Here is a 56998-nt window from a genome sequence, read left to right as displayed (position 1 = left end):
CTGTACGATCCGTGTCGTCAGCACAGGATTGGTGTCCAGCGCAGCCTTGGACGCTCCCAGTCCAATGGCATCCTGAAACCGTGCCTCTTCTGGATAATGGCTGAGTGACCCCGCCATCAGATCCAGAACCGTGCCCCCAACGGGAAGAGAGGTCTGGTAAAGTGCCGCAACCGCCGTGCGCGCGCCCATGTCCATCAGCGAATCCGGAAGACGCTGCGCATAGAAGATCGTATCCGGTTCATTATTGACGCGCGTAAACGCCGCTGCGTGAAAACCTTCAACCTGTTCCGTGCCGCTCATATCCATCTCCTCCTGACTGACCTGTCGAAATGAGGGTATGTTCCTCGTGCGTCAACCCGCAGGATGCTCTATGGGAGGCACCATCATGACCCTTTCTTTCACCAAGATGCACGGCCTGGGCAATGATTTCATCGTCATTGATGGCCGCGAAACCGACCCCGCCCTTGACGAAGCCACCATCCGGCACCTGTGCGACAGGCGCTTCGGCATAGGCTGCGATCAGCTGGTGCTGCTCTCTGCCCCAACTGCGGAAGGAGCAGATGTTCTGGTCCGTTTCTTCAATGCTGATGGGTCGGAATCCGGCGCCTGCGGGAATGCATCGCGGTGTGTGGCCAGCCTCGTTGGTAACAATCCCGTTCTCCAGACCCGGGCCGGACTTCTCCTCACGTCACAGGATGGCGATCGCATCACGGTGAATATGGGCGCTCCCCGAACTGGCTGGCAGGACGTGCCGCTGTCCAAGGATTGCGACACACTTCACCTGCCCCTGCATGATGCAGCCGCCTGTTCCATGGGAAATCCTCATGCAACCGTTTTCGGCGACGTATCGCGCGCAGAAGACCTTGGCCCCTCTCTCGAGAAGTCTCCGCTTTTCCCGCAGCGCGCCAATATCGGATTTGCAGATCTCATCACGCCCGGCCACATGCGCCTGCGCGTCTGGGAACGCGGTGCGGGTTTGACGCTGGCTTGCGGCTCAGGAGCCTGCGCTGCCGTGGTGAACGCCGTACGCCGGGGCCTGGCAGACCGGACCTGCCTCGTGACCATGGACGGTGGAGACCTGCAAATCACCTGGCAGGAAAACGGAGACGTCCTGATGACCGGGCCGGCCACAACCGTTTTCCATGGCAAGCTTCCGTGACTGCCCCTTCTATCCTGACATTCGGCTGCCGTCTCAACGCACATGAGAGCGACGGCATGGCGCATCACGCCCGTGGGCAGGATGACACCATCATCGTCAATACATGCGCCGTCACGACCACAGCAGAGCGACAGGCGAGGCAGGCCATCCGCCGTGCCCACCGCGAGCGCCCGGATGCAAAAATAGTCGTGACAGGCTGCGCGTCGGAAATTGACGCCAAACGCTGGATGGAGCTGCCCGGCGTGGTACGGGTTGTGCCCAACGCTGACAAGCTCAAGCCCACCACATGGGGAGACAGCAAGCCCGGCCTTCCACCGTCACGGCATGCCCGTGCTCTGCTTCAGGTCCAGCAGGGATGCGATCATCGGTGCACATTCTGCATTATCCCCTATGGCCGGGGAGACTCCCGCTCTACCCCAACAACAGAAGCTATTTCGAGAGCCCGCGCCCTGACTGAGGCCGGACATCGTGAAATCGTTCTCACGGGTGTTGATATTGCTTCGTGGCAAGGCACAGATGGCGAAGGTCTGGGCCGGATGTGCCGGACGCTCCTGCAGGACGTTCCCGCCATCGAACGCCTGCGCCTGTCGTCCATCGACCCTGTCATTCTTGATCCGGAAACGGGAGATAGGGATCTCTGGTGGCTTCTGGAAAACGAGCCCCGCCTGATGCCACATCTGCATCTATCTCTTCAGGCTGGTTCTGATCTCATTCTCAAGCGCATGAAACGCCGACACACCACCACGCAGGTCGCGTCCATGCTCCAGCATGCTCGCGCTCTCCGCCCGGATATTGGTGTTGGTGCAGATCTCATCGCGGGCTTTCCGACAGAAACAGACACGCTTTTCAACGAAACCCTCTCCTTCATCGAAGAGCAGGCTATCCCGTTTTTGCATGTCTTTCCCTACAGCGAACGCCCCGGCACACCCGCCGCCCGAATGCCCGCTGTGCCCAACGGAGAACGTCAGGCCAGAGCAGGCCAGCTCAGGGCTGTCGGTGAGGCGAACCGCGATACGTTTCTTGAAAGGTTCATTGGCCAGGCGGTGGACGTCCTGATCGAAACACCGGACCGCGGTCATTCTCCCGAATTTGCGCCTGTGCGCTTTGCAGACGATGCTTCCTCCCCAACCAGAGGAAGCATCGTCCCGCTTTCGATCTACGGTGTGTCAGAAGGGCATCTTCTAGGACGCAGCCCTCCCTAAAAACCTGCGGTCAGGGCGAAGCGGGCAGAAACCGGCTCCAGCGGATGACCTGTTGCACCGCTCTGCACAGCAGAGGTCGGTGTAAGACGATAGTCATACGCATATTGTGCCGCATAGGCATGCGTATTGAAGACGTTAAAGACGTTTGCTTCGAGTTTCAGATTTTTGGTGAAGCGATAGCCAATATTCAGATTGAGTTCCTGATATCCCTTGGAACGCAGGCTGTTATCCTCCACCAGCGGATATCCCCCAAGCCAGCGTACCTGCAAACCGCCATACCAGGGGCCTCGATCTGCAAGGATGCCGAATGACCAGACGAAATTTGGGGCATTCGTCACGTACCGACCATCAATTCCATAGCTGGCCAGATCTGACGCCTGATAACGTGCTTTCGCAAAGGACAGATCCGTATTCAGTTCAAGCCAGGTAACCGGATTATACTGTGCGGAAAACTCAATTCCCTCCCGACGACTGGCAGGGCCAGGAGAGGTGACACCAGCGTCGCCGTCGTAACTCAGCTCCGACGCAAAATCGATGATGAAGGCAGCCGCCTGCACATTCAGATGACGGAGAGGCGTAGTCCGTACACCGATTTCACCGCTGACAGCCGACGTCATAAGAGGAACTTTAACCGACCCTTTGGCAAATTCGTCTGACGCATAAGAACCAGACACTGAGCGGAAATCGTTGGAGTGGAAGCCTCTTCCGCCACTCAGATAGAGTTCGGTTTTCTTCCAGGGGCCAAATACCAGACTTCCCTTGGGCTGAAACAGCCACTGATGCTTTCTGGTCAGGCTACCGTCGACAAGATTTTCGTCTGTACCACCCTGATAGTCTTCACGTAAACCAACAACCATTCGAAGCCAGGGTAACCAGTGCGTCGTGTTCTGGACAAAAAGACCGACAGCTCCAAGATCGATGTTATCCCCGTTACACAGGTCAGGCACCGTGCTCTCCAGACTGGATGGGCACTCCGGCAGCGTGACACGCTGGTGGGTATGGCGACGATCCACATACAGAAAGTCGTAACGTCCCTGAACGCCAACCTGAGTGTCAGTCCGGATACGGCCCACATGGTCCTGTCGGAAATAGACACTGCTTCCGCCAAGCGTAGTTCGTGTCTCGTCCTGCTGCTGCTGATCTCCGTTTACTGGGTCATCCAGGTAATGCGTGAAGTTGTTCCAGAGCGTCAGCCGGTCATGAATGGCAAAAGCACTCGTAACCCATTTCCAGTCATCGCCAGCAAGATGATAGTGCGCTGACAAACTGTAGCGCTCCGAAAAGCCGCCATCGGTCGGGTCCAGAGAGCCATAGCGGCTGATAAGCCCTTCCTTGTAGGCCGCCACCGGTTGATCGTTTGTGGCCCTCCACTGACCACGATAAAACATCCCCGTCAGGTCAAAGCCTTTGGTGGCGGTTCCGTGGGTGTAATGCGTCAATGCACGGATGCTCCGGGCATTGTCCGGATATTTCCAAGGGCCGTCTGAATGAGAAATATTGAAGGCATTAACCCAACGATCGCCATTAGCAAATCGTGCCGTACCGCCAATGTAAGCCCGATAATCCCCTAGCGTTCCGGCACTCAGGCTAATTTGACGGGCGATGTGATCTGCCAGCTTCATGTGATCGGAACCGGCCACACCAAAATCCCCGATATCTGCGTGAAATGGCCCTTTGGTATAATCAATGCCTGAGAGTGTTTCGGGTATCAGGAAATTCAGATCCGTGTAGCCCTGACCATGCGCGTTACTGACGCCATTGACCGGCATGTCATCAACAAATGTTGCCAAGTCCGTGCCATGATCCAGATTAAAGCCCCGCAGCAGGAATTGATTGGCCTTTCCCTCCCCGGAATGAGACGTCACCACCAGTCCGGGAACAGCCTCCAGAATTTGCCCCACGCGATACGCAGGCCGCTGCTGGATTTCACGTGCGGTCAAAGATCCTTCACTCGCCGTGTCCGCTCGTCCCAGAAGATTACGGCGGGAGGCCATGACACTGATCCGCTCCACCGGATGGTTTTGCGCCGCAGAAGTGGTTTTCTTTTCCAGATGTCCGGATGCTTCGACTTTATCCGTATCAGACGCCCCTTCCGCAGCAACTGCCAGTGTAGGCCCCATGAGCAAGCTGCTCATCACAACGGACACAGAAATAGTCGATCGTCGCCAATTGCAACGACGCTTTTGAAAAGGAACAGCACTTCGCCTGAAGCGCTCTTCCGGTAACAGTACAGTCATATGAGCCCTGCTCGGTATGACAGGAACAGGGCAGACACGTTCGCAATCCGGCTGTCACAGAGGACTCCGGAACCCCACAAACAGCCGCCCCGGGCACCCCGCCGGTGGTTGAAATTGCATGGCAGGTCTCCTGGCTCACGGGTCTTCGCAGCCACCCTGTCTTCCCAGAGGCATAGGCACTCCAGTGACATCAGTTGGGTGACGGCTCGCCATTTACAGTTGCGGGGGCAGCGCCGGCCTTACACCGGACTTCCCTCTTAGCTTCACGCCACAAAACCGAGGGTGAAGAACCATACCGAAACACAAAAACTGAAACGCTTCCGTACTGTCAATGTCTGAAACACTCCTCCAAAGGCACGTTTGCCCTCAGGAAATCGACGCTACAGACTTGACGTTAGGCCTGACCTGTCCGAACTCCCGTGCATGGCTGGATTTTTCTCACGACTCAAACAGGGTCTTTCACGCTCGAGCTCACGGCTCGGAGCTGTGTTCACGCATCGCAAGCTGGACGATGCTGCTCTCGAAGAACTCGAAGACGAACTGATCGCGGCAGACCTGGGTCCTGTCGTGGCAGAGCGCGTTATCGAGAGCTTTCGCAGCTCCCGCTTTGGCAAGGACGTCACCAGTGACGAAATCCGCGATGCCCTCGCCGAAGAAATTGCGCGGGTTCTGGAGCCGGTTGCGATCCCGTTTGAGCCTGATCCGAAGAAGAAGCCCCATGTCGTCCTCGTGGTCGGCGTCAACGGTGTTGGCAAAACCACGACCATCGGCAAAATGGCCCGCCATTACAGCGAGGAAGGCAAATCCGTCATGCTCGTGGCGGGAGATACCTTCCGTGCTGCGGCGGTCGAACAGCTTCAGGTGTGGGGGCAACGCTCAGATGTGCCCGTTATCGCGGGAAAACACGGAGCTGATGCTGCTGGCCTCGCCTATGACGGTATCAAACGCGCGACCGAAGAGGGCAAAGACCTCCTCTTCATCGATACCGCCGGCCGCCTGCATAATAAGGGCGCGCTCATGGAAGAGCTGGCCAAGATCATCCGCGTCATGCAGAAATTCGACCCAACCGCCCCGCATTCCGTATTGCTGGTGCTGGATGCAACGACCGGTCAGAACGCCATTGAGCAGGTACGGGTGTTCCGTGAGCTGGTGAACGTCACAGGCCTGATCGTGACCAAACTGGACGGTTCTGCCCGCGGTGGAATTGTGGTCGCACTTGCAGAACAGTTCAAACTGCCCGTGCACATGGTCGGTGTCGGCGAACAGGCCGAGGACCTGCGCCCGTTCTCAGCTCAGGATTATGCGCGCGGTCTTGTGGGTGGCGCTACGGGAGATCTTGCCTCCCGGCTTGTCGAGAGCCCCTCAGAAGAAGAAACTCCGGAAAATTGAAGAAACAGGCCTCTTCAGGCCTGCCTCTCACTGTCTGAAGTCAGCCATTCCTCTCGCAGGGCGTCGATCTTCTTTTCGATGCTCCTGCGCTCCCTGCGAACGTAATCCGCATACCAAAGCCTGGCACCAATGGCAGACGCTTCCGCGACAAGCCACGCCACACCAACGGCCATCCAGTCCATGACAAGAAGCATTGGCTGCATAATTTGCTGGGTACAGGCATCCCAATCCCCATGCGACAACCATGCTTCCCTCAGGGGATGAACCATGACAGCCCCCAAATAAAACAGAACGATCATGATCCGCTGCCGATCAGCATCCGGATCGATTAATCGAAGCACGATCAGAGGCAGCAGCAGGACACCACCCACAAGCAGACTGCCCGGCACATAGGCCAGAAGCAGGCCAAGGAGGAGGCCGTGCCACCATTTGAAACTGGCCTCTGGCACGCGCAAACGCCCTGACTGGCGCGTCATTCACAAAACTCCAGCCAGATGCTGGCCATGGCGACAGCAATCCCGATCAAGAGTGAAAAGAACTCTCCAGCATTACGGGCCTGTTTTTCATGGACAGCTTTGCGGGCGGGCTCCTCCTCGAGAATTTTCTCAAGATGGGCAATCTCTGCTTCAGCCTGTCGAGCCAGTTTGCGATCATGCTTCAAACCCGCAGGGTCCGTGACGTTATCAAGAAATTTCGTAAGATTTCCTGCTTCCGCCAGCTGAAATAACCGGGCACGACGCTTTATTCTGGTCGTTCTGCTCCGCCACTGCTTGAGCTCGATTTCAAGCAGCGAAAGCGCCCGCTTTGCCACAGCACTGAGGGGTGTCTTGTCGAAACGTCGCTGGGCCGCAGCCATCAACGTCAGATCTGAAAGCCAGGACGGAAGACCCGCTTTCTGGGACTGCGCAAGTGGGATGATCCCCTGGCGCGCGCAATGACTTTCCATAAAAGTCCGCATCTGATCGTCCAGAAAGCCTGAACGCCCCAGGTCGTCGGCAGAAAGCTCCTGTTCCGAAACGTGCCTATTCAGCCATTGCAACAGACCCGCTGACAACGAGATCCGTTCTTTCAAACAACGAGACGACAGGCAGGGCTGATAGACATTCACGTCGTAAGGCACACGACGGATCTGCTCCATCCCCTTTGCACCTGTTCGGCGGGAATCAGTCGCGAGATCATTGATCTGCTTTGCCTGCAATGCGGGCAGCGAAGGAACATCAAACACTTCCGGACTCGTCATCAGGAAGCCGGCTATCCCACGGATATTGCGTTGCTCTTCAGGCGGGAACCGTCTGGCTTCGGCACACGCCAACATATGAGGAATGGCGGATGGCCAGAACCAGTGGCCAGCCCAGAACATTGGAGCTGCAGGGTCCAGAATGGCAATAGCCCGCGTCACGACCATCGTCGTCGGGTCTACGGCTTTGTTTCCGCTGGATGGCAAAAACGCAATCCCAGCCTGTTCGATCAAGCTCGACATAACTGACAGTTCCAGTTCGCGGTGTAACCACTGACTGACGATCTTTCGTTGAAGCAGAGACAGGAATTCATTGGGGTATTTCCCGGCATACCATGCCAGTGCCCGTGGCGTTCTGACCTCCGCCCCCCCAATGACCAGAGGCGAGCGCGCGGGAATATCAGACCGGATCGAAAACAGCTTGCTCGGCGCAATGGTTATAAGGTCATTGGGAGAAGGTCGGTTCTCGGGCCTGTCAGACAGCATGGCCTCCAGAAGGGAGACCAGGCCCGCGGGAACGTTATGTCCCTGCATGTAGGCCTCGGCAGAGCCCACTTCAAAACGTCGCTGTAGAATTTCTTTATCTGACAGGTCCCTCAGGGGCAGTTCCCCGATGCAAAGGGAGAGAACCAGTACACCCAATGAGAAGATGTCGCAGGCAATCGTCCCTGCCCCACGGGCCGTTGGATGACAAACTGCCGAAGACAACGGTTCAAACAGGACAGGCTGCGCTTCTGCATTGCAGGCAACCCCAAGCGGGCCAACCACCACCTGATGAAGCCCCTGTCCAACAAACAGATTATCCGGACGAATTCCACGACAGGTCAGCCCCATAGATGAGAGCTTCTCAAGAGCATCGGCAATAGGGCGTATAACCCCATCAATGATCTGGCTTTCAGACCAGACGCCAAGATTGTCTTTCAAGGACGGTCCGGGAGGGTGCGGACATAGCACCCAAAGCGAACCTTCATGATATTCATGGGCATGCAGCCCAATGACACTCTCATGTCGGAAAAACATAAGATCAGAAAAATGGGGGGACGGCATGGACGGTGCCAGAGCCAGCCAGGTTGAACCTGTGGCCGTAACGTCCTGAGCCACCCAGGCAGGACAGCCGCTGAGATCAGGTTGTTTCTGGCGCGTGTTCACCAGATAACGGTCTGCGATCAGCAGTTCGGGGCTGTCAGCTCCCTGAGTGTAATCCATGTCCGTTCCATCAAATTCCTGTCTGACATTATGTGCCAAACAGGAATTGAGGCTTCGTTAACGGACCGGCTGATTCCCGTTCAGGAAAAACTCAGTCTTCGAACGGGTCACGCATCAGGATCGTGTCATCACGCTCCGGGCTGGTGGACAGCAGCGTAACCGGAGCTTCAATCAGCTCTTCAATGCGACGAACATACTTGATGGCCTGTGCCGGCAGCTCACCCCACGAACGGGCGCCCGCTGTGGTTTCCTGCCAGCCCGGCATCGTCTCATAAATCGGCTTTACGCGAGCCTGTGCACCCGGAGCGGATGGGAAGGTATCGATCTTCTTGCCGTCCAACTCATAGCCAACGCAGATCGAAATTTCTTCCAGACCGTCCAGCACGTCCAGCTTCGTCAGAGCAATACCCGTGACGCCACCAACGCGGGCTGCACGGCGCAGCATGACAGCATCGAACCAGCCACAACGACGCGGACGGCCAGTGACCGTACCGAACTCATGACCACGCTCACCGATCGTCCGGCCAACATCATCGAACAGTTCGCTCGGGAACGGACCTTCGCCGACGCGGGTTGTGTAGGCCTTGGCAATACCGAGCACGAAGCCGATGGAAGCCGGGCTGACACCACTGCCAGATGCAGCAACGGCAGCAACCGTGTTGGAGCTTGTCACGAACGGATAGGTGCCGTGATCGACGTCCAGCATGACCGCCTGCGCGCCTTCAAACAGGATACGACGGCCAGCACGGCGCGCTTCGTCCAGACGGTCCCAGACCGGGCATGCGAAAGACATCAGACGCGGTGTGAATTCCGTCAGGAAGTCCTTGAGTTCTTCCTTCGTGAAGGTCGCAGCACCCAGACCCGCCAGCAGCGTGTTGTGATGCAGAAGCACTTCGTCCAGCTTCCAGTCCAGCGTCTCGGGCTCGGCCAGATCACAGACGCGAATGGCGCGACGGGCAACCTTGTCTTCGTAAGCCGGGCCGATACCGCGGCCAGTCGTGCCGATCTTGCGATCCCCACGAGCAGCTTCACGCGCACGATCCAGCGCACCATGTACCGGCAGGATCAGCGGGGCATTCTCAGCAATCCAAAGCGTTTCCGGCGTGACCTTCAGGCCCTGCGCCGTCACGCGGTCAATCTCGGACATCAGCGCCTTCGGATCGATGACGACGCCATTGCCGATCACGCCAATCTGGCCACGCACGAGACCCGATGGCAGCAGCGACAGCTTGTAGACCTGATCGCCGACAACCAGCGTATGACCGGCGTTGTGACCACCCTGGAAACGGACAACGATATCAGCGCGGCTGGCAAGCCAGTCCACGATCTTGCCTTTACCCTCGTCCCCCCACTGGGTTCCGATCACGGTGACGTTGGACATGAGCTGGCTTCCTCGACTTGGTATGCAGAGCAGAAATTAGAAAAAACTGGGGGTCAGAGCGCGTGCGCTGCGCCATTCCGCCAGACATGGGTGCAACGCAGATGGCGCGCTTCGGCATCAGGCTCTGCATCTACTTCAAGTGCAGAAACCGTCGCAAAACCTTGAGCATGGAGGGCTGCCATGGCCTCATCCTCCAGCCGAACGGGCACATAGCACCGCGGACGGGACGGCGGCACAGGAGCCGCACGCAACAGCGCCTGCGGACGCAACGTCAAACCACAGGCTGGCTCCTGACCCGCAATATACCGTCCACCACGACCCAGCTCTTCACGCGAGGTGGTGGAAAAGACCGTGATGCATAGTCCGGTATGATACTGCCATCCCCGGAAATCCACGGGATCTACCGTCAAACGCAAGGACGGTGCGCGCTCGCGAATAGCGGCAACGGAGGCAACCAGACGCTCGAAATGCGGACGGACGGACGCCGGAAAATCAAGAGAAGCGAGCAGATCAAGCGCGCGACTGGCAGGACCTGCGGCCTGAAGCATGACCGCCAGAGTGTCCGCTATTGAGCCGCCAAGTTCAGCAACAGAGGCTGCATCCTTGCGGTTCAGCGCCTGAATCAGATCTTCCCGGTCCGCTTCAGGAATAGCAGTCTCGATCAGGCCCAGAGCCAGAGCTGGCATCGAGAGGTCGAAGGACACACCCTTGATGCCCAGTTCCTCAAGTGCTCTGGCGCCCAGCGCCACCACTTCAGCATCAGCCTGTGCAGAATCCGGGCCAATCAGTTCGATACCAGCCTGGGAAACCTGACGGTCAGCTTCACGTCCTGGCGTGCCGATGACGATACAGCTTCCGGAATAGGAGAGACGCAGCGGGCGCGGTGCATCCTGAAGGCGGACACTGGCGATACGGGCAATCTGCGTCGTCATGTCTGGCCGAAGAGCCATCATACGATGAGAGCTTGGGTCCATCAGACGGAACGTCTGAGTGGAGAGCGCACCGCCTGAACCGTTCAGAAGGGAGGTTTCAAACTCCAGCATAGGCGGACGTACACGCTCATAGCCATGCCGGGAAAAGGCTTCCATGACGCAGGCAATGCCTCGCGCCTCAGCTTCGGCTTCACCCGGCAGAAGGTCGGAGAAGCCAGACGGCAGAAGGGCAGCGCTCGGGGTCTCGGAATACAGGCTCATGCAGCAAACTCCTCGCGCGTGCACTCATACGCCCAGTCCAGCCACGGAAGGAGAGCCTGAATATCCGCTGCATCAACGGTGGCTCCTCCCCAGATCCGCAAACCAGCAGGGGCGTCTCGATAAGACGCGAGGTCATAGCCTGCACCTTCCTGTGCGACCAGCCCGGTCAGGTGCTTGACGGCCTTGGCCCGAGCTTCAGGCGACAGTGCCTCGAACCAGGGTGCTACGATTTTGAGGCAAATTGACGTGCAGGACCGCGTTGCAGGATCGGACGCAAGAAAGGACACCCAATCCGTCTTTTCCACCCATTCCGCTACGACGGCCAGACTGGCTTGCGAGCGCGCCTTGAGAGCAGGGAGACCACCCGCAGACTCTGCCCACCGCAAACCATCCAGCGCATCTTCGACGCACAGCATGGAGGGCGTGTTGATGGTATCCCCTTCGAACACAGCCTCCAGCAGACCTTTCTTTCCCGTCAGACGGAAAATTTTGGGCAGCGGACGTGGGGCAGCCTCTGTCAGACGAGCGGCAGCACGGGGGCTGATGGCCACCATGCCGTGAGCAGCTTCACCGCCGAGGGCCTTCTGCCAGGACCACGTGACAACATCCAGACGATCCCACGGAAGGTCCATGGCGAAAGCAGCGGATGTTGCATCACAGATGATCAAACCGTCATGCTCGACGGGAATAGCCTCTGCATTCGGAATGCGAACGCCTGACGTTGTACCGTTCCAGGTCAGGACGACATCGCGGGACCAGTCCACAGCCGCCAGATCCGGAAGCTCTCCATAAGGAGCGTCCAGCACGCGGAGATCTTCGATTTTCAGAACGTCCCGCAGATCCTGCGCCCATGTTCCGGAAAAACTTTCAAAAGACAGCACATCCATGCCGCGCTCACCGGCGATGGCCCAGAGAATCATCTCAACCGCACCGGTGTCCGAAGCCGGAACAACAGCCAGACGCCAGTCTGCGGGAATGCCTAGGATATTTTTTGAGCGGGTGATGACTTCCTTCAGGCGCGCACGGCCTTCAGGGGCACGATGTGACCGTCCCAGCAGGGCCTGATCCAGAGCCGAGAGGGACCAGCCAGGGCGTTTTGCGCACGGACCAGAGGAAAAGAACGGGCGGGAAGGTCTGACAGTCGGCTTGGACATGCTCGTTCCGGGCTAAACGGTCCTCGGGTGCAGCCAGACTGGTGCGCCCGGTTTGTGGTGCGAGAGGGGGGATTCGAACCCCCATGCCTTTCGGCGGTCGATTTTGAGCCGACTGCGTCTACCGTTCCGCCACTCTCGCGCGAACGGCCCAGACCCTAGTGCATTCCTGAGCAAAGGACCAGACCGTGAAAAAAAAATCCCAAACCGTGGAAAATCAGAGACCCAGCATCAAAAACAGATTCTGGATCGCAGCGCCAGAGGCTCCTTTGCCCAGATTGTCGAGACGCGCGGTCAGAACTACTTTTTCTCCCTGCGCATTGCCGTGCACACGGAGCTCCATGTTGTCCGTATTGGCCAGCGCATCTGCCAGGAGTTTGGGTTCAGACGGCAGAACCCGCACATGGTCACACCCGCGATAAGCTTTTTCAAGCGTTGCCTCCAGATCACGCGGCGTCGGATGGCCGGGCAGATCCGCAAGGTGAAGCGGGATGGACACAATCATGCCCTGCGGGAAGTGCCCGACGGACGGCACGAACACAGGCTGGCGCGTCAGGCCGGAATAGTGCTGGATTTCTGGAAGATGTTTGTGTTCCAGCGTCAGCCCGTAAAGAAAGAATGCCGGGCCGCCATCCCGTTCATGCGCCTTGATCGCGGAGCGCCCTGCCCCACTGTAACCCGAAACAGCATTGATGGAGATGGAGTGGTCTGCCGGGACAAGTCCAGCGCGAACCAGCGGCCGCAAAAGTGCAATTGCACCCGTCGGATAACAGCCAGGATTCGCAACATGGGTCGCACCACGGATCAGGGCGCCCTGATCTTCATCCAGTTCCGGCAGACCATAAACCCAGCCATCGGCAATCCGGTGTGCCGTACTGGCATCCAGAATACGGACGTTCAGACCCTCTGCCAGAGCAACAGTTTCACGCGCGGCGTCATCTGGCAGACAGAGAATGGCAATATCTGCCTGTGCCAGCAGGGCGCGCCGTGCCTCAGCGTCTTTGCGCAGAGCCGGATCAATCGATAGCAGTTCCAAGCCGTAATTTTCGGGCAGGGCCTCGATACGCTGGCGTATGCCCAGCCCCGTGGTTCCTGCTTCTCCGTCGATAAAGATCCTGGCCATGTATTTAAAATCCGGTCTGCAAAAAATGTCCGGCCTGTCCAAGCAGCCGGGCTGGCCTTCTTATCGCGTTACCCTTGGTGCTGTCATCCCGTGAGAGCGGTTCGTGCGCTCTGTGCTTTCTGTCTGTGCAACGAAAGAGTATGCTTTTGGGTCAGGCCAGACGCCAGATCATTACCCAGGAGCTGTTATGACCCAGACCCACCCCGTCCGTCAGATTGACCGCCTTCTGGACATCATGAAGCGCCTGCGCGACCCGCAGAGCGGTTGCCCGTGGGACGTGGCACAGACACCCGAAACCATTGCGCCCTTCGCTATAGAAGAAGCGTATGAGGTGATGGATGCCATCGCCCGGGATGACAGTGATTCCTTGCCGGATGAACTTGGGGATCTGCTGCTACAAGTCGTATTCCAAGCGCAAATGGCTGAAGAAAAGGGGCAATTTGACTTCGAAACCGTTGCTGGAAAGATCGCTGACAAGATGGTCCGCCGCCATCCCAACATCTTCAGCGATGTAGAACACGACGAAGACCTGTGGGAACGCACGAAAGAAACCGAGCGCCACGCCAAAGCAGAATATGGCGCACTCGCTGGTGTGGCCCAGCACCTGCCTGCCCTGGTCAGAGCCGCCAAGCTGTGCCGCCGTGCAGCTCGCGTCGGGTTCGACTGGGATGATGCGTCGGGCGTGTTGGAAAAGGTGCAGGAAGAAATCGGCGAACTTAAAGCCGAACTGGACGGAGACCGGGATCGGATCGAAGACGAACTCGGGGATGTCCTGTTCACTGTCGCCAGTCTGGCACGCAAGCTGGGCATTGACCCGGAAGCCGCATTGCGCCGCAGCAACCGGAAATTTACGCGCCGTTTCGAAGCCATGGAAGCCAGCCTGGCCTCTGAGGGTAAAACAATGGGCGAGCAAAATCTGGAAACGCTGGAAACGCTTTGGCAGACGGTCAAAAAACAGCCGGGGATGCGCTGATCGTTACCCGCTCATCTTCCTCAATTTTACCTCGCCCCTAAGGATACTTTGATATGGACCTCCAGATTTCAAGCCGCAAAGCTCTTGTTCTCGGCGCCTCTTCCGGCCTGGGCCGGGGCGTTGCGGAGGCACTGGCGGCAGAAGGGGTCCATATCGTTCTGGCTGCGCGCGCCAGTGACAGACTGACAGACGCGGCAACAGCCATTGCCAGTCAGCACGGCGTTCAGACTGTGGCGCTACCGGTTGATCTGTCGAACAGCGCCTCCGTTGAGGAATTCGTTCAGGCCATCCGCACGCAGCATCCGGATATTTCCATTCTTGTAAACAATACCGGCGGCCCCTCCCCGTCAGGTGTTGAAGGCATTTCCATAGACACATGGAAACAGCAGTTTGAGACCATGGTTCTGAGCCTGTTCAGAATTACGGATGCGGTACTGCCCGGTATGAAGGAGCGCCAGTGGGGGCGCATCCTTACCATCGCGTCGGCTGTTGTGGTTGAGCCGAATATCAGGCTCGGCGTCTCCGTCACATTACGCTCGGCACTTGCGGGCTGGTCCAAGACGCTTGCGACGGAAGTGGCCCCCTATGGCGTGACGGTCAACATGCTTCTGCCCGGCCATATCACAACAGATCGAACCCATTTCCTGGCAGAGGCCGAAGCCCGCAAGACGGGCAAAACACCGGAGGCCGTTCAGGCGGAAAAAGCCCGCAATATCCCCGCTGGACGTTACGGCACTGTCGAGGAGTTCGGCGCAACTGCGGCTTTTCTCTCCAGTACGGCTGCTGCCTATATAACCGGCAGCATGATCCGTATTGATGGCGGCGCACTGAAGTCGATCTGAAACAGTCGGGCGCAAAAGAACGTCCTATTTTCTTTTTTAGGAAACTGCGCTCCCCCGTGCGGGATTAATCCTTTCGGTTACCCCAAAGGAAAAATTCCATGCCGCCTACGTTGCGACGCAGTTCGTTCCTGCCCCTTGTGACGGGCATCTTGCTCGTTCTGCTCGGCCTAGGGTTGGCTTTACCCGGTCTGTGGTTAATTGGGCTGGGAGGCTCTTTCTACTACGCCATTGCAGGCGTTCTCATGGTGGCATCCGGCGTTCTGATGATCCGGCTGCACCCCGGCGCTTCCGCAGTTTATACAGGGCTCCTGCTTTATACGCTTGTCTGGGCACTTGGGCGCGTTGGCCTTGATGGCTGGCGCCTTCTCCCGCCTCTCGCCCTGCCCGCAGGAATGGGCCTGTGGGTGTTCAGCCCCTGGATTACAGGGCGACTACTCCAGGGCACGGAGCGTCGCTCCTTCGGCAAACCCGTTATTGCAGGCGGCATGGCATTCTGCGCGGCACTGTTTGTCTTCGTGTTTGCCTGCGGATGGCACATTACCGCATCACGCGACCAGCAGTTCAATCCGTTCCCCGGGGAGACCGGTGCGACCCTTCCGGGCGCAGACCAGCAGGCTGCCAATGACTGGCAGTTCTACGGTGGCACTCCGGCAGGAGACCGCTTTGCCATGCCAACCCAGATCAACGCTTCCAACGCACACGACCTGAAAGTGGCGTGGGTCTATCACAGCAAGGATCTGCCACGCGCTGGCGAGAACTCCCGCGGGCGGGAATTCAGCTTTGAAGCAACCCCAATCAAAATCGGCAACCGGCTGTTTTTCTGCACGCCGCACCGAGATGTCGTGGCGCTGGATGCAACATCGGGAAAGGAAATCTGGCGATATTCGCCGGGTGGGGAATTCGGCAAGAACATCTATCAGGCCTGCCGTGGCGTATCCTACGTCAATGCGCCCGGAACGGACTGTGCCCATCGCATCGTCTCAACAAATTCCAGCTCCCCTCCAACCTTGTTTGAAGTCGATGCAGACACGGGAAAACTCTGTGAAAGCTTTGGCAATCGTGGCGTTGTGGATCTCCGGGGTGGGATGGGTGCCATTCCGCCCGGCTTTCACTTCATCACATCCCCACCCATGGTGCTGCATAACCGCATCATGACAAGTGGCTGGGTCTATGATGATCAGACGGTTGGAGAGCCTTCCGGCGTTATTCGTGGCTTTGATGCTATTACGGGCCAACTGGCCTGGGCCTGGGACATGGGTCGCACACCAGCCAACAAACCTCTCGATCCCGGCGAAGTCTTTACCCGTGGCACTGCCAATGGCTGGGGCGTCTATACGGCCGATGCCGGGCTGAACATGGTTTACGTCCCGCTCGGGATTGCCACGCCTGACTATTTCGGTGGCAAGCGCCGGAACTTTGACGAGAAGTATGACAGCTCTCTCGTAGCGCTGGACATCACGACGGGCGAAGAGCGCTGGCATTTCCAGACCGTTCATCATGATCTGTGGGATTTTGACCTCCCGGTTGGCCCATCTCTGGTGGATCTGCCGGATGCCCATGGCACTCTTACCCCCGCACTGGTGCAAACAACCAAGCAGGGCGAACTCTTCGTGCTGGATCGTCGGACGGGCGCCCCATTCTACCGTGTTCAGGAAATACCAGTGCCTGCAGGAAATACCCCGGGCGAACATTATTCACCAACGCAGCCTCTCTCCTCAGAGCTGCCAAATCTGCGCCGACCTAATCTGACGGAAGACGATATGTGGGGCGCGACCCCATATGATCAGATGTTCTGCCGCATTGCCTTCCGCTCCATGCGATACAAGGGCCTCTTCACACCACCGAGCCAGCAGGGCACCGTAGGCTTTCCAGCATTTGATGGTGTGGCAGACTGGTATGGTGGCACCATCGATCCGACGCATGGTGTCATGTATATCAACACCACGTTCATTCCGTTCCTGATGACGCTGGTACCGCAGGAAAAAGCTCTAGCCAAAGGGCTCTATAAATCCTGGCATGACTGGGCACAGCCTTATCCAGAGCCTGTTTTCACAAACAACCCACAGCATGGCCTGCCCTTCGCGGCCATCGTAAAGCCATGGCTTGGTCCGTTTGGTGCCCCCTGCCTCGCACCGCCATGGGGCAAAATGCAGGCCATTGATCTTGTTCACCGTCGGGTCATCTGGGAGCGAGCTTTGGGCACAACGAAGAATGTTGGCCCGACGAACATGCTGCGGATGCCCGTTGGCCTCCCCACCAGTGTCTTTTCCATGGGCGGCAGCGTGACCACACCGAATGGTCTGGTGTTCATGGGCGCATTGGCGGATCAAAGCTTTCATGTTCTTGATGGGCATGACGGCCATACGCTTTTCAAGACAGAACTGGACGCCGGCGGCAATGCCACGCCGCTGACCTATATGGGCGAAGACGGCCGGCAATATGTCGTGCTGGCTGTAGGTGGCCATGGCGGGCTAAAAACGCGCAACAGCGATGAAGTCGTGGCCTTTGCATTACCCAAAGCCCCATGAACATACTGTCTTCCTGCCATCAGGGCAGGAAGACAGCACACTTATTCCGTGAAGGTTGTCTGGACCGGCAATACGGGAACCGGCACATCCTCTGCCCGCAGCTACACGCGCAATTACGATATTACCGCACCGGGCAAGCCCAGGATTGAAGGGTCATCCGACCCTTCTTTTCGCGGAGACCCTGCCCGATGGAATCCTGAAGATCTGCTTCTGGCATCCCTGTCAGCCTGTCACAAACTCTGGTTTCTGGGGCTCTGTGCGCAGGCAGGCATCGTCGTTACGGCATACGAAGACCATGCCACCGGCGAAATGGAAGAAGAACGCACCGGCGCCGGGCAGTTCACGTCCGTAACGCTTCATCCCCGCGTCACCCTGTCCGCCACGTCAGACGCCGAGAAAGCACTGGACTTGCATCATAAGGCGCACGACATGTGCTTTATCGCACGATCGGTCAATTTTCCGGTCATGAACGAGCCTGTTATCGTTCATGAGGGCGAACAGGACGTCTGAAACGCATCCTCCTCGACGGGTCGAAGCCAAAAAAATTGCCTTTTGACCGAAAAGATGCGCCGGGCTGGCTGGTCCGGCGTTTTCATGTTGGCTGAACCTGCTAGAGAGCATCCCATGACGGATGAACTCGCCACGTTCGATTTCGAACTGCCCCGCGACCATATTGCGACCGAACCCGCCAGACCGCGTGACAGCGCAAAGCTGCTGCATGTGCGTTCCGGTCATGCGCCTGATCTTCGGATCATACGCGATCTGCCCGGCCTGCTACGGGAAGGCGATCTGCTGATTGCCAACAATACAGCCGTGATCCGTGCCCAGCTTTCCGCCACGCGCGGTGAGGCGAAAATCGGCATCACGCTGGACCGGATTCTGGCGGACGGAAGCTGGCATGCGCTCGCCCGCAACTCCCGCAAGCTGAAGCCGAACGATACGCTGAACTTTGGCAATGATCCGGTCACGGCATCCGTCGTGGAAAATGAAGGCGATGGTGCCGTGAGCATCCGCTTTTCCGTCGAAGGGGATGCGTTCGATGCATTCCTTGAGCGCGTCGGAGCATTGGCCCTGCCGCCCTATATCGACCGTCCTTTCGGGCCGACCGTGCAGGATGACAGCGATTACCGGACGATCTTTTCCGAGCATCGCGGGGCTGTGGCGGCTCCCACTGCTGGTCTGCATTTCACGCCGGATTTGCTGGCCGCGCTCGACGCAAAAGGCATCCAGCGCCGGACGCTGACGCTGCATGTCGGTGCTGGCACGTTCCTGCCCGTCCGATCCTCCATCGCCGAGCATCGCATGCATGCGGAATGGGGCGAGATCGACGCGGAGACAGCGCAGGCCATCAATGAAACACGCGCCCGTGGTGGCCGCGTTATTGCTGTCGGAACCACGTCTCTCCGCCTGCTGGAAAGTGCGGCGCAGGAAGACGGTACGGTTCAGCCCTGGCGGGGCGAGACGTCCATTTTCATCAAGCCTGGTTATCGCTTCAAGGCGGTGGACCTGCTCATGACCAATTTCCATCTGCCGCGTTCGACGCTCTTCATGCTGGTCTGCGCGTTCAGCGGCACCGACACCATGCGTGAGGCCTATGCCTACGCCATCGCCAACGAACTGAGGTTCTATTCCTACGGCGATGCCTGCCTTCTGGAGCGAGCACCATGACCGAACAGGCCACAAAGATGACGTGGGTTCCGGAAGCAACCTGCGGACAGGCCCGTGCCGGCCATCTACACACCCGTCACGGCACCGTCCCGACCCCGACCTTCATGCCGGTTGGCACAGTTGGCACCGTGAAGGGCATGACCATGGATGCCGTTCGCTCCACGGGCGCAGGCATTGTTCTGGGCAACACCTACCATCTGATGCTGCGCCCCACGGCGGACCGCGTGCAAAAGCTGGGCGGTTTGCACAAAATGATGGACTGGTCCGGCCCGATCCTGACGGATTCCGGCGGGTTTCAGGTCATGTCTCTTGGTGCGCTCCGCAAGCTTGATCAGGACGGCGTGACGTTCCAGTCCCATATTGATGGCAGCAAGCATCGCCTGTCTCCTGAGATCTCAACTGAGATCCAGTACAAGCTGGACGCCACGATCAGCATGGCGTTCGATGAGTGCCCGGCCCTCCCCTCCACGCCGGAAGCGCTCCGCAAATCCATGGAACTCTCCATGCGCTGGGCAGCCCGCTCCCGTGAGGCGTTCGTGGCACGTGAGGGCTATGGCCAGTTCGGCATCGTACAAGGTGGCACCGAGCGAGGCCTGCGCGAATATTCCATCAAGGCGCTGACGGAGATCGGCTTCGAAGGCTATGCGATCGGCGGTCTGGCGGTGGGTGAAGGTCAGGAACTTATGTTCTCGACCCTCGATTTCACAACGCCAATGCTTCCGCAGGACAAGGCGCGCTACCTGATGGGCGTTGGTACGCCGGACGATCTGCTGGGGTCGGTCATGCGTGGTGTGGACATGTTCGACTGCGTGATGCCCTCGCGTGCTGGCCGTACGGCGCGAGCTTATACGGAGCGCGGCTACATCAACCTGCGCAACGCACGCTTTGCTGAAGACACGCGCCCGCTGACACCGCATGACGACAGCCCGATGGCCGGTCGTTACACCCGCGCTTATCTACATCACCTGTTCCGTGCTGGCGAGATGCTCGGCCCGATGCTGCTGACATGGCACAATCTGGCCTACTACCAGCGCCTGATGCGGCAGATCCGTGCCGCTATCGTGGACGGTACTTTGAACGAGCTGGCGATCAAACTACGCGAGGACTGGTCCAAGGGAGACTGGACCGAAGACGAATGGCCCATGCCCTCTCTCGCTTTGTAAGTTTTCATTCTGATCCTGTTCCAATAATGTGTTTCCCCAACGACCTTCGGCTTTTGGGGAATACGGATTTGAAACGCTTTAATGCAGGCCTGGCTTTTGCCGGGCTTCTCTGTGCGGGCAGCGCTCTGGCTGCGCCCCATAAGGAAGAAATCAAGGTTCTTGTTGTTGCCAACTGGGAAGTCGGCGCAGACAAGGGCGATGAGCCAGGCGAATATCAGGACTGGGTGGAGCGTCTCCATCTTGACGAAGAGCGCCCCATTCGTGGCGTACAGGAAAAGCTCCGCCGCAATGCGGATGGCGTTTATGGCATCGCCCTGAAAAGCGGCAGCATTGACCTGCACGCTCTTGCCCTCGATCCGCATTACGATCTGACGCACACCTACTGGATTTTCACCGGCATTTCTGGCGTGAACCCGAACGTCGCATCCGCGGGTAGTGTGGCCTGGGCACGCTGGGTTGTAGATGGAGACGCATTGCGGGAAATCGATGACCGCACCGTTCCAAAAGGCTGGCCGTATGGTCTGTACGCCATCGGGGCCGACAAGCCGGATACGCTGCCAGCCAACGCAAACCATTATGGCTCTGTCACGGATGTGGCGGAACTCAGCAAGGCGTATCCGCTCAATCAGGGTCTGGCGAACTGGGCCTTCAACCTGAGCAAGAACACTCCGATGGCAGACGATCCCGCCATTGCCGAGCGCCGGAAGGCCTGGAAAGGCTTCCCCAACGCCCAGAAGCCGCCGATGCTCATCATGGGTGAGACGCTTGGGGCGCTTCGTTACTGGCACGGCCCGTCCCGCAACGAGTGGGCGGAAAAATGGGTCAAGCTGTGGACGAAGGATCAGGGCCAGTTCGTCATGACCAATGAGGAAAGCCAGACGTATCAGCTCGATATGCGAACACTGGCTCGTCTGGGATATGTCGATCTGAACCGCGTCATGGTTCTGCGCTCAGGAAGCAATTTTGACATGCCGCCTCCGGGCGTACCGATTACCGAGAGCATCGGCGACGAAGCACCCGGCCAGAAACTCGCGTTCGACAACAACGAGCGTGCCGGTGAGCCAGTTGTCCATGAACTGATCGCACATTGGGCAACGTACCGGACGCATATTCCCGGCCAGAATTAATTCATCACATTGGTTTTTACGTCATGACCCTCGAACACTCGACGTCAACGCAGCGTTAGTACCGCTATTATGACGGGGAGAAGGCTGGGTCATGACAGGTTTTTTCGACCTGACCGCAAGAGGCTTTATCGGTGAAGGTCGGCTTCAGCTCGAAGAACTGGTGCTGGCATTCATCCTGTCCTCGCTTGTCGGGCTGGAGCGGGAACTTCGGCAAAAGAGCGCAGGACTGAGAACTCACACGCTTGTCGGGGTCTCGGCTGCCCTGTTCATGCTGATCTCAAAATACGGTTTTATGGATATCCTGGCGCCCGGCAGAGTCGTTCTGGACCCGTCACGCGTGGCCGCTCAGGTCGTTTCCGGAATCGGCTTTGTGGGCGGTGGCGTGATTTTCATGCGCCGGGATATCGTCCGGGGCCTGACAACAGCAGCCTCCATCTGGTTTACAGCTGCGTTGGGCATGGCTTGTGGTGGTGGCCTCATTCTACTGGCGCTGGCAACGACCGGGGCACATTTTATCGTCATGGTGCTGTATCCGCGCCTCCTGAAACGCCTTCCCAACACACGGGAACGCACCTCGGAGCTTGCGATACAGTATCGAGAGGACATGGTGCAACCAGTTCTGACATGCATGATAGAACTGGGTTTTTCCCTCGATAGCCTTACCTTCAGCAATGCGGATGCCAATCCCGGAAACATCACGACGATGACTGTCCGGATCCGTGGGAAACGTGCAATTTCCCACGGTATTACGGCCTTAGCGGCACTCCCCGGAGTTCAGGGCGTACACCTCTTGCCCTCAGATAAAAGGCAGTAGGTTCTTACAAGGCGTGTGGCATTGTCTTCTCATACTTATCCCAGTGGGTCGCCAGTTCACGTACGACGACACTTCCCACCGTATAAGCAGCCTCGACCGACGGAATGAACGCGGAATAACTGCCCTCGTGAGCTTCTTCCGCCAATAGTTCAGCGGCCGTCTGACCGGGATACTGCATGTCGAAATTACTGGTCGTGCGCAGGATCAACGCACGCTGTGGATCAACACGCCCTGCCTTGGCCTGTGCGGCAAGTGCCTGACAGAACGCAACGTCTTCTTCTGCCGTCGTGGCGAGCGTACCCTGATTATCCGTCCAGTAACGAACCCAGCGCTCAGCCCAGGCATTCATCTTCTCACCAGCCCAGAACGTCTCGCCGGAAATGGTATCCCCCACCATCACAGACGGTGCTTTCAGGGCTTCCGGATACCCCTTATAGCGGGCACGGGACGCCTGAAGGCCCGGCGTATCTGGCAGGCTCATGTTTTTCGTCAGGCCATAAGCCCACTGCACGAGCTCTGGATTGAACGTGTAAACCATGTCTCCGCTAACAGAATGAAGCGGCGGCCGTGGCTTTTCATCCGGAACACTACCCTGAACAGGCGTAAAGCCATCAGGCCAGGACTTCGGGATCTCTCGCGGATCAATCAGATGTGACAGACCACCATTGATCACACGTGGTGCCCAAATGGCAGACCCGACCGTTCCGAACTTCGGATCGACACCACCGATCCCGGCCAGAACGAAATAGGCGTGCTTCAGATCAAAGCGTGGATCAAGGACGAGCGCCGTGATGGCGGACGCCATGTGCTCCGGCCCTTCCCCGGACGCGATACCCAGAACATGCAGTTCCGGATTGTAGTGCATGACATCATGGTCCGTACCGGGCGCAGGAATTTCCTGCGAGAGCGGGAGCTTCTCAACCCAGTTCTGGTACTCGCCCGGCGTGTCTCCCGTGTCCTTGCCAAGTTCGAAGGTCGTCACCACAACCACTCGCACAGGAATAGGCCGCGTTTTGGCAGATGCGCTGGAGACGCTGCCTGAAACTGCGAGGACGGACAGGGCAGTCGCCCCAAGAAGGGTTTTCAGGCGGGTCATTGATAAAGGCTTTCGTGTGGAGCAGAGGTTTCAAAAGCGGCAAACCGCGATTCAAGCTGCCACTGAAGGCTGGCTTTCTCGCTGGTTTTCAACAGATCAGCACAAGGGCCGCTCGCAGGCTGAGAGGAAGACGCGGTCTGGCAGGCTGCAACAGGCTTGCCAACCTGATGGTTGTCCCAAAGGCTCTGTCCCGGAATAAACGCATATTCCAGACCCGTCCGGGACATCTGTTTCAGGTCCGCATAGCTCAGATTGTAGGTTTGAGCGGCCCGGACATATTCCTGCGTCAGATCACCACGGGAGACGCCTTCGTCATCCGTTGAAAGCGCAACGGGAACCCCGGCCCGGCGGTAGAGCGGCAGCGGGTGCTCAGCACCCTTCACGTTCAGGATCTCGTCATTACTCGTCAGGTTAATTTCCACCATGACGTGCTTCTTAGCCATCTCGGCCAGCAGCCCGGTAACATCATCTTCCGATGCGATATCGACGCCATGGCCGATGCGCTTGGCACCAGCGATTTCGATGGCTTCCCGAATGTGATGCTTCAGGCCTTCAGGCGGAACGAGCTTGCCAGTCAGTTCACCAGCATGAAGGCTGAGGTTCACACCCGGATAAACCTGCGAAAGAAATCTGAACATATGCATATGCAGGGTGTAATCCCGCATGGCGATGGCATCATCTTCTGGTGCAACAATATTAAGGCCGACAAATCGGGGATCGGCCTTTACGACAGCATATCCGGCATCAAGCTGCGCATAGACAGCTTGGGGCGGCAGTGTGCGAAGAACCTGAAACAGGTAATGAACACTGACACCGCAGCCTGGATGAGCGTCCGCCGTGCCGCATTTCAGAACCTTCTGTGCCTGCTTGTCCATGGCATCCGTCTCCTGACGGGCCTGCGTGACAAGCGCCGGGATTTCAGCCTCCAGCGTTTTATGAGCGGCGGCAAAATCCTCACCATTCATCGGATGCTTGAAACCTGCATGGATCATCGCTGGAAGCGCCGGGGAGATCATGGGCTCGATATAGGTGATATGATCGTGAGCGGCGCGATCCATGACTTCTGCCAGCATGTCCCCCTGATGAGCTGCGTCGATCGCTCCAAAATGCTGAAAAGCCGCAAAGAAGTGGTCATGACCTGAACGGTCAGAAGGAGACGGCGTGAAGTCCCGCATGGACATGGCGTCAATCAGGCGGTTTTCTGCATCCGGGTTTCCCGCCAAAGCAGCGGCTGGCATCTCCCCATCTTTAGGATGCGGGCAGGCATGGCTCAGGATCTCAAGGCTTTTGAGAGAAACGCACAACCCGTCCCGGGCGGCCCAGTCCAGCATGTTTTCTGCGTAGATTGCCCCTACGAGATGATTGTGCAGATCTGCGCCCTTTGGGAAGGCTCTCAGGAACAGCCCAAGCCGAACCGGATCATTCCGAAGGGAGTTGTAAGTCTGCTCAACAGCAGACGGAGCTTCGGCCCTTGCCAGAGGAGACAGGGCCGTCAGAGACAGGGCAGCCGCTACGAGAACGGAAGGAATGGTGCATCGCATGGTGGCACGATGCCGACTGCCCACGCCCCTGACAAGACATTTTCAGACCGTTATAAACTCTGCAACAGACCGTTCTCAGACTTCGCTTTCCAAAGTGAAGAGTCCGTCCATGACAGGGACACAGGAACCCGCGACATAGGCCTTCCCCGCCTGGGTTCTGGCTTCGAGCAGGCTCGGCCGTCCCATGTCTACACCTTGCGTAAAGGTCAGGGACAGATCGGCACCGTTTTGCAAGGTCGATAGGAATGCCACGGCGGCGACAGTTGCGCTTCCTGTTGCAGGATCTTCCGGAATACCATCAAGGGGAGAGAACATCCGTCCCTGAATGTCGCTATCTTTTTCAAAGGCATTTTCGCCAGCGTTCCGCGTATAGGCGTAAACGGAGTCCACTCCACGGGACGCAAGGAATGTGCGATGAGCAGAAATCTCACCATAGGCTCGGCGCAAAGCCTCGCGGGACGCCAGTTCGACAATCAGAAACGGCAGGCCGACCGATACGATCTGGGGAGCATGATGATCGGTGCGAATATCTTGCGGTTGAAGCCCAAGACAGGCTGCCGCGTTTTCAGGGATCATCCGGCTCCGACGTGTTATTGCTTCCGGCGCCATGAGTTCCGCCCGAATGACACGGCCGTTCTCACGCTCCAGCCGCACAGGGACCAGCCCGGCCTTTTCTTCGAACACCAGCGTTTCCGGCAGATCCCGGCCCTGCGCTTCTGCCTGCCGCGCCAGGGCAAAAGCCGTTCCGATATTAGGATGCCCGGCGAATGGCAGCTCTCCGCCTGGCGTAAAGATACGGACATGCGCTGTATGCTCTGCCTCTACTGCAGGCAGCACAAAAGTGGTTTCAGAATACCCGAACTCAATGGCGATTTTCTGCATCTGGTCGGTCGATAGTCCCGCCGCATTCAGCACGACCGCCAGAGGATTCCCCCCAAAAAGCTGGTCCGTGAAAACATCCAGGGTGACATAGGAACGACGCATAACCGGTTCTCTCATCGGAGAATGAAGACATCCCATCATGTCTGATTGGCCCCTTGGGGGAAAGATGGCGTAAACTGCTGATTCTGCTTTCCATCCATCTGCTGAGCGCATGACATCACGCCCGTCCCTCTCCCACCCCGGACGTTCCCTTGAGGAACGGATCGAGGACCATGCCCGGCATCTGGGGTTTGATGCCGTGGGCTTCTGCGCGGCGGAGCTTGGCCCGGATGTGGAAGCCGGCCTGCGCGCTTTTGTTGCCCAGGGCCATCACGGAACGATGGAATGGATGGAGACGCGCATCGAACAGCGCAGCCACCCGCAGGCCCTCTGGCCTGAAGCCCGCAGCGTCATTTCCCTCGCAGTCTGTTACGCACCCGCCGAAGACCCGGACGCAACGCTGCGTAAGCCGGATCGGGGCAATATCTCCGTCTATGCCCGTAACCGGGACTATCATGACGTCATCAAAGGGATGCTAAAGCATCTGGCGCAGTTCGTCGTGAAGCTGGGCGATGAGACTACGCAGGTGAAGGTCTTCGTCGATACGGCCCCGGTTTCGGAACGCGTTCTGGCAGAAAAGGCGCATCTGGGCTGGCAGGGCAAGCATACCTGTCTGGTGTCCCGCACCCATGGTTCCTGGCTTTTGCTGGGAGAAATCTACACGACGCTGGATTTAAGCCCGTCCGAGCCAAATGGCGGAAGCTGCGGCACCTGTACGAGTTGCCTGACCGCCTGCCCGACAGATGCTTTCCTTGGCCCCTATCGTATGGATGCGCGGCGGTGCATTTCGTATCTGACCATCGAACACAAGGGGCCGATCCCGCACGACCTGCGGGAGAAGATGGGTAACCACATCTATGGCTGTGACGACTGCMTTTCCGCCTGCCCGTGGAACCGCTTCGCCGAGGCGTCCCGCCACATCAAGCTTCAGGCCAGACCCGAACTGATTGAGCCAAAACTGGCAGAACTGGCGGCCCTCGATGACGCGGCTTTCCGCACGCTTTTTTCGGGCTCACCGGTAAAGCGCATAGGTCGCAACCGGTTTGTCCGTAATGTTCTGATCGCAATCGGCAACTCGAACGATCCTGCTCTCGTATCCTCAGCGCAGGCTCTTCAGTCTGACCCCGATCCCGATATTGCCGAAACCGCCCGCTGGGCTTTGGAGCGCCTGACATGAGTGACCTTATCAAACGCAGCCTTTCGCTCTCAGGACATCGGACGTCCGTTGCGCTTGAACCAGAATTCTGGGCAGTCCTGGATCAGATGGCTACGGAGCGGGCCTTGAGCTTTGCGGCCCTTGTTGCGTCGATTGATGCGAAACGCACACCCGACCGCCCTTTAGCTTCAGCTCTCCGTGTTGCAGCTCTCATGGATGCGCGAAAAACGGGCGACGACTGATCGGGTCACTTCGCGTTCGGAGGCAGATCCATCCAGTCAGGGTGCTTTCTCTGGATCCAGTTCAGAGCTTTCTCCATCAAACGACGGAAGAACGGAATATCTTCGGAAAGTAGCAAAATACCTACAGGAATCATCCACACACCCAGAACGGGTAGGAACGCCATGCAGCCTCCGAGCATGAACAGAATACCAGCCGGAATCCGAATCCATTTACGCTCTGGCTCCCGTAGCCAGCTCAGGGTCTTCTGCATCCATTCAGGGAGTTTGCGAATCAGGGCCTGCATCTTCTCCTCATAGTCGTCCGCCGACGAAGGCTGAGCGACAGGGAGATGCTGCGTCTGATCGGACATAACTGGGGTGACCTTATTTTTCATGATGCTCCTTCAACACCCGAAGCCTGCGGGAGATCCAGTTCTTTCTGTGAAGGGTGCATGTCCGATCTGTCATTTGCCGGTTTCCGGGACCATGCTAGATTGTCGATATGGCTATCTGGGGCAAAATGTTCGGTGGTGTTGCTGGCTTCGCAGTCGGTGGCCCGTTCGGAGCACTGATGGGAGCAGCCCTTGGGCATGCCGCCGACAGTGGCTCTCTGCTTAATCCTTCTACTGGGGGGTGGAGCGAACGCTTTCCTGCCCGAGGTCGTCCTGACCCGAACAGTGCAGCATTCTTTGGCGCTGCAAAAATTGCGGCCGCCATGGGCAAAAAAGACCAGCTTTACGCCATTGGCCTTGTGGCGCTGTGCGCAAAGCTGGCGAAGGTCGACGGGCCGGTCAATCGCTCCGAAATCAACGCGTTCAAAACCTGCTTCCAGTTTCCACCCGACAACACGCGTGAAGTTGGCATGTTGTTCGACCGCGCACGGGAGCGAACGGACGATTTTGAAATGTACGCCCGCGAGATGGGCTCAGCTTACGGAGACGACAAGGCACCGCTGGAAAACCTGATGGTGGCCCTTTTCCGGATTGCCCGTGCAGATGCTGGAGCATCCAGGGAGCTCCATCCGAAAGAAATCGATTTTCTTCAGCGTGTCCATCGTGCGTTTGGTCTGTCGTCCGGAGCATGGACACGGGCAGAAAGTGGCGACAGCCGTGCCGCCAGCACTGGCGAGCCAGACGCCTATCGCGTTCTCGGCATCACGCGTACAGCGTCTGACAAGGAAGTCCGCGTTCGGTGGCGCACGCTCATCCGCGAGTATCATCCGGATGTTATTGCTCAGAAACCCATGACGGATCTGGAGCGCAAGCGTGCCCAGGAACGCGTGGCCCGGATCAATGCCGCCTGGGACCGCATCAAACGAGACCGCCAGCTTTAACCTCACAGGTCTGACGATCATATCGACCCGCACGGCGATATTTCTCCAGCCACGACACCCGTACGGGACAGAGTAGGCATAGCCCATCAAGAAAAAAACCGCCTCTCAATGAAGAGAAGCGGTTCAAAAACCTGTCAGCCAATTATTTTTAGGCTGGCAGAGCAGCTTTCGCGCCCTTTTCGCGAATGATCTTGCGCAATGCGATGACCTTCTCATTCAGTGTCGCATTATCAAGGTCACGCCAGGCGTCAAAAGCCGGAAGCTTCAGCGCGCTCTCAAAGTCGTCTGCCTTCGCAAGCGCCTTCTGCTGCTCACCAAAGGTTGGCTCGAACGGCTCGTACGTTCCACCCTTCTCGCTCTTCCCACGCAGCATCTCAAGGTAGGCGGCCATGCCAAACGCAATTCGGGATAGATCCCGCTTGCCTTCAAGCGCCTGGCGCACCGTTTCCGTCCAGAAGACCTGAATTTTCGAGGACCCATCCCCTGAAATTCGCAGGGTCTGGTCAGCCATCGCCGGGTTGGAGAAGCGACTGATCACGCTGTCACGATACCCTTCCAGCGTCATGCCCGGCGGGGCTTCCAGGGTCGGGATGACATCCTTGTTGAGGAAGTTCTCCAGATTACCGCGCAGATCCGCATCACGAACGGCTTCATCAACATTCTCATACCCGACCAGAACGGCAGGGAAGCAGAGCATGATGTGGCCAGCATTCAGCATACGGATCTTTACATGTTCGTAGTCCGTCACATCATCGACGAACTGGACACCGGCCTTCTCCAGTGCCGGACGTCCGTCAGCAAAGCTGTCTTCCAGCACCCACTGATGAAAATCCTCAGCAACGAGCGGAAGATCATCGCTCAGACCACTGGCCTCATTCAGGCGCTTGGCAATTGCTGAAGACACGGTCGGTGTGATGCGATCCACCATTCCGTTGGGGAATGTGGCGTTTTCTTCAATCCACTTGGCCAGTTCCGGATCACGCGCCTTTGCATAACCCAGGAACGCCTTGCGGGCGACGTTACCGTTGTGCCGCAGATTATCGCAGGACATGATCGTAAAGGCCTTACCCCCGGTATCCCGGCGGCGACGGAGCCCTTCTACAACATATCCGAAGATCGTGGACGGCGCTTCCGGCGTCTTCAAATCCTGCTGAACAGCCGCATTCTCAAGATCGAACGCACCCGTCGACTCATTGATGTTGTAGCCGCCTTCCGTGATCGTCATGGAAACAATCCGGATGGCAGGATCTGAGAGGTGCTTCAGTACAGCTTCCGGATCTGCCGGAGCCAGCAGATAATCCCGCAATGCGCCCATGACGCGGACAGTGCTTTTGCCGGATGGTGCCGTTTCCGTCAGGGAGAAAAGGCAGTCCTGCTTTTTGAACTCTTCAGCTTTTTTCTTTGAGCGATCACCGCCCGTCAGACCGACGCCAATGATGCCCCAGTTGGGATCATCCTTGAGAATTTGCTCAACATAGAATGCCTCGTGGGCACGAAAGAAATTGCCCACACCAAAATGCACGATCCCTGGCTTTATCCCGTTGATGTCGTAGGGCGGAGCCTGCACACCGGCGGGAAGAGACTTAAGGGTTTCGTGCGTAATCATGGATTTCTCCGTTCCTAATGACCAGCCTCTGACGGGGGCTGGCTTTCCGGGCAGATGCACCGAGCTCTCCAGAAAACGCGGGAGATCACGACCGGGTTTCGAAAAAACGCCATCAACTGGCGCCTAGAGCCCTTTGGCAGCACTGGCATCATCCCGCATAAGAACGCCTACGGCGCGCTCCAGATCATCCTTGAACAGAGACATGACGAAGCGCATTTCAGGCCGCGTCTGTTCTTCCAGCCGAGGAAGAAGTTCGAGAATGTCCTTGTCTTCCGGCTGATGCGGATGACGGTCCTGCTTCCGAACAAATCTTTGTTCACAGCTATGAGCCAATGCTCTCAGCGTGTGGCTGAGGCTTTTGTAGAGTGGAACAAGGCCTGTATTCCCTGCTGCACGGCCTGTCGCGATTGCTCGAGCCACCAGCATCGTATCGTTCAGGAGCCGCCGCATCAACCTTGGAAGTGCCGCAAGCACAGGATCGCGCTTCTCCAGATCACTGAAACGCTCGCGCCTGGCCTCTTCCACTGCGCCTTCAAGTTCGATGAGAAGAGCCACACAGGCTTCGTTCCGGGTTTCAATTTCCCGCCAGCCCGTTTTCTGATCCAGTGCGCCTTCCAGCAGTCCGTCCAAACGTCGCAGGATGCGGCTGGATGTGTGGAAAGCCTGCTTTCGGGCACTGCTGTGCAATACCACGAAGGACACCACCAGAGAGACGACCACACCAATCATGATAGCCGTCAGCCGCGTCACCATTGGCAGGAACGGGCTGCCTTCGCTGGGAAACAGATACACAATAATCAGGGTGATACAGGCAAACCGCAGATTGGTCTGAACGGCTGCGAGAAAGGCCAACGGCGCGAGAACGATCCAGAAAGGCAGCCACCGCAGACCCGTCCACATTTCCAGCAAGACCGCCACGATCCCCGCGACAGCGCCTAGCAGCGTGCCGGTAATCTGATCGCGGGCCGTTGCCATTGTCTGCGTTATACTGGACTGCGTAACAATCAGCGCGGTCACGAGCGCCCAGATTGTTTCCTGAAGATGCAGCGTCATGCCCACAACCCAGGCCGTGACAATCGAAACCAGAACTCGAATGGTCTGGCGTGTGGCAGGTCGCAAGACCTCCCGCCAGCTGCTTCCCTTGGGCGGAACCATCAGCCAGGTCTGTGTGATTTTTTTCAGAGCACTCATCATTTCATGAGCGCTTTAAGAGCTTCCGAGTTCTTCAGTCCACTCGTTTCCGAGCGCCGACTCATTCAAACGATGCGTTGGACCAGCCATTTTCTGGAATGACGATCGGTATCGCCCCCAAGAGACAGAACACTACAATCTGGATTGGCGCTCAGAACCTGAGCGGCAACGCCGCAGCGACAAATAGGGCGGCCTCATTCAGATTGAGGAACGGCGCAAACCGGTCCGCTTTTGAAGCAAAACCGATGACGTAATTTTCCGTCGTCCCTCAATCTTACTGATCCAAATTAAGTCAGTTCCCCAGAAAAGGAACTGGTACCCAGCGTAGCCCGTCATCATCCTGCACCAGAAGCAGAACTTCTTTCTTTTTCTGTTCCAGCGCGCGGCTCACAGCTTTGGCAAACGCATCCGGCGTGTCGATCTGATCCTGCCCAACCTGCGTAATCACATTCCCAACGGCAATCCCGCGAGATGTGGCCGGACTGGACGGTTCAACCCGATCCACCAGCACGCCGCGCTGATCGTCCGTCAGGGCATACTGGGTGCGCATTTCCGCATCAATGGAGCGCACCGCCAGACCCAGCTCGCCAAAAGCTGCTTTCGTATGCGTTGGCTGATGCGTGTCGGACGGTGGCATATCTGGCGCGTTTGGCGACTGTGCCAGCGTGATCGGAAGCGTCTTGATGCTGCCCTTATGCCAGATGGTCAGCTCTGTTTTCGTTCCGGGAAGAATGGACGCAATGATGCGCGGCATGGTCTGACCCGTCACATCCTGACGGCCTACACGAGTGATGATGTCGCCAACCTGCAGGCCAGCCTGCGCTGCCGGACTTTTCGGTCCCACTTCAGACACCAGCGCGCCCTTGCCGACCGTGCCATCAGCCTGGTGGAAATCAAGATCCTCAGCAATGTCGTAAGAGACATTCTGGAACTTCAGTCCCATCCACCCACGCGACACATGACCTGTCTTACGCAGCTGATCGATGATGCCACGCGCGTCATCTGCCGGGATGGCAAAGCCGATCCCGATGGAATCCCCGCCAGCTCCACCATAGATCAAAGTGTTGATGCCAATGACTTCGCCCGAGAGATTAAAGAGCGGGCCGCCAGAATTTCCCCGGTTAATGGCTGCATCCGTCTGGATATAGTCATCATACAGGCCGTGTTCGACATTCCGTCCGCGGGACGAGATGATACCTGCCGTGACTGTTCCGTTCAGGCCGAACGGATTGCCAATGGCCACCACCCAATCTCCGATCCTGGCAGCATCGCTGTGTCCTAACGGAACAGCTGGCAGCGGATGCTTCGGTTTGACTTCCAGAACGGCCAGATCAACCTGGCTGTCGCGCCCGACAATCTTTGCCGGCAGTTCCGTGCCGTCCTGAAGTGTCACGGAGACCTGATCTGCACCTTCAATGACGTGATTGTTCGTCACGATAATGCCCGCCGGATCGACAATAAAGCCTGATCCCAGAGCCTGCATCCGCCGCGGCGGGCGGTTCGGTGTCGGCTTATGCGTCATGTAGTCGTGAAAGAATTTTTCCAGCGGTGAGCCCTGCGGGAACTGCGGCACCTGCGGCCCATCCGGACCACTGGAGTCCGGCCCCTTGTCTTCATCCTTACCGGGCTTGAGCACAGCAGACGTCGAAACGTTCACCACGGACGGAAGAAGGCGATTTGCCAGATCCGCAAAGCTCGACGGAACGGAGCGCGGGGCTGGAACGGGTGCCGGAGAGGGCTGCGGGGCGGTCTGGGCCTGTACCGTCGTGACGGACAGCGCCAGGGAAACGGCGCAGGACAGGGCAAGGCTGGCGGTCAATCTGCTCATGGTGACACGCTAACGCAGAAGACAGTCCTTCGTCACCATCCTGTAGTTCAGGAGGGGCGTATGCTACGCTGTTTCCTATTCCTGACAGGCCGTTCCCCCAGAAAAAAGAGTCTTGGCATGACCGATCATCTCCCCCCGACCAGTTCTTCTGACGAATCCCATGCCAATGCCGAGAAACGCATTTCCGAGATTCTGAACAACGAACAAACTGGCCTTGGATCGAATGTATTGTCCTTTGCGTCGCTGGAAGGTGTCTCAGTCCGCGACGGACATGCGCACGTGACCCTTGCCACCTCGCGAGACAATGTGTCGCGCATGGAGCCGATCAGACCTCAGGTTGAAGCAGAGATCGCGCGCATTCCAGGCCTGACGGGAGCAACAATTTCCCTGACAGCTCATCGCGCTACCACGCCACCACCGGCCAACGCACCAGCTCCAGCAGCCGGGGGCGGTCATCGGCCGTTCAATCTGGGCGGCAAACGGCAGAATGCGTCCAGCCGTCATGCTCCAGAGACGCTTCTGCCGGGCGTGAAGGCTGTCGTTGCTGTTGCGTCCGGCAAGGGAGGCGTTGGCAAATCCACAACCGCTGTGAACCTTGCAGCTGGCCTCGCCAAACTCGGTGTTCGGACGGGCCTCCTGGATGCAGACATCTACGGCCCATCCCTTCCACGCATGCTCGGCCGCAACACACGCCCCGAAGTTATTGAAGGCCGGATCATTCCCATTGAAGCCTGGGGGCTGAAAAGTATGTCCATCGGCTATCTGGTGGACGAGCATCAGGCCATGATCTGGCGTGGCCCCATGGTCATGGGCGCCCTCACCCAGTTCCTTGGAGAAGTGGACTGGGGAGATCTGGACGTCCTTGTCATAGACATGCCACCCGGAACCGGTGATGCCCAACTGACACTGGCCCAGAAGCTTGGAGCCAAGATGGCCAAGGGTGGGGCTGTTATTGTCTCCACGCCTCAGGACATTGCGCTGCTGGATGCGCGACGTGGCGTTTCCATGTTCGAACGGATGGAAACCCCCATCCTCGGCGTTGTGGAGAACATGTCCTATTTCTGCTGCCCAAACTGCAATCACCGCACTGAGCTTTTCGGCCACGGTGGTGCCAGAGAAGAGGCCGAACGCCTTGGCGTGCCGTTCCTCGGCGAAATTCCCCTGCTGGCTGACATCCGGGCCAGCGGCGATCAGGGCACGCCCATTATTCTCTCGGCACCTGACAGCGAAGCTGCCCGTGCCTACACGGCCCTCGCCACGACTATTGCCGAGGCTCTCAGCCACTCTGATGAAAAGGCTTCCTCATGACCCGTCTTCTCCTGCTGGGAACAGCACTACTTCTGTCGGCTTGTGCTCGACCGCCTGTAGTCCATCATGGGCTTTCTTCAGATGGCTACGGCTTCACGAATAACTCCTCCCATCTCCCCCCACCACCGAGCCTCATGACCCCTGCGACACGATAAAATTACAGAATCGACACTCAGGAGCTTGACCAAAGGGGTCTCGGCGTGGAAAAAGCCGGGCTGTGGATGCCGGGTTAGCACAGTGGTAGTGCAGCGGTTTTGTAAACCGAAGGTCGGGGGTTCAAATCCCTCACCCGGCACCACGATTTTTCCCAGAAAATCAAGCGTTCTACGCGATTCTCAAAAAAGAATCGTGCACGCCGTCGAACCCCACTCTGTGGGTTCAAACCCTGTGGATAAGTTTGTTGATTAAGATCTACGAAATGTGAGTCCGGCGTGATTCCACATTCGTTCTCCGTAGAATCCGTTCAGAAACAGCGATCCCGGAAAACAGGAAATCCACCGACCATTTTACTCACCGAAATCCGAACTTAATTTTCGGCGGTGGGGTCAATTTTATAGCAGTGTTCAGTCAGGCCCTTTTTACAAAGGGCCATATGCTTGTGTGCCGGTGCAGGCCAGAAAATGTGGATGCACACGGACGCAAGAATAAGCAGTCCTGCCAGAATCGCCCAAGGCCAGATGCGCGGTAACCGCGGCTCTATCTCAGCCGCGGTTTCACTTTGCACGGAAGGGGCGTCTTGCAGGAGCTTATCAAAATCGTTCACGATTTCGGCTATCTCAGGCTTCTGGTTCGAGAATGGCGTTCATCTCGATCCATTCGCGCTTGGAAAGCCCGGACGTTTCCTGCGTTACGGCCTCTCCCGCCAGACGGCGGCGCACAACGTTCAGCATCCCCGCTGAGAACGTGAAGGCTCCGCGACGATATTCTTCGAATGCAGCAGCCGTTGCCGGCACCCAGGCGTGCAGCAGCTCGATCATCTTTTCAGCGTAAACACGAATCTCGTACTGCGCATGCGGATCTGCGCGCAGGGCAAGGAAGTGCATCAGATTGTGCAGGTCGATCTTCCAGTACCACTGGGTATAGGTGTTCAGCGTCAGGTTCATGCGCGCCAGTTCACGGGCCAGGCCAGTGCCCTCCGGGTCCAGCATCGATTCATAATCATCGTAGCACTGGCTGGCATCACGACGCAGAATCTCAAGCACGCGCTCCGCCGTTTCCGGGTCAAGAGCTTCGCTGCGTCCCTGACGGTTCGAGGCGCTCTGGGAGGCAACCTGATCCAGAGCTGGCAGATAGAACTCACGGTCGAGAATCGAATAGCGCGCGGAATACTCGTTCACGCTGGCCATGCGATGACGAATCCACTGCCGTGCCACGAAAACCGGAAGCTTCACGTGGAACTTGATTTCGCACATCTCGAACGGCGTCGAATGCCGATGACGCATTAGATAGCGGATCAGTCCGGCATCTTCAGACACCTTCTTGGTGCCACGCCCATAAGACACCCGCGCAGCCTGAACGACGGCTCCGTCATCGCCCATATAATCGACGACGCGCAGGAAACCATGATCCAGCACCTCGATGGGCGTGAAAAGAAGTTTCTCCATCGCCGGAACGGTCGGGCGGGAGGTCAGCTGGGGCTCGTTGCGCTGAGCTTCGATCTCAGCGCGCTGTTCGGATGTCAGTGCCATAGGCCGCGGCTCTAGCATGACGAAACATCTCCCGCCACCGCAAGAGACGAGTCCGGGCTGCATCATCATGCGCTTCGTCTTTTCCCCTTGCAGGACGGCAACAGCACTCCTATGTTCAGCAGTGCAAGGGGTTCGTCCCCGGCTATGGCGATAAACGGTAAGTGAAATAAGTGTTGTGGACCCGGGGGCAGTGCCCGGCGTCTCCACCAAGAAAAATCTCTCGCAAGAGGGATCTGTGGGGACGAAACAGGCTCGACGCGCATGGTAAAGACTTATCTTTTGCCCGGTATTGTACCACCGTCATCGGGCTAAACTTACAAGTGCCAATGATAACTCTGAGGTGCTCGCTGTCGCTGCATAAGCGATAAGCGCGGTTCGGGAGGGCACCGGGCAACAGAAGCCCTCCCACCTCATTTTTCCTTTTGTGCAAAACGTCTTGCCATTCTGGCTGGTCTGTCGCATCCCTGACCTGATTGACTGAAACATCAGGCCTGCGACCATGAGCGACGACGATCACACCGGCCAGGACGGCCTTGAGCACGACCTGCCCGAAAGCCTTCTCCCCTATGACGACTGGGTGGAAGACGCCTATCGTGAAGTCATGCTGCGTGCCATTGAGCACGTCGCGGCTGAAGGCCTACCCGGTGCTCACCACTTCTACCTGACCTTCCGCACCAATCGTCCGGACGTGATCATCCCGTCCCGTCTCCGCGCCCAATATCCGGAAGAAATGACGATCGTTCTTCAGCACCAGTTCTGGGATCTGGCGCTGGATCGCGAAAAGAATGTCATTTCCGTTGGTCTGTCGTTCGGGGGCGTTGGCAGCATCCTCGTCATCCCGGTCGCCGCTATTACGGCTTTTGCAGATCCACATATCCGGATGGCGCTGCGCTTCGTCAGCAGCATGGTTGATGACGACGAAGACATCGAGATCCCTGAAGGTGCTGTAGAGCCAGATGATATCGATCCGGCGCATCACCCCGAGGTGACAATCGAAGAGCCTCCTCAGGAAGAGAAGAAAGATGCCGAGGTCGTCAGCCTGGCGGCATTCCGCAAGCGCCCACCAACCTGAGTTATTCCTTCCCGCCCGAACAGGGCACCGAGGCCTGACGGTTTCTGCGTCCTGATGATAATATCAGGACCATCGGGCGCCGTTTTCTTGAGGGACCATCATGCGCTTTACCGTTGATCGCCTTGACCACATCGTTCTGACCGTACGGAACAGAACTGTTTCGGCATCCTGGTACCAGCGGGTTCTGGGCATGGATATTGAGGAATACGGCCGGAATAACCGTGTTGCTCTCTGCTTCGGCGGCCAGAAGATCAATCTTCGCCCTGAAGGATCAGAGGGTTGGGAAACGGCCGAGGGCGCGCAGCCCGGCACATCCGACCTCTGCTTCACAACAGCCATTTCGAGTGACGATATTGTGCGGCATCTCGAAAAATGCGGTGTTGTCGTTGTGGAAGGGCCAGTTTCGCGCTTGGGCGCTCTGGGACCGATCACTTCGGTTTATTGCCGGGATCCGGATGGCAATCTTGTGGAAATTGCCTCTTACCAAGGCTAACAGGCGGGGTAGGCCCCCGCCTGAACTCCTGGTTTTTACCAGTTCTTGGAAATCATCCAGAATTCTTCGGATGTCAGGGTAATGGCGTTGGAGCCCTTCGTTTCAGCCGCAGCCGTTGCGAGGGCTTCGATACGCTCGATCATGAGCGTCTTGCGCTGATGAGCCTCTGACTGCTCCTTGACGGTGGCAAGTGTCTGAAGGGCAGACTTTGCAGCTTTGGCAACGCGGGCTGCGTCAATAGCGGCATAAGACATGATTAGTCTCCATGGTGATGGTCAAACTCGAAGTTGATCCTACCGCACCCTTGAGACCAGACCAAATAAACAGCTCGCACTCAGGCCAGAGAGGCCTCGTATGCCTCAAGCACGGCATCCGTTGGACCATCCATGCGGATTTGCCCCTCTTCCATCCAGAGGATACGCGTACACCATTGCTTGAGCACAGGCAGGGAATGCGATGTCACGACCAGAATTTCTGCGGCATCAACCATGCCTGCCATCCGCTCTCTGGCTTTTTCCTGAAAGCGCTGGTCTCCTGCCATGAACCATTCATCCATCAGCAGAATACGCGGACGTGGAACCGTAGCCAAAGCAAATCCAAGCCGAATGCTCATGCCAGACGAGTAGAGGCGGACTGGCAGATCAAAGAATGGTCCCAACTCCGCAAAGGCTTCGACATCAGCCTCTAGCGCGGGAATCTGGCTCTTTGGTAACCCGATCCGACACGCAAAGAGATTGAGGTTTTCACGCCCGCTCAACTCTAGATTCATGCCAGACTGCGGATCAATGAGTGCATGACTGTCGCCCTCAATGTCCAGAAAACCATCAGTCGTTTCATAGATGCCAGCCAACACACGCAGAAGCGTCGTTTTGCCAGCACCGTTATGGCCAATCAGGCCCACCCGTTCACCCCCATGGATCTGGAATGTCAGGCCTGACAACGCCTGCACCAAAACGGCATCCGAAGCGACTGCGCCGAGACGCATTCGTCCACCTACAGCCGAGGGTTTTGTGACGGTAGCCTTGGCGCGAGCCAGCAGCGTTTTCTTCAGAGAGCGAGAAGCCCCGTGCAGCACCGGAAACGATAAGGAAAGGTTCTCAAGGCGGATATGCGTCATGTCAGATCCAGAACACCAACCGTGAACGCACACGGACGAAAGCCCATATCGCGATAACCCAGAACACAGCACTCGTCAGCAGGGCCACGAGCCAGACGCTGACCGAAGGAATATGCCCCAGCAATGGAGCGCGAACGACTTCCAGCAGGGCATAAAACGGGTTGTACAGCAGGTACCGCGCTTTCCCCGCCAACTGCTGCGGTTGCCAGATGACAGGCGTCACGTAAAACACGATCTGAAGGAGCGCCCCGATAATCGGCGGCACATCCCGGAACCTTGCGCAAAGTGCTCCCAGCAGCATGCAGGCTGCAAATCCGTCCAGCCCCCACAGCAGAAGAGACGGAAACGCCAATAACGCCGTGAACCCCGGCCAGATATGATAGATCGCGAAAACACCAACGGGCACGATGATGTTGTGAGCGAAAACAATCGCATTACGGACCACAACCCGTATGGCCTGAAGCAGCAATGGAAGACGACTGGAGCGTATAATGCTTTCGGCATCCAGAAAACTGGTGCAGGATTCCTGAAGAAGGCTGGACAATCCCGTTTGCCAGAGCGTCAGGGACAGCGCCAGAAACGGCAGGTAGACCTTCATATCCTGATGAAAGAGCCGACTGTACAGAACGCCCATGGATGCGACCATAAGGGCCGATGTAATGGTCAGCCAGAAGGGCCCCAGGGCTGATCCGCGATAACGCAGCTTGATGTCCAGCCATCCGAGCATAACGCCCAAACGCCAGAGCTTGCAGGCTCCGCGGAAATCATCCCAGGCCCGGGCAGCGGGGCTCCCCCGACGTTGGTCGAACTTCAGCACGCTCAGATCGTGCGTCGGCAACCGTTGCACCTCTGGCTCTTTCGTGGCCGGGGAAGATGAGTTCATCTGGTTCGCCTAGCCGATAGACTGTGTTCCCGCAAGCAGTCTTCCCCTTGATGATAGCGTGCTCTTCCACCATCTGTCCCTGAACACCTTCCACAGTGAAAAAGTAGGCGACAAACGTAACCCTTTCGTCATTTTTCCTAGTTTTGCCGTAATCCCTGTGTATGCTTTGAGGGTTGCGACAGTTCTTCCTTTGTCAGGTACCCTGCCCCGATGCCCAGACCCGCCGTGCCGTTCCAGACCACTCTTCGCCCCTTGACCGCTCTCCGTTCTGGTCTGGCACTTGGTCTGATCGGCCTTCTCGCGGCCTGCGCCGGCACACCCGACATGAGTTCCACCTCACAGGTTCCCGTTTCTCAGGAAGCCGCGAAGTATCGCGCTCATGCAAAATCCTACTACGCCCCGCCAGGGCCTCCCAGCGATCCATGGGGGCCATACATTCAGGAAGCGTCTGCTCGGTTTGATATTCCAGAAGCATGGATCCGGGCGGTCATGCAGCAGGAGTCTGGCGGCCACCTTTACGACCATAATGGCAATTTCATCACTTCAACGCCGGGTGCCATGGGCCTGTTACAGCTTATGCCGCCAACTTATGATGACATGCGCCAGCAATACGGCCTCGGCGACGATCCGTTTGATCCGCACGATAACATTCTCGCAGGCACGGCATATCTTCGGCAGATGTACGAAATCTACGGCTCCCCGGGATTTCTTGCCGCCTATAACGATGGTCCGGGCAGCCTTGACAGCTACCTGCGCCGCGGACGCCCCCTTCCGCGCGAGACACGCCGATATGTGGCAGCGATTGGTCCGCGCATTGCTGGCGTGACGCCTCATAACCGATCAGCCGCCGATCTTCTCGTCTCGCAGCACGATCCCAATGCCCAGATTCAGGTCGCAGAAAATACTGCACCTACCACGCCTGCAAGTCAGTCGATCCGGACAGCTTGGTCGCACAAGGATGCATCAGCAGACAGCTCATCTGATGATAGTTCGTCTTCGGATGAAACCGTGTCCGAAACACCGGCCGCTCCCGCAACGCCTGTTGTCGTAGCCTCTGCCGCGCCGACGGAACCGAGCAGCGTCAGTGCGGCATGGGCAGCGCGAGGCATCACCTCCCCGGCCCCCACTGTGCAGAAAGTGGCCTATCATCCACCGGTCGCAAACAGCATGGATACTGAACTGGCGGACAGTCAGGTCACGGCGCAGGAAATTCCGATGGGGCACCACCTGCAACCCCAGCCGATCATGGCCGTCATGCCCGCAACACGGCAGCAGTATCGACTGTCTTCCCCTGCACCGACAATGCATCACGCCACCATCGCCGCACCACAGGAAACGAGTGGCCCCAAAACATGGGCCATTCAGGTCGGCGCATTTGCCAATTCCGGACAGGCCACTTCAGCCGCGTCTCAGGCTCATAGTCAGGGCGGAGCAGTTGTCGCGTCTGCGAGGACACAGGTTGCCAGTGTTAAAACAGGCAAAGGCCACCTCTATCGTGCGCGCCTGACCGGGCTGACACATGAAAATGCCCTTGCGGCCTGCCATCGTCTGTCGCACGGTTCACCGTGCGTTGTGGTTCCGCCCGGCGCATTCTAAACCGTTACCTTCAGGGAACAGAGCACATCCTATGCGTCGCTTTCTGCCAATTTCTGCTTTCTGTGCTCTTGCCATGATTGGCACCCTCCCTAATCCAGCTCACGCTGCCCTGGAAACAGGAGCACATGCTCCGGACTTCACTGCCAAGGCCAGTATGGCCGGACATGAGTTCAGCTATCATCTGGCCGAAGCCTTAAAAACAGGCCCGGTCGTCCTGTATTTTTACCCGGCCGCTTTTACCAAAGGCTGCACCATCGAAGCGCATGAATTCGCTGAAGCTGTTCCCGAGTTCAAAGCAATGGGCGCAACGGTGATCGGGATCTCCATGGACCCTATCGACAAGCTGACCCGTTTTTCTGTCAGTGAATGTCGGAGCGCGTTTCCTGTTGCCGCAGATCCTGATGGCACCATCACCAATTCCTACAAGGCCAAAATGCCTCTTCTGCATATGGCCAGCCGCACCTCTTACGTGATTGCGCCGGATGGGCATGTTGCCCTCTCCTATGCGTCCATGTCCCCGGATGGCCATGTCGAGCGCACACTGGCTGCCGTTAAGGCGCTTCAGGCTGCCCACTAAACTCACCAAATACCGGAATGTCTTCTATGCCGCGCCCTTCCCGCTCCGCACATCCTCAGAGCGGAGCGGAGCCTGCTGACCTTTTCGGGCAGCATCATGTTGGTGACTCACGTCCGCTTAGGCTTTCGGAAGACGTCATCAGTACAGCCCTCTACGACGGCCCGGGCGACTGTTACCGTTACACCTTGAAGCGCGTATGGGACGAGACGAAGCCCATGGTCATGTGGTTGATGATGAACCCTTCAGTCGCCACAGAACTCGGGGATGACCGAACGGTCGCCAAATGCCAGCGCTATGCTCGTGCGTGGGGCTACGGTGGAATTTTCGTCGGCAACAGTTTTGCCTATCGCTGCACGGATCAGAAACGCCTTCTGGAAGTCGATGATCCCATTGGACCAGATAACGACAGGCATCTTCTTGAAATGGCGAAGGCAGCGGATCTTGTCGTGCTAGCTTACGGTGCCCCGCAGGCCAAGGCACTTAGGCCCCGGGGCACTGCTGTGGCCCGGATGCTGGCGCACCATGGCGTGAAGGTGACGGCATTAAGATTGAGCAAGACGGGACGGCCAGAACACCCGCTTTATCTTCCGGGTGTACTGACCCCTCAGTCATTGGACCCGGAAACTCTGACCTGATCCTTCAGGCGGGTTACTCCCCGTCTGAGCGCGAGCTCTGCTCACGGATCTGCCAGACCAGAACCAGGTGATTGTCATGGTTCGGATAAACTACCTGTGGCTGGATCTGAGCGCCGAGCTTGTTTTCCCGATAGACTTTCTCGATCGCAACTTCGTCCGCAGCCAAAGCCTGATCCGAGATCGCTGCGCCATCCTGAAGGCTGGTTGCCGCAGCCAGAGCAGGCGTTGGCACTTTCCGATTACCCTCGAAAGCGACCTTGTCCACAATCAGTCCAGTACTGCCAGCCTCTGCAGTCCTTTGGTCGTGCTCCCTCATCAGCAGCTTCACATCCACTGTGTTGGCGGAAATATGCAACTGCTCACCGAGATCTGCCCCAACACCGCGTGACTGATACAGGGTAGCGACCTGTTTCTGTGCATCTGCCAGCTTCGCACGTGTGACGTTCTGGCCGTCGTGATAGCCGAAGGCGGCTAGAATATCGGCAGAAGGAACACGTTTGTTTCCCTCCACGGACACCGAGCCCAGTTGAAGAGGGGAATCGAGAGCGGGAACAGGTGGGGGAGCGGCTGGAGCTGCTGCGGGCTCGGCCAGAACCGAACCAGTCGCTAAAATCGCTCCCACGGCAAGACCCACTCCTACACGTGTCAGCATGGAACGAGAGAACCTCATGCTGCCTCCTGTAAAAAACAAAAAATCAAGAGATTGTCTTACGCCATAATGCTCCGGGAGTTGCCCTTTATCTGGACCATGATGGTCTCCATCCACACAATGTCACACTTCTCATGGTCAAAGACCAAAACCACTTTAGTTCCCTTGCACGCATTGACAGCGGGTCGGGCGGTCTGCGACACACCACCTCTCACTCCATAAATTGGAATTCATTTTCTTCGCCCCACCCTGTGGGAAAGTCTTCGAAGAAGACCGTCTTCCTGTTCGCCATCATCAGACAGAAGAGAGATTCGCTGCCTTATGGTCGTGCTGACTGATCACGCTCGCCTTTTTCGTTCCGGACATCTGCGGACCGTTTTTCTGGGACTCCTGTCCGCCACGACACTGGCATTTGCGCCAGGCCAAGCCTGGGGTCAGTCGGCCTCTCCTTCAGGTTCCACTCCAACAGCAGGCCCGTCGGCTGAACCCTCAGCAGGTAACAGCAAATCCGAACTGACATCGCACCCCATGGATACAGGGCGACGCGTTCCCATCCTGCAAAACAACATGCGCGGCGTACGCAGCGCTGGCACGCCTGACGAAGTTGAAGACCCTGGTGCGTTTTTCGCAGCCCCAATGGGATCACAGCATTTCTTCGGAGACTGGGGCGGCATCCAGCCGTGGCTTGTCAATCACGGCATTCATCTCCTCGCCGCAGTTAACGAAGAATTCGCCGGCAACGTGACGGGCGGTAAAGACCGCGCCTATTCGGATACGGGCCAGGTCGGCGTTGAAGTGGATATCGACTGGGACAAGATGGCCGGTATCAAGAACTTCTGGACCCACACCCTGATCGTCAACGGGCACGGCCAGAACGTCTCCCGGATGTTTGGTGATTCCATCGCACCCGTGCAGGAAATCTATGGTGCACGTGGCAACGTCGTAGCGCATCTCGTGTCGATGTATGGAGAGGCATCATTCTACCATAACCGTATCGACATCAGCGCTGGCTGGATTCCAGTCGGCTCATTCTTTGCTGCCTCGCCGCTTTTCTGCGACTTCATGAACGTCGCCGTCTGCGGAAATCCAGCACCGAACAAATATACCGAAGGCAACCGCGACTGGCCGTCCGGTAACCTTGCGGCGATTGCCCGTGTCATGCCGACGGTCAACACATACATCATGGGTGGCCTCTTCGCCGTAAGCCCACACGCTTACAACGGCGGCATTTCCGGTTGGTCCTGGGCACAATCCGGGCTGGGGAAGTTCTCTACGCCTGTCGAAATCGGCTGGATTCCCCGTTTTGGGAAAAACCATCTCGTTGGTCATTACGAGCTTGGATATTCCTACGACAATTCACGCTATCTGAACCTGTACGAAGACATTCACGGGAACTCGTGGCAGCAGACCGGCCTGCCTCGCCGCTATGAAGCCGGGCGAAACAGTGCGTGGCTGATTATGGATCAGATGCTCATGCGCAACGGGCCGGGTGATACAAACGGTCTGATCCTGATGGCGGGCGCCATGTACAGTGACGGCAAGACCGTTGCCATGCGAGACCACACATGGGTCGGCATGATTGATACGGGCAAAGCGTGGGGCCGTCCGCTCGATACTGTCGGCGCCATGTGGCAGCACTTCGACATGAGCACCACGGCAGCCTTGCAGCAGGAATCCTCCAAGCAGCTCAACCTGCCGTATCAGGATAACCAGTGGGGCACAGTCTATGGCCCGCAGAGCCATGAGAACGTGTACGAACTGTTTTATAGCGCGCATGTGGCCCGTGCGATGGCAATCCAGCCGGATTTCCAATACATCCAGCGCCCCAGTGCCACGACAACATTCCATGATGCCGCTGTTCTGGGCGTTCAGTTCACTGTTGTGCTCTGAAGTCATCGACAGCCAGCAAACGACAAAGCGAAGCCGAAAGTGGCTTCGCTTTTTTTATGCCCACATTCTGGCGGCGCGCACAGTCATATTAAGTTACATTGATTTATTTGAGATTAATTCTCATTACCGTATGTAGCGCACATCTTTTCCTCCAATCGAGGCTTCTTTCCGTGCGCGCACATCTGCTTTCCCGCCCCAGACCTGCTCGCCATCGCAGGCACCTGGCCTGCCTGCTGCTGGCCGGAACAACCCTTCCCGCTTTCGCCTATGCAGCAAGTCCCTTGCCGAACCAGACCCAGGTTGCGTCCAACAAGGCTGTGGCAGCGCCCAGCGCGGCCAAATCATCCGCGCCGACCGATGAAGAAATCATCGTAAAGGCCAAGCGCCGGAACCAGATGGAAGTCACGAGTGGCGGACAGCTTGGTGCACTCGGAAACAAAAAGGGCCTGGACGTGCCCTTTAACATTCGCAGTTATTCCTCCAGCATGATCCTGAACCAGCAGTCCCAGACGCTGGGACAGGTTCTGGAAAATGATCCATCCGTTCGCACGACGTATGGATACGGCAACTTCTCGGAGATGTTTGTCATCCGCGGTTTTGCCGTCAATGGTGATGACGTGGCCATCAATGGTCTTTACGGCATCACGCCCCGGCAGCTTGTTTCACCCCAACTCTACGACAGTGTTCAGGTTCTCAACGGCGCCAGCGCGTTCCTGAACGGCGCGGCACCGAGTGGCTCTGCTATTGGCGGCAACATCAATCTGATGTTCAAACATGCGACGGATGCCCCCATCACGCGCCTGACGGGAGACTACACGAGCAGCGCCATGGGGGGCGGCAACATTGACGTGGGCCGTCGTTTTGGAACGGAGAAGCAGTTCGGTGTTCGCCTGAACGTGGCCGGACAATCCGGCGAAGATTCCATCAATAATGAATACCGGCACTCCACCGCTCTGGGGGCTGATTTTGACTGGCACAGCCGCGATAACAGCACACGCATTTCGATGGACATGAACTATCAGAATCAAGGCGTTGATGGTGGCCGCCCTGGGCTGATGCTGAGTTCATCTGTCACCAGCGTTCCGCGCCCGGTCGCCCCGTCTCACAATTTCGGTCAGAAATGGGCGTATAATGACCTGAACTACATTTTTGGCATGCTGAACATTGAGCATGATCTCTCCAAAAATATGACCCTGTATGGGGCCTTTGGTGCCCTGAACGCGAATGAGAAGGGCAACTATTCCAGCCCGACCCTGACGGATGCAGCCACCGGCGCCGCAACTGCGGGCAGCATGTATGTGCCTTACAATCAGACGAATGAGAGCACCCGCGCCGGCGTTCGGGCGCACTTCCGAACGGGCTTCATCAAGCACGAGGTCAATGCTGGTGGCTCTGCGCTCTGGGAAGATTCGGCTGCGGCCTACGCGATGGCCCTGACCTCTCCGACCACCAACATTTACAAGACGCCGCAGTTTGCCTCCCCGGCTCAGACTTTCGTCGGGGGTGTTTTAAACGACCCGCAGACGACAAACTGGACACGCCTGTACAGCCTGTTTTTCTCTGACACGATGTCTTTCCTGAATGGTCGCGTCGCCCTCACCGGGGGCTTCCGCTACCAGAACATGATGATCAACGGGTATAAATACAGCAGCACCGGCCGCGGTGCACTGAGCACTCCGTATAATCAGGATGCCATTACACCTGTTGTCGGGCTTGTCATTCACCCGACGCGTCAGACGTCCATTTACTTCAACAGGATTGAAGGCATGTCTCAGGGCGATACTGCCCCTGCAAGCGCTCGGAATGTCGGGCAGATTTTCCCGCCCTATAAGTCTGCCCAATATGAAATCGGCGCCAAGTACGACATTGGTCGCTTCAGCGCTGCTCTGGCGTTTTATCAGATTTCACGCCCCAACTCTTATAATGTGCCCATCGAAGGCACGGGTTACTCCATTTACAAACAGGACGGCCTCCAACGGAACCGTGGCATCGAACTCACCGTGAATGGAGAAATCCTGCCGGGACTGAGATTCAATGGGGGTGGGACGCTGATTGATGCAGACCTGCGCCATACGGCAGGCGGCCTGCAGAATGGCAACACAGCGATCGGCGTTCCGAATTATACGATCAACGGTAATTTGGAATACGACCTCCCTTTCCTGAAAGGAGCCACCGTTGTCGGGCGTGTCGTCAATACAGGCAAGCAGTGGGTTAACACAGCCAATACCCTGCATCTGCCAGTCTGGACGCGCTTTGATCTGGCAGCACGCTATACGTTCACGACGTACCACAAGCCTGTCACTCTGCGCTTTGGCGTCGATAACATTGCCAACACACGCTACTGGTCTTCGTCCTTCAACGGCTATCTGCTTGAAGGCCTGCCCCGGACATTCAAGTTCTCCTTCACGACCGACCTCTAATTTCACGTCAGACGACTGGCACAAAAAAACGCGCCACCTTGATCGGGTGGCGCGTTTTTCATGTCTGGCTTTTGCCAAAGAAATCAGAAGGTAATGCCCGTCTCAAAATCGAGCAGTAGAGGGTTCTTGTAGCGATTTGTGCCGCCCGTACTCCAGATATACTGAGCACCGGGCCGGATCACGAGCCAGGGTGTTGGGCGCCAGCCGTAGTTCAATTCAATGGCATGCTCACCGGACGGCTTGTTGATCCCCGCTGCACCGGCAGCCTGCATCTGACGCGCCCAGATGGTCAGCTTCGGGTTCACCCACAGCATTTTCATGCCAAGACTGATGGTATCGTTCGGGCGGTTCCGGAACGTTCCTTTTCTGGTCACGCCCCAAGTGATGAAGTAAGGCGCAACTGCCGTGCGAGGATCGCCCCATGTGAAGGATCCGAAGAAAGACGTTCCACGGTTCGGATCCCCCTCATCGCGTTCCAGCATACGGTCAAACTGGAACCAGCCACCGAAACGACCGCGAACCTTCTGGGACGGTGCAGAAATCAGATACTCAGCGGGAACACCAAATGTCCCGAGCTGAGAATAAACATCTTTGACTTCAGACGTATCCCAGTAACCGCCGATCTTCACATTTGTCTGGAGCGGACCGCTGTAATCGTCCGGGCCGCCTTGATGCCAGCCAATCTGGAACGGCAGATACGTTCCCGTGGCACCATGGAGGTTCATCTTCCAGCCATTGTGCGTATTGGAAATAACCGGATCGACGGAATAGGCACCAAACTGGATCAGGTAGTGGTTGTTTCCGGCCGGATAGAACTTTACCCATGCTCCCGGATGAGCCGTAGGATACCAACCATAGCCTGAGTTCATCGCAATGGACTGCGGCATACCGCAGATAGCGTTGGACTCGAACTGGCAGTACTGGCTCATGCCCCAGTACATGGAGGACTGCTCGAAATCATTCTCGGTGTTGATTTCACCGACTTCCGTGGAGACGTAGCGGTTCCAGGGCATTTCCCATGACAGACGCGTCAGACGGACAGTTTCACCAGACCCGAAGATCTGCTGTGGGCTATCGAGTGCCGGAAGTTTGGCACCAATACCCAGACCCTGTCGGGCTGTGCTCAGAAAGTGGAACAGGCCAAGGTTCCAACCGGTCAGCTTCTTCAGATCAAAGTCGATATTGAGGCCGAATTCATCCGCATATCGAACAGTCTTGGCCTTGCCGCCCATCGGATTTCCCGCGCTGTCCTGCAGGAAGTGCCCACCGATATTAATGCCCTTCTCGGTTAGCCAGGTGCGATAGCCGCCCCAGTCACCAGTCATGGTGCTCTGCGTCAGCCAGTCATGAAAACTGGCAGGGAAAAAACGGTTTTCCGTTGTATCTGAAGGCTGCACATCAGCCAGATGCGATGGCGTCGGCGCAGGTTTGACCAGCAGAGGGGTCGGCTGGATGGATCTGGTCCGAAGGACAGGATGACCAGCACTGTTGTGCGCGCGCGGCTGACCCGGTTTCGCCTGATCGGAGGCAGAAGCCGTCTCGGCGTATGCAATCTGGACGGTGGACAGTGTCGTGCTCAAAAGACAGACCGCCCCCAGAGCCTTCGTCAAACCGCTTTTAAACCTCTGCATCTTTTCCCGCGTCTCCCTCTCACGTCGCCTGTAACCGGAAATCATGAATGACTTCCCCATACAGGCCGATACCGGTCCGGAATAGGGAGAGGAAGACGGTTGTTTTCGTAATGCGGCAATTCCGCCGCATCACGTCAGAACATGTCTAATCTTTTTCCTAGGTTTTCTCCCGAATTACAAAACCTTCACGTCTTTCAATTCGGCGGAAGTTTCATGTTCACAGTTATGTGTTCTCTGTCCCAACGGCGCGTCAGAGGTTCCAGGCACACCAGAATCACCACAATAACTACGGCCACTTCACACAATGTGCGGAACAAACCGGCATAAAGAGCATTTCCCGCAGAAGCTGCCATATCCGCAGGCATGGCCGCACGATTGGCGATCACACTGCCTACATACATCGCAATGCCCCATAGCAGATAAAGCGCCCCCATCATGAAGCCACTCAGGCGGGCTGGCGTATAGCGGGCCACAATGGCCAGACCCAGACCATTCGTCAGCAGTTCCGCAAAAGACAGAAGCCCGTAACCCGCGACCATGATCCAAGGGGAAACCAGACCTTTCGTCCCGACGGCAGAAAGCCACCACACTGCAAAGGCCATAGCTACCATGACGTAGCCAATCAGCATTTTCCGAGCCAGAGACAGATCCCGCCCCTGTGCGCCCAGCCGATTATACAGAACGGCCAGAAGGGGGCTGATCGCCATGATCCAGATGGGATTAAGCGCCTGAAACTGCCCGGCAGACATATGAAAAAGTGTCACGCCGCCAATACTGAAATCGCCAGAGACATCGCGCAGAGCGAACAGCGTCAGGGACGTGATCATCTGCTGATAAAAGACGAGATAGATCGTGCCTTGCAGGCACAGCATGTATGTCAGCCGCAAACCGGGACGTTCTTCTCCCGGTGCACGAACGTAAAGCACAACCCATGCCAGGAAAAGCAACGCAGCCGCGGCAAGAATACAGACCCGGGCAAGACCATCGCTGCTCATGATCCATGCGTTGAAAACAGTCAGCGCAAGCAAGCCCAGCCCGACCAGAGCAAAGCGACTGAGAGGTACACTTTCTTTTTCTACAGCACTGGCCGTATGAGCGAGCCACCCAGAACGCCACACATAGTACAACAGACCAATAACCAGCCCGACTGAACAGGTCGCGAAGGCGACAGGCGCGCCGTAATTGACCTGAAGCCAAGGCGTCAGCAGCATCGAGACAGTCGAACCGACATTGACGGACATGTAATAGAGGGTGAACGCTGCATCGAGTGCGGCATTGTCACCTTCATAAATCCGGCGAACCAGATTGCCTGCATTTGGTTTGAAGAGGCCGTTTCCTGTGGAAATCAGCGCCATGGCCAACAGTAACAATGTCGGTGATGTCAGGGACGCCGCAAGACAGGCGTAGCCTATGGCGAGGGCAATTGCCCCCATCACCATTGTTCGCCGTGTCCCGAGAACACGATCTCCCAGCACGCCACCGAGAACAGGCGTGATGTAGGTCAGGGCGGAAAAGGCACCCAGCATCAGGTTGGCCGCCGTATCTGCCATCCGAAGCTGTTGGACCATAAACAGCGTCAGAACTGCCTGCATGCCGTAATAGCCGAACCGTTCCCACAGCTCGATTGCAAGCACGACAGTAAATGCCCGACGACGCGTCGTCGCTGGCGGTTGCCCGGAGGCCGGTGTGGAATAAGCGGTCATGAAAAGCCCGTCAGAAACAAAGACGGGCTTTATCTTAGGGCAAATGCCACTCCCCGGCGAGGATGAGGGCATGGGATCCGATCACGCTCAGCACCACGACGAAGATGATGGCGAAAATACCACCAATAATCTGACGCCATGGCCAGTCCGGAATACGGGCTTTTGCGCGACGGATCATTCCCATGATCAGGCCTCCTGCTCGGCAAAGAAGGCTTCCAGTTCAGGAGAAACCGTCCCGATATGCACCTGCAATGTCACAAACAGGTCTCCGGCAGGGTGTTTCTTGTCCGCGCCAATGCCACGTCCGGCAAGACGGAGAACTTTCCCGCTGTCAGAATGCTTGGGCACCTTCACCGCGACATCGCCCTTGGGCGTCGCGACAGTCACTTTCCCACCCAGAATTGCAGTCTTGAGATCGACATTCTGGGTCATGCGCAGGTTACGGCCATCACGAACATAACGCTTGTCTGGCGTGACAGAAATCGTCAGCAACGCATCACCTGGAACACCCGGCTGACCATCCATGCCCGGACGACCGGGCGCGCCCTTACCCCGTACACGCAGGGTCTGCCCTTCTTCAACACCCGGCGGAATACGGACTTCCGTGTGCCCGCCTTCCCCAAGCGCCAGATCCAGAGACGTTCCCAGAACCGACTGCTCAAACGTTATGGTGACCGAAAAACGACGGTCTGAGCCCTTGGTTGCCCGACGCCCGGCCGTACCGCCGGGACGGAAGTCCCCACTGAAGCCACCGCCACCGAACATATCGGAGAAAAACGCGCCCAGGTCTTCCTGATTGAAATTTCCTTGGAAACCCTGTGCCCCGCCACCCGGGCCACCACCGCCGAAACCAGCGCCACCAAACGGGCCACGCTCCTGCCCTTCGGCATCAATTTCACCACGGTCAAAGCGCGCGCGCTTTTCCTTGTCCCCAACGATGTTATAGGCCTGACCGACAGCCTTGAAACGCTCTTCCGCGTCCTTGCTGTCAGGGTTGTGGTCCGGGTGATACTGCTTGGCCAGCTTCCTGTATGCGCTGCGGATTTCCTTGTCCGTGGCCGTCTTGGAAACCCCAAGAACTGAATAAGGGTCTTTCATCTCAACTCCGCATCCTCTGCTGCGCCGTCATCCAGAAGATCAATCAGTACGGCAAGTACGACATCACGGGAAAATCCCGCGCTCACACCTTCTTCAATCAGACTGTCCAGCTTTGGTCTGAGGTAATCCTCAGCCGGGTGACCATCCTGTGCCATTGGTTTATTCCTCCATTACGTCCAGATGTGTGACGCCCGTCGCCCCGGGTCAATGACCGAGGACAAACTCCGCAACATGCGGCACGAGATCCGGGTCGAGAGGGCCAAGAAAAGGAAGACCGGGGCGGGTCATCGTTTTTCGGTCAATTGCCGGAACATCTCTCAGAAAGTGACTCGCAGAGGGCAAGTAAGCAGTCGTCGCCTGAGGATCCGCAGCCTGAAGCAAGGGAAGATCTTCTGTCGGGCTAACCTGATGGTCTTTTCCGCCCTGCACCAGCAAAACCGGCCCATGATAGGCTTTCAGGAGCGCCGCAGGATTATATCGCATAACGTCAATCAGGTATCCCTGTACGTCCGCGTTGAAGAGTGGCTGCAAACCAGGGTGTAGCTGTGACGGATCCATACGATGGCCCGCTTCAAGGGCATTAATGGTGCTATCAATCTGTGGAAGAACGGTCTGCGCATGCGGATTGGCATGAAGTTGCGCCCGGATAAGTTCACCCATTGGCCGCCCCTGTGCCGACAATAGGATCAAGCCACAGATACCCTGGCTCTGGCCAGAAGCAGCAAGCACGACCAGCGCGCCCTCGCTATGGCCACCAAGCCAGACGCAGCGTGTTCCCGTTTCTTTACGAATGACAGAGATCCAGTTCTGAACGTCCGTCACGTAATCCTGGATGGTAACGTGGTTCCCGTTTTCAACGGCCCGCGCACTTCCAAACATACCACGCTTGTCAACGCGGACCGTTGAAATACCGCGTGCGGCCAGCCCTTCAGCCAGTAGCCTCAGCGTTCCTGGCTTGAGACCAGACGCTGCGTCTCCGTTTCTGTCTGTAGGACCAGAACCAGGAATGAGCAGAAGAACGGGTGCTGTTTTTCCGGCATCCAGAAAAGTGCCAGATAGCGGACCTTGTGGACCGGGTGCTTCAAGAGAACGCTCAGCTGCTGCCTGAGAAAGACCAGTTCCAAGAACAACAGCTACTACCAAGGCAAATGAACGCAGAAAGACAGGCATCATGGCAGGATTTCGTTCCAACTGTTCTTGCCCTGTTTCGAGCCGATCCTGTCTTAGCGCGTAAAGGCCCGTACCAGCGCGTTTTGCTTTCCAACTTCAATCGGCAGACGCGTATCCGTGAGCTGGCGCCCCTGCCAGCCGGCACCCATCGCCGTGTAAAGCGAGATGGCGTCACGAAGACGGGCCATCCGTCCCACGACTGCCTGATCCTGAGCAGAAAGTGCGGTTTGCTCCGTCGTCAGGACATTGAGATACCCTGTCAAACCAGCGCCAAACAGCTTCTGGGCACGATCACGCGCCAGACCGGAATCCGTAGCGGCCTCTTCAAGCTGCGTGACAAGTTCATTGTCATGGCGCCAGTCCCCCATTGAGTCTTCGACTTCAGCAAAGGCTTTCAGCACTGTCTTGCGATACACCAGACGGCTCGCCTCGGCTTCTGCACGAGCCTGAGCAATTTCTGCCGTGTAGCGACCGCCATGAATAATGGGCAGCGAAGCCATCATCATGAAGCTCCAGGCCATGCCACCCATCTGGAACGCCTGATAGGCGGCAGAGGCGTTCGGATTGAACGTCAACGGGATCATGAACTTCGGATAGAGATTGGCAACCGCTACACCCACCTGAGCCATGTCAGCTGCATAATGCGCTTCCGTCGCCCGAATATCCGGGCGATTTGCCAAGACGATGGACGGCAGGGACGCTGGGAACGCAGGAACAGACGGCAGAGGGCGCCGCACGTCCAGCTCTTCCTCCAGCTTGCCAGGCATTTCACCAAGCAGAATGGAAATGGCGTGGATCAGACGCTCTTCCTGCGAATGCAATGGAGCAAGACGCGAGCGCTCGAGATGCTCTTCTGTCTGTGCCTGCGCCACGGCCAGCGTATTGCCCAGGCCGTGCGTATAAAGTTTTTCAGTCAGTTCACGTGAGCGCTGCGCCACATCAATGCTGTGTTCCGTGACTGCAAGCCGCTCCTGAATACCGCGCAGCGTCACATAATCTGATGCGACTTCGGACAGCAGCGACAACAGAATAGCGCGACGGTTTTCCAGAGATTCCTCAACGAGCCGCTTACGTTCCTCGACCTGCCGGGAAATATGCCCGAACAGATCGATTTCCCAACTGGCGCGAGCACCATAGGTCAGGACAGACGCCTGAGGCCGGTTTGCCGGATTTCCAGGGCGGAGCGGCCAGTTGTCGACATTGACAGAATAACGGTCGTCACCTCCGCCCATAGCCGCATCAAGCTGCGGATACCAAACTGCCTGCGCCTGCCTGCGAACAGCCCGTTCCGAAATGATATGCTGAGACGCAATTTGCAGGTCATAGTTGCCCTTGATCGCAGCCTCGATCAGTTCGTTGAGCATCGGATCGTGGAACTGGGCCCACCAGTCCTTCATGTCTGCTTCGGTCCGCGCAATCTCGGCCGCCGTCACCGATTTTGGTTGCTCGACAAAGGTGTCTGGCACCTTGATCTTGTCTGGCTTGAAGTTCGGCCCGACGGTGCAGGCCGTAAGTGACAGACAGGTGCTGAGAGCGAGGGTCAGAAGCTTGCGTGACATGTCAGAGATGATTCTGCAGCCAGGTGGTCAACTTGCCACGGGCGCCCGGCGTTTCGCGCCCAATCGTGACGGTTGCGGTCATGCCGGCCGCGAGAGTGATTTCCGGCGGAACGTTATCCAGTTCCAGACGAACCGGAATACGCTGCGCAAGACGGACCCACGTGAAAATCGGGTTCACGTCTGGCAGACCAAGACGGTCTGACACGCCGTTACGGTCGTTAATACCACGACCAATGCTGACTACGTGGGCAGGCAGGATCTGCTTGTAACCCATGAGTTTGACACGGGCCGCGTCCCCAACATGCACACCGTGCATCTTGGTTTCTTCGAAGTATCCGTTGATCCAGTAACTGTGGGCATCAATCACTGCGAGACCAGGCTGACCAGCATGGGCATAATCACCGACGCGAAGATTCAGGTTAGTGATGTACCCGTCAACAGGCGAATAGACCGTGGAACGCTGAAGGTTCAGCAGTGCCGTATTCAGTTCGGCTTTTGCTGCGTTTACTTTGGCGCGTTGGGTTTCAACATTCGAATTGAAGTCTTCCTGCTCTTCGGCAGACACAATGCCACCGAGGCCCATACGACGCTTGGCGTCAGAAGATCTCAGCTTGAGGTCTTCGTCCGCACCGGCAAGGCGGGCACGGGCAGCGTCAATATCAAGGCGGAAGCGAACGGGATCGAGAACGAAAAGCGGATCACCGCGATGGACAAACTGGTTATCCACGACAGGAACAGAAACAACTGTTCCTGAAACTTCAGGGGCTGCATCTACGACGTAAACACGAACACGACCATCGCGGGTCCATGGTGCCAGAACGTAAATGTCCCACATGGTCCGACCGAGGCCGATGGCCATCGCCAGGACAATCAGAGTCAGCAGAACGCGGATCACACTGCGGGTCCAGTTCATAGCCGACCCCTCCTAGACGTAAAGGATGAGYAGACAGAGAACACAGACATAGAGCGCTATTTCAAAGAGGGCGACGTGCCAGAACCAGCTCAGAGCACCGGTTCGCCACAGAATGCTTCTCAACAGAAGTGTTACGAACACTGCTGCAACGGCGTAAATTGAGAGGGGTGCGACAAAGACGCCGAAGAGATTGACTTCCGTAAGCATCAGGCTGTGACCTTGGTGCCAACTAACGGACTGTTCGACGAACTTTCCACGGGACTCCTCGCAAGTCCGTGACGACTCCCCCAAGGGCGTAATCACGGCACAGGCGAAGTGCTTACGCCATTAACCTACAACTGGCCAGATGGCTTTGACAAAAATCAGTCATAAAATGTCTTATTTGGAATGACTGAAGAAACTCTTCAGAATGGACAGGAAGCTTTTGCCCGTAAAACGGCCAATTGGGCCGAGCAGAAGGCCAGTAACCGCCGTAATGGCAACAGACTGCTTCAGTTCGACCAACTTGCGATCACGGCGAATACGCGCCTCGATCTCGACAACGTCGGGAATCGACCATGCTGCAAGAACTGCAAAAATCAGCACGAAGAACAGATCAATACCAATGACGCACAGACTGGCTTTTACGTAGCTCAGACCCGCCACACTGATGAAGAACGCCCACAGGAAGCCATGAAAAGAGATGGCTGCGAACAGCAGGAAGACAACGGCAACAAGCGCGCACGCAACTCTCCGGCCGATTCGCATGGCAGAGCGGGAGAGAATCTGGCCTTGGGCGGAAAGGACTTCCTGACCGAGTTCAATGGGCTTCATGGAGGATCGTTCGCCTTTATTTCTAACAGGACGGGCGCAGGTCTGTGGATGGCCTGCCTCCCGCCTGAAAGGTCACGTGCCGATTACTTGGAGAAACGGCCCGCCAGGAAACCGACCACAGCGGAAATCAGAATAGCGGCGATAGGCCGCGACTGCACACGCGTCGATACATTTTCAAGTTCATGATCAGTGATTTTACGGGCATTTGCAACGGCATGCTCTGTACGGTCTGCTGCCTGAAGCAGAGCCGGGTTAACATAATCGTTCAGGATCTGCTCAACCTGCTTGCGCAGCGTCTCGATCTGGTCCTGCGTTGTCTCGGCTGCAGCTTCGATGTTCTTCTTGACGGTATCGCGGCTCATGTTCAAACCCTCATTGCAATCAAATAGGGACCTGGGAATCAGGCCCGGTATCTGGCKTCAAACGCAAAACCATTA

The 56998-nt window shown here is 57.3% G+C and carries 54 protein-coding genes, 2 tRNA genes, 1 other RNA gene and 1 riboswitch (1 of these 58 cut by a window edge); of the genes, 25 read left to right on the top strand and 32 right to left on the bottom strand.

Annotated features, from left to right (window positions below):
- On the bottom strand, positions 1 to 300 hold the 5' end (the start) of the coding sequence (locus tag KP708_RS12290; RefSeq protein ID WP_174694804.1) for a class I SAM-dependent methyltransferase. 351 nt of this gene lie to the left of the window's left edge; 300 of the gene's 651 nt are visible here — the first part of the coding sequence; it begins with the start codon at positions 298 to 300; its stop codon lies beyond the left edge, outside the window.
- 85 nt (positions 301 to 385) lie between these two features.
- Between KP708_RS12290 and dapF the strand changes: the two genes are divergently transcribed.
- Positions 386 to 1159, top strand: a complete 774-nt coding sequence (dapF, locus tag KP708_RS12285; RefSeq protein ID WP_215751019.1) for a diaminopimelate epimerase — start codon at positions 386 to 388, stop codon at positions 1157 to 1159.
- Positions 1156 to 2361 (top strand): MiaB/RimO family radical SAM methylthiotransferase, encoded by a 1206-nt coding sequence (locus tag KP708_RS12280; protein WP_215751018.1) that lies wholly within the window; start codon positions 1156 to 1158, stop codon positions 2359 to 2361. The genes dapF and KP708_RS12280 overlap by 4 nt, the downstream gene beginning before the upstream one ends.
- Here KP708_RS12280 and KP708_RS12275 read toward each other — a convergent pair.
- On the bottom strand, positions 2358 to 4481 hold the full coding sequence (locus KP708_RS12275; RefSeq protein WP_252347520.1) for a TonB-dependent receptor: 2124 nt from the start codon (positions 4479 to 4481) through the stop codon (positions 2358 to 2360). The genes KP708_RS12280 and KP708_RS12275 overlap by 4 nt on opposite strands.
- A gap of 219 nt (positions 4482 to 4700) precedes the next feature.
- Positions 4701 to 4908: riboswitch (cobalamin riboswitch) on the bottom strand.
- 113 nt (positions 4909 to 5021) lie between these two features.
- Between KP708_RS12275 and ftsY the strand changes: the two genes are divergently transcribed.
- On the top strand, positions 5022 to 5987 hold the full coding sequence (gene ftsY / locus KP708_RS12270; RefSeq protein WP_202207229.1) for a signal recognition particle-docking protein FtsY: 966 nt from the start codon (positions 5022 to 5024) through the stop codon (positions 5985 to 5987).
- Between the two features lie 14 nt (positions 5988 to 6001).
- On the opposite strand, the gene KP708_RS12265 is transcribed toward ftsY, so the two are convergent.
- From KP708_RS12265 to argC, 7 genes are all read right to left on the bottom strand, one after another.
- On the bottom strand, positions 6002 to 6463 hold the full coding sequence (locus tag KP708_RS12265; RefSeq protein WP_215751016.1) for a hypothetical protein: 462 nt from the start codon (positions 6461 to 6463) through the stop codon (positions 6002 to 6004).
- Positions 6460 to 8430 carry a protein kinase domain-containing protein gene (locus KP708_RS12260; RefSeq protein WP_215751015.1) on the bottom strand — a complete coding sequence of 657 codons (1971 nt, stop codon included), beginning with the start codon at positions 8428 to 8430 and terminating at the stop codon, positions 6460 to 6462. Before KP708_RS12260 ends, KP708_RS12265 begins: the two co-directional genes overlap by 4 nt.
- 91 nt (positions 8431 to 8521) lie before the next feature.
- A complete protein-coding gene (locus tag KP708_RS12255; protein WP_215751014.1) occupies positions 8522 to 9811 on the bottom strand; it encodes an adenylosuccinate synthase in 1290 nt (429 codons plus the stop codon).
- 53 nt (positions 9812 to 9864) lie between these two features.
- A complete protein-coding gene (locus tag KP708_RS12250) occupies positions 9865 to 11004 on the bottom strand; it encodes an ATP phosphoribosyltransferase regulatory subunit (RefSeq protein ID WP_099211890.1) in 1140 nt (379 codons plus the stop codon).
- Positions 11001 to 12158 carry a phosphoserine transaminase gene (locus KP708_RS12245; RefSeq protein WP_215751013.1) on the bottom strand — a complete coding sequence of 386 codons (1158 nt, stop codon included), beginning with the start codon at positions 12156 to 12158 and terminating at the stop codon, positions 11001 to 11003. Before KP708_RS12245 ends, KP708_RS12250 begins: the two co-directional genes overlap by 4 nt.
- Before the next feature lie 55 nt (positions 12159 to 12213).
- A tRNA-Leu gene (locus KP708_RS12240) sits at positions 12214 to 12297 on the bottom strand.
- A 75-nt stretch (positions 12298 to 12372) separates the two neighbouring features.
- Positions 12373 to 13278, bottom strand: a complete 906-nt coding sequence (gene argC, locus KP708_RS12235; RefSeq protein ID WP_215751012.1) for an N-acetyl-gamma-glutamyl-phosphate reductase — start codon at positions 13276 to 13278, stop codon at positions 12373 to 12375.
- Positions 13279 to 13465: 187 nt separating this feature from the next.
- On the opposite strand from argC, the gene mazG reads away from it, so the two are divergent.
- From mazG to KP708_RS12195, 8 genes are all read left to right on the top strand, one after another.
- Positions 13466 to 14251, top strand: a complete 786-nt coding sequence (gene mazG / locus KP708_RS12230) for a nucleoside triphosphate pyrophosphohydrolase (protein WP_046900823.1) — start codon at positions 13466 to 13468, stop codon at positions 14249 to 14251.
- A 53-nt stretch (positions 14252 to 14304) separates the two neighbouring features.
- Positions 14305 to 15093 (top strand): SDR family oxidoreductase, encoded by a 789-nt coding sequence (locus tag KP708_RS12225; RefSeq protein ID WP_215751011.1) that lies wholly within the window; start codon positions 14305 to 14307, stop codon positions 15091 to 15093.
- A gap of 98 nt (positions 15094 to 15191) precedes the next feature.
- The gene (locus tag KP708_RS12220) at positions 15192 to 17621 is read left to right on the top strand and encodes a membrane-bound PQQ-dependent dehydrogenase, glucose/quinate/shikimate family (protein ID WP_215751010.1); all 2430 of its coding nucleotides are present in this window, start codon (positions 15192 to 15194) and stop codon (positions 17619 to 17621) included.
- 48 nt (positions 17622 to 17669) lie between these two features.
- The gene (locus KP708_RS12215) at positions 17670 to 18131 is read left to right on the top strand and encodes an OsmC family protein (RefSeq protein ID WP_371822777.1); all 462 of its coding nucleotides are present in this window, start codon (positions 17670 to 17672) and stop codon (positions 18129 to 18131) included.
- 114 nt (positions 18132 to 18245) lie between these two features.
- A complete protein-coding gene (gene queA, locus KP708_RS12210) occupies positions 18246 to 19289 on the top strand; it encodes a tRNA preQ1(34) S-adenosylmethionine ribosyltransferase-isomerase QueA (protein WP_215751009.1) in 1044 nt (347 codons plus the stop codon).
- On the top strand, positions 19286 to 20452 hold the full coding sequence (gene tgt, locus KP708_RS12205; protein ID WP_215751008.1) for a tRNA guanosine(34) transglycosylase Tgt: 1167 nt from the start codon (positions 19286 to 19288) through the stop codon (positions 20450 to 20452). The genes queA and tgt overlap by 4 nt, the downstream gene beginning before the upstream one ends.
- 68 nt (positions 20453 to 20520) lie before the next feature.
- Positions 20521 to 21579, top strand: a complete 1059-nt coding sequence (locus tag KP708_RS12200) for a purine nucleoside permease (protein WP_215751007.1) — start codon at positions 20521 to 20523, stop codon at positions 21577 to 21579.
- Between the two features lie 91 nt (positions 21580 to 21670).
- Positions 21671 to 22393 carry an MgtC/SapB family protein gene (locus KP708_RS12195; RefSeq protein WP_215751006.1) on the top strand — a complete coding sequence of 241 codons (723 nt, stop codon included), beginning with the start codon at positions 21671 to 21673 and terminating at the stop codon, positions 22391 to 22393.
- Positions 22394 to 22397: 4 nt separating this feature from the next.
- Here KP708_RS12195 and KP708_RS12190 read toward each other — a convergent pair whose 3' ends face one another.
- The 3 genes from KP708_RS12190 to KP708_RS12180 all read right to left on the bottom strand — a co-directional run bounded on the left by KP708_RS12190 (position 22398) and on the right by KP708_RS12180 (position 26014).
- Positions 22398 to 23489, bottom strand: coding sequence for a purine nucleoside permease (locus tag KP708_RS12190; RefSeq protein ID WP_215751005.1), 1092 nt, complete (start codon positions 23487 to 23489; stop codon positions 22398 to 22400).
- Positions 23486 to 25030 (bottom strand): adenosine deaminase, encoded by a 1545-nt coding sequence (locus tag KP708_RS12185; protein WP_215751028.1) that lies wholly within the window; start codon positions 25028 to 25030, stop codon positions 23486 to 23488. Before KP708_RS12185 ends, KP708_RS12190 begins: the two co-directional genes overlap by 4 nt.
- 75 nt (positions 25031 to 25105) lie before the next feature.
- Positions 25106 to 26014: a PhzF family phenazine biosynthesis protein gene (locus KP708_RS12180; protein WP_215751004.1), complete on the bottom strand. Its 909-nt coding sequence runs from the start codon at positions 26012 to 26014 to the stop codon at positions 25106 to 25108.
- A gap of 109 nt (positions 26015 to 26123) precedes the next feature.
- Here KP708_RS12180 and queG point away from each other — a divergent pair, with 109 nt between their 5' ends.
- Both queG and KP708_RS12170 read left to right on the top strand, forming a co-directional pair.
- On the top strand, positions 26124 to 27188 hold the full coding sequence (queG, locus tag KP708_RS12175) for a tRNA epoxyqueuosine(34) reductase QueG (protein ID WP_215757189.1): 1065 nt from the start codon (positions 26124 to 26126) through the stop codon (positions 27186 to 27188).
- Positions 27185 to 27409, top strand: a complete 225-nt coding sequence (locus tag KP708_RS12170) for a ribbon-helix-helix domain-containing protein (RefSeq protein WP_215751002.1) — start codon at positions 27185 to 27187, stop codon at positions 27407 to 27409. Before queG ends, KP708_RS12170 begins: the two co-directional genes overlap by 4 nt.
- Before the next feature lie 5 nt (positions 27410 to 27414).
- On the opposite strand, the gene KP708_RS12165 is transcribed toward KP708_RS12170, so the two are convergent.
- Positions 27415 to 27783, bottom strand: coding sequence for a hypothetical protein (locus tag KP708_RS12165; protein ID WP_046900813.1), 369 nt, complete (start codon positions 27781 to 27783; stop codon positions 27415 to 27417).
- A gap of 107 nt (positions 27784 to 27890) precedes the next feature.
- On the opposite strand from KP708_RS12165, the gene KP708_RS12160 reads away from it, so the two are divergent.
- Positions 27891 to 28721, top strand: a complete 831-nt coding sequence (locus KP708_RS12160; protein WP_046900812.1) for a TerB family tellurite resistance protein — start codon at positions 27891 to 27893, stop codon at positions 28719 to 28721.
- Positions 28722 to 28869: 148 nt separating this feature from the next.
- Here the strand turns inward: KP708_RS12160 and KP708_RS12155 are convergent, their stop codons facing one another.
- From KP708_RS12155 to KP708_RS12145, 3 genes are all read right to left on the bottom strand, one after another.
- Positions 28870 to 30327, bottom strand: coding sequence for a mannitol dehydrogenase family protein (locus tag KP708_RS12155; protein WP_215751001.1), 1458 nt, complete (start codon positions 30325 to 30327; stop codon positions 28870 to 28872).
- 123 nt (positions 30328 to 30450) lie between these two features.
- Entirely contained in the window at positions 30451 to 31521 is a 1071-nt protein-coding gene (locus KP708_RS12150) for an FUSC family protein (protein ID WP_249195447.1), read from the bottom strand.
- A 289-nt stretch (positions 31522 to 31810) separates the two neighbouring features.
- Positions 31811 to 33346: a Do family serine endopeptidase gene (locus tag KP708_RS12145; RefSeq protein WP_215751000.1), complete on the bottom strand. Its 1536-nt coding sequence runs from the start codon at positions 33344 to 33346 to the stop codon at positions 31811 to 31813.
- 117 nt (positions 33347 to 33463) lie between these two features.
- On the opposite strand from KP708_RS12145, the gene KP708_RS12140 reads away from it, so the two are divergent.
- The 3 genes from KP708_RS12140 to KP708_RS12130 all read left to right on the top strand — a co-directional run bounded on the left by KP708_RS12140 (position 33464) and on the right by KP708_RS12130 (position 34952).
- On the top strand, positions 33464 to 34654 hold the full coding sequence (locus KP708_RS12140) for an Mrp/NBP35 family ATP-binding protein (RefSeq protein ID WP_198942050.1): 1191 nt from the start codon (positions 33464 to 33466) through the stop codon (positions 34652 to 34654).
- Positions 34651 to 34809 carry a hypothetical protein gene (locus tag KP708_RS12135; RefSeq protein WP_202207209.1) on the top strand — a complete coding sequence of 53 codons (159 nt, stop codon included), beginning with the start codon at positions 34651 to 34653 and terminating at the stop codon, positions 34807 to 34809. Before KP708_RS12140 ends, KP708_RS12135 begins: the two co-directional genes overlap by 4 nt.
- 68 nt (positions 34810 to 34877) lie before the next feature.
- Positions 34878 to 34952 (top strand) — tRNA-Thr (locus KP708_RS12130).
- 478 nt (positions 34953 to 35430) lie between these two features.
- Here KP708_RS12130 and thyX read toward each other — a convergent pair.
- Positions 35431 to 36342, bottom strand: a complete 912-nt coding sequence (gene thyX, locus KP708_RS12125; RefSeq protein ID WP_064274753.1) for an FAD-dependent thymidylate synthase — start codon at positions 36340 to 36342, stop codon at positions 35431 to 35433.
- A gap of 83 nt (positions 36343 to 36425) precedes the next feature.
- Here thyX and ssrA point away from each other — a divergent pair.
- The 3 genes from ssrA (at position 36426) to KP708_RS12110 (ending at position 37907) form a co-directional block, all read left to right on the top strand.
- Positions 36426 to 36752: a transfer-messenger RNA gene (gene ssrA, locus KP708_RS12120) on the top strand.
- 89 nt (positions 36753 to 36841) lie between these two features.
- Positions 36842 to 37414, top strand: a complete 573-nt coding sequence (locus tag KP708_RS12115; protein ID WP_046900804.1) for an SspB family protein — start codon at positions 36842 to 36844, stop codon at positions 37412 to 37414.
- Positions 37415 to 37514: 100 nt separating this feature from the next.
- A complete protein-coding gene (locus KP708_RS12110) occupies positions 37515 to 37907 on the top strand; it encodes a VOC family protein (protein ID WP_215750999.1) in 393 nt (130 codons plus the stop codon).
- A gap of 35 nt (positions 37908 to 37942) precedes the next feature.
- Here KP708_RS12110 and KP708_RS12105 read toward each other — a convergent pair whose 3' ends face one another.
- The 3 genes from KP708_RS12105 to KP708_RS12095 form a co-directional block, all read right to left on the bottom strand.
- Positions 37943 to 38161 carry a hypothetical protein gene (locus KP708_RS12105; RefSeq protein WP_202207206.1) on the bottom strand — a complete coding sequence of 73 codons (219 nt, stop codon included), beginning with the start codon at positions 38159 to 38161 and terminating at the stop codon, positions 37943 to 37945.
- An 80-nt stretch (positions 38162 to 38241) separates the two neighbouring features.
- Complete coding sequence (locus tag KP708_RS12100; protein ID WP_202207205.1) at positions 38242 to 39024, bottom strand: ABC transporter ATP-binding protein; 783 nt, start codon at positions 39022 to 39024, stop codon at positions 38242 to 38244.
- 1 nt (position 39025) lies between these two features.
- The gene (locus tag KP708_RS12095) at positions 39026 to 39907 is read right to left on the bottom strand and encodes an ABC transporter permease (RefSeq protein WP_215750998.1); all 882 of its coding nucleotides are present in this window, start codon (positions 39905 to 39907) and stop codon (positions 39026 to 39028) included.
- Between the two features lie 210 nt (positions 39908 to 40117).
- Between KP708_RS12095 and KP708_RS12090 the strand changes: the two genes are divergently transcribed.
- The 3 genes from KP708_RS12090 to KP708_RS12080 are packed head-to-tail and all read left to right on the top strand — an operon-like array spanning position 40118 to position 42715.
- The gene (locus KP708_RS12090) at positions 40118 to 41503 is read left to right on the top strand and encodes a lytic transglycosylase domain-containing protein (RefSeq protein WP_215750997.1); all 1386 of its coding nucleotides are present in this window, start codon (positions 40118 to 40120) and stop codon (positions 41501 to 41503) included.
- A 31-nt stretch (positions 41504 to 41534) separates the two neighbouring features.
- Positions 41535 to 42080 (top strand): peroxiredoxin, encoded by a 546-nt coding sequence (locus KP708_RS12085; protein WP_215750996.1) that lies wholly within the window; start codon positions 41535 to 41537, stop codon positions 42078 to 42080.
- 26 nt (positions 42081 to 42106) lie between these two features.
- Complete coding sequence (locus KP708_RS12080; protein WP_215750995.1) at positions 42107 to 42715, top strand: DUF1643 domain-containing protein; 609 nt, start codon at positions 42107 to 42109, stop codon at positions 42713 to 42715.
- Positions 42716 to 42728: 13 nt separating this feature from the next.
- Here the strand turns inward: KP708_RS12080 and KP708_RS12075 are convergent, their stop codons facing one another.
- The gene (locus KP708_RS12075) at positions 42729 to 43385 is read right to left on the bottom strand and encodes a POTRA domain-containing protein (protein ID WP_215750994.1); all 657 of its coding nucleotides are present in this window, start codon (positions 43383 to 43385) and stop codon (positions 42729 to 42731) included.
- Between the two features lie 300 nt (positions 43386 to 43685).
- Between KP708_RS12075 and KP708_RS12070 the strand changes: the two genes are divergently transcribed.
- Positions 43686 to 45254 carry a carbohydrate porin gene (locus tag KP708_RS12070; protein WP_215750993.1) on the top strand — a complete coding sequence of 523 codons (1569 nt, stop codon included), beginning with the start codon at positions 43686 to 43688 and terminating at the stop codon, positions 45252 to 45254.
- A gap of 170 nt (positions 45255 to 45424) precedes the next feature.
- On the top strand, positions 45425 to 47674 hold the full coding sequence (locus KP708_RS12065; protein ID WP_215750992.1) for a TonB-dependent siderophore receptor: 2250 nt from the start codon (positions 45425 to 45427) through the stop codon (positions 47672 to 47674).
- 83 nt (positions 47675 to 47757) lie between these two features.
- Here KP708_RS12065 and KP708_RS12060 read toward each other — a convergent pair whose 3' ends face one another.
- From KP708_RS12060 to KP708_RS12010, 11 genes are all read right to left on the bottom strand, one after another.
- Positions 47758 to 49305, bottom strand: a complete 1548-nt coding sequence (locus tag KP708_RS12060; RefSeq protein ID WP_215750991.1) for a carbohydrate porin — start codon at positions 49303 to 49305, stop codon at positions 47758 to 47760.
- 194 nt (positions 49306 to 49499) lie between these two features.
- A complete protein-coding gene (locus KP708_RS12055) occupies positions 49500 to 51008 on the bottom strand; it encodes a peptide MFS transporter (RefSeq protein ID WP_202207196.1) in 1509 nt (502 codons plus the stop codon).
- Positions 51009 to 51042: 34 nt separating this feature from the next.
- Complete coding sequence (locus KP708_RS12050) at positions 51043 to 51192, bottom strand: hypothetical protein (protein WP_167386128.1); 150 nt, start codon at positions 51190 to 51192, stop codon at positions 51043 to 51045.
- A gap of 2 nt (positions 51193 to 51194) precedes the next feature.
- Positions 51195 to 52106: a DnaJ C-terminal domain-containing protein gene (locus tag KP708_RS12045; RefSeq protein ID WP_215750990.1), complete on the bottom strand. Its 912-nt coding sequence runs from the start codon at positions 52104 to 52106 to the stop codon at positions 51195 to 51197.
- Positions 52103 to 52261 (bottom strand): hypothetical protein, encoded by a 159-nt coding sequence (locus tag KP708_RS12040; protein WP_202207194.1) that lies wholly within the window; start codon positions 52259 to 52261, stop codon positions 52103 to 52105. Before KP708_RS12040 ends, KP708_RS12045 begins: the two co-directional genes overlap by 4 nt.
- 49 nt (positions 52262 to 52310) lie before the next feature.
- Positions 52311 to 53279 carry an alpha/beta hydrolase gene (locus KP708_RS12035; protein ID WP_215750989.1) on the bottom strand — a complete coding sequence of 323 codons (969 nt, stop codon included), beginning with the start codon at positions 53277 to 53279 and terminating at the stop codon, positions 52311 to 52313.
- Positions 53280 to 53329: 50 nt separating this feature from the next.
- Complete coding sequence (locus tag KP708_RS12030) at positions 53330 to 54835, bottom strand: efflux transporter outer membrane subunit (RefSeq protein WP_215750988.1); 1506 nt, start codon at positions 54833 to 54835, stop codon at positions 53330 to 53332.
- A 1-nt stretch (position 54836) separates the two neighbouring features.
- Positions 54837 to 55748, bottom strand: a complete 912-nt coding sequence (locus KP708_RS12025) for an HlyD family secretion protein (RefSeq protein WP_046900790.1) — start codon at positions 55746 to 55748, stop codon at positions 54837 to 54839.
- A 12-nt stretch (positions 55749 to 55760) separates the two neighbouring features.
- Positions 55761 to 55955: a DUF1656 domain-containing protein gene (locus KP708_RS12020; protein WP_007284708.1), complete on the bottom strand. Its 195-nt coding sequence runs from the start codon at positions 55953 to 55955 to the stop codon at positions 55761 to 55763.
- Between the two features lie 171 nt (positions 55956 to 56126).
- Positions 56127 to 56561, bottom strand: coding sequence for a hypothetical protein (locus KP708_RS12015; protein WP_064274741.1), 435 nt, complete (start codon positions 56559 to 56561; stop codon positions 56127 to 56129).
- Positions 56562 to 56644: 83 nt separating this feature from the next.
- Positions 56645 to 56923 carry a hypothetical protein gene (locus KP708_RS12010; protein WP_215750987.1) on the bottom strand — a complete coding sequence of 93 codons (279 nt, stop codon included), beginning with the start codon at positions 56921 to 56923 and terminating at the stop codon, positions 56645 to 56647.
- Positions 56924 to 56998: the final 75 nt, after the last annotated feature.

This window comes from Gluconobacter sp. P5H9_a (assembly GCF_018812085.1).
Taxonomy (GTDB): Bacteria; Pseudomonadota; Alphaproteobacteria; order Acetobacterales; family Acetobacteraceae; genus Gluconobacter.
Note: the sequence above shows the minus strand (reverse complement) of the source record. Positions and strands in the feature narration are given on the sequence as shown.

Excerpts from the sequence above, each read along its gene's own strand:
- KP708_RS12115 (WP_046900804.1), top strand. The coding sequence starts at position 36,842 with ATGAGCGACGACGATCACACCGGCCAGGACGGCCTTGAGCACGACCTG.
- KP708_RS12050 (WP_167386128.1), bottom strand. The coding sequence starts at position 51,192 with ATGGGAATGATCCGTCGCGCAAAAGCCCGTATTCCGGACTGGCCATGG.
- KP708_RS12225 (WP_215751011.1), top strand. The coding sequence starts at position 14,305 with ATGGACCTCCAGATTTCAAGCCGCAAAGCTCTTGTTCTCGGCGCCTCT.
- KP708_RS12275 (WP_252347520.1), bottom strand. The coding sequence starts at position 4,481 with ATGGGGCCTACACTGGCAGTTGCTGCGGAAGGGGCGTCTGATACGGAT.
- queA (WP_215751009.1), top strand. The coding sequence starts at position 18,246 with ATGACGGATGAACTCGCCACGTTCGATTTCGAACTGCCCCGCGACCAT.
- KP708_RS12260 (WP_215751015.1), bottom strand. The coding sequence starts at position 8,430 with ATGGATTACACTCAGGGAGCTGACAGCCCCGAACTGCTGATCGCAGAC.
- KP708_RS12070 (WP_215750993.1), top strand. The coding sequence starts at position 43,686 with ATGGTCGTGCTGACTGATCACGCTCGCCTTTTTCGTTCCGGACATCTG.
- thyX (WP_064274753.1), bottom strand. The coding sequence starts at position 36,342 with ATGGCACTGACATCCGAACAGCGCGCTGAGATCGAAGCTCAGCGCAAC.
- KP708_RS12255 (WP_215751014.1), bottom strand. The coding sequence starts at position 9,811 with ATGTCCAACGTCACCGTGATCGGAACCCAGTGGGGGGACGAGGGTAAA.
- KP708_RS12090 (WP_215750997.1), top strand. The coding sequence starts at position 40,118 with ATGCCCAGACCCGCCGTGCCGTTCCAGACCACTCTTCGCCCCTTGACC.
- KP708_RS12195 (WP_215751006.1), top strand. The coding sequence starts at position 21,671 with ATGACAGGTTTTTTCGACCTGACCGCAAGAGGCTTTATCGGTGAAGGT.
- KP708_RS12085 (WP_215750996.1), top strand. The coding sequence starts at position 41,535 with ATGCGTCGCTTTCTGCCAATTTCTGCTTTCTGTGCTCTTGCCATGATT.
- KP708_RS12135 (WP_202207209.1), top strand. The coding sequence starts at position 34,651 with ATGACCCGTCTTCTCCTGCTGGGAACAGCACTACTTCTGTCGGCTTGT.
- KP708_RS12080 (WP_215750995.1), top strand. The coding sequence starts at position 42,107 with ATGCCGCGCCCTTCCCGCTCCGCACATCCTCAGAGCGGAGCGGAGCCT.
- KP708_RS12095 (WP_215750998.1), bottom strand. The coding sequence starts at position 39,907 with ATGAACTCATCTTCCCCGGCCACGAAAGAGCCAGAGGTGCAACGGTTG.
- KP708_RS12180 (WP_215751004.1), bottom strand. The coding sequence starts at position 26,014 with ATGCGTCGTTCCTATGTCACCCTGGATGTTTTCACGGACCAGCTTTTT.
- KP708_RS12150 (WP_249195447.1), bottom strand. The coding sequence starts at position 31,521 with ATGATGAGTGCTCTGAAAAAAATCACACAGACCTGGCTGATGGTTCCG.
- KP708_RS12105 (WP_202207206.1), bottom strand. The coding sequence starts at position 38,161 with ATGTCTTATGCCGCTATTGACGCAGCCCGCGTTGCCAAAGCTGCAAAG.
- KP708_RS12140 (WP_198942050.1), top strand. The coding sequence starts at position 33,464 with ATGACCGATCATCTCCCCCCGACCAGTTCTTCTGACGAATCCCATGCC.
- KP708_RS12060 (WP_215750991.1), bottom strand. The coding sequence starts at position 49,305 with ATGCAGAGGTTTAAAAGCGGTTTGACGAAGGCTCTGGGGGCGGTCTGT.
- KP708_RS12155 (WP_215751001.1), bottom strand. The coding sequence starts at position 30,327 with ATGATTACGCACGAAACCCTTAAGTCTCTTCCCGCCGGTGTGCAGGCT.
- KP708_RS12010 (WP_215750987.1), bottom strand. The coding sequence starts at position 56,923 with ATGAGCCGCGATACCGTCAAGAAGAACATCGAAGCTGCAGCCGAGACA.
- KP708_RS12075 (WP_215750994.1), bottom strand. The coding sequence starts at position 43,385 with ATGAGGTTCTCTCGTTCCATGCTGACACGTGTAGGAGTGGGTCTTGCC.
- KP708_RS12265 (WP_215751016.1), bottom strand. The coding sequence starts at position 6,463 with ATGACGCGCCAGTCAGGGCGTTTGCGCGTGCCAGAGGCCAGTTTCAAA.
- KP708_RS12055 (WP_202207196.1), bottom strand. The coding sequence starts at position 51,008 with ATGACCGCTTATTCCACACCGGCCTCCGGGCAACCGCCAGCGACGACG.
- KP708_RS12015 (WP_064274741.1), bottom strand. The coding sequence starts at position 56,561 with ATGAAGCCCATTGAACTCGGTCAGGAAGTCCTTTCCGCCCAAGGCCAG.
- KP708_RS12035 (WP_215750989.1), bottom strand. The coding sequence starts at position 53,279 with ATGATGCCTGTCTTTCTGCGTTCATTTGCCTTGGTAGTAGCTGTTGTT.
- KP708_RS12170 (WP_215751002.1), top strand. The coding sequence starts at position 27,185 with ATGAGTGACCTTATCAAACGCAGCCTTTCGCTCTCAGGACATCGGACG.
- KP708_RS12190 (WP_215751005.1), bottom strand. The coding sequence starts at position 23,489 with ATGACCCGCCTGAAAACCCTTCTTGGGGCGACTGCCCTGTCCGTCCTC.
- KP708_RS12220 (WP_215751010.1), top strand. The coding sequence starts at position 15,192 with ATGCCGCCTACGTTGCGACGCAGTTCGTTCCTGCCCCTTGTGACGGGC.
- KP708_RS12045 (WP_215750990.1), bottom strand. The coding sequence starts at position 52,106 with ATGAAAGACCCTTATTCAGTTCTTGGGGTTTCCAAGACGGCCACGGAC.
- KP708_RS12145 (WP_215751000.1), bottom strand. The coding sequence starts at position 33,346 with ATGAGCAGATTGACCGCCAGCCTTGCCCTGTCCTGCGCCGTTTCCCTG.
- KP708_RS12250 (WP_099211890.1), bottom strand. The coding sequence starts at position 11,004 with ATGAGCCTGTATTCCGAGACCCCGAGCGCTGCCCTTCTGCCGTCTGGC.
- KP708_RS12040 (WP_202207194.1), bottom strand. The coding sequence starts at position 52,261 with ATGGCACAGGATGGTCACCCGGCTGAGGATTACCTCAGACCAAAGCTG.
- argC (WP_215751012.1), bottom strand. The coding sequence starts at position 13,278 with ATGGCCAGGATCTTTATCGACGGAGAAGCAGGAACCACGGGGCTGGGC.
- mazG (WP_046900823.1), top strand. The coding sequence starts at position 13,466 with ATGACCCAGACCCACCCCGTCCGTCAGATTGACCGCCTTCTGGACATC.
- KP708_RS12110 (WP_215750999.1), top strand. The coding sequence starts at position 37,515 with ATGCGCTTTACCGTTGATCGCCTTGACCACATCGTTCTGACCGTACGG.
- KP708_RS12245 (WP_215751013.1), bottom strand. The coding sequence starts at position 12,158 with ATGTCCAAGCCGACTGTCAGACCTTCCCGCCCGTTCTTTTCCTCTGGT.
- KP708_RS12160 (WP_046900812.1), top strand. The coding sequence starts at position 27,891 with ATGGCTATCTGGGGCAAAATGTTCGGTGGTGTTGCTGGCTTCGCAGTC.
- tgt (WP_215751008.1), top strand. The coding sequence starts at position 19,286 with ATGACCGAACAGGCCACAAAGATGACGTGGGTTCCGGAAGCAACCTGC.
- ftsY (WP_202207229.1), top strand. The coding sequence starts at position 5,022 with ATGGCTGGATTTTTCTCACGACTCAAACAGGGTCTTTCACGCTCGAGC.
- KP708_RS12100 (WP_202207205.1), bottom strand. The coding sequence starts at position 39,024 with ATGACGCATATCCGCCTTGAGAACCTTTCCTTATCGTTTCCGGTGCTG.
- KP708_RS12185 (WP_215751028.1), bottom strand. The coding sequence starts at position 25,030 with ATGCGATGCACCATTCCTTCCGTTCTCGTAGCGGCTGCCCTGTCTCTG.
- dapF (WP_215751019.1), top strand. The coding sequence starts at position 386 with ATGACCCTTTCTTTCACCAAGATGCACGGCCTGGGCAATGATTTCATC.
- KP708_RS12025 (WP_046900790.1), bottom strand. The coding sequence starts at position 55,748 with ATGAACTGGACCCGCAGTGTGATCCGCGTTCTGCTGACTCTGATTGTC.
- KP708_RS12030 (WP_215750988.1), bottom strand. The coding sequence starts at position 54,835 with ATGTCACGCAAGCTTCTGACCCTCGCTCTCAGCACCTGTCTGTCACTT.
- KP708_RS12165 (WP_046900813.1), bottom strand. The coding sequence starts at position 27,783 with ATGAAAAATAAGGTCACCCCAGTTATGTCCGATCAGACGCAGCATCTC.